We start from the raw sequence: 57,671 nt of genomic DNA on the forward strand, positions 1-57,671 counted from the left end.
CCGGTCACATGATGTTCTGGACTTCAACGATCTTCGCGGGCGTGATCGTGCATGCCTCAAGCGGTATCGCCATTTGGAAGCTTGTGCTGATGATTGCCGTCGTACTCGGTCTGTACTGGACCTTCCAGCCGGCTCTCGTTCAGCCGTTCCTGCGCAAAGTAACGGGCAACGATAACATTGCCCTCGGTCACACGTCCGCCTCGGTTGCCCTGCTGGCAGCCCTGTTCGGTAAACTATTCGGCAACAAAAACAACGACTCGGAGAAAATCAAAGTGCCGAAAGGCTTCGAATTCCTTCGTGATTCCAACGTCATTACAGCGCTCAGCATGGGGATTCTGTTCCTGATCGGGGCCATTATCCTTTCGACGAAAGGAACGCCTGCCGCAGCCGAACTGATGGCGAAATCGGGCGATCAGAACTTTATTATCTATTCGATTATTCAATCGTTTACGTTCGCGGGCGGTATCGCCATCGTTCTGATGGGGGTCCGGATGTTTGTCGGCGAACTGGTTCCGGCTTTCAACGGGATCGCTACAAAACTCGTACCCGGAGCCAAGCCGGCACTGGACGCGCCGGTTGTGTATCCGTACGCGCCGAATGCGGTCGTACTCGGCTTCCTGGGAGCTTTCGCGGGCGCCATTATCTGGCTGCTTGTGCTCGGTAACACCGTTTCCTACATCTTCGTTCCGACGATGATCGTCTTGTTCTTCCACGGGGCTACGGCCGGCGTGTTCGGGAACTCGACGGGCGGTGTCCGCGGGGCCGTAATCGGCGGATTCATCACGGCCACGATCGTAGCCTGGGGACAATTCCTCATGGTCCGCTTCTTCATCGCTTCGACGGTGCCGGATACGGCCATGTGGGCAGCCGACTCCGATATGTTCATTATCGGTCCGATTCTGCACTTCCTGGCTAAACTGTTCTTCTAACAACGAATGAGCGGGCGAACGCCCGAGGGCAACAAGACGGTGACAGCGCTAAGCTCCGCCGTCTTCCTTTTCCGAATAAAGAGAGTGGAGGAGACACGTTATGAGCTATATCCGTACCTTACATGGAGACATCGCCAAAGAGGATCTGGGCTTTACGTATTCCCACGAACATATTGTATGCCGTCCGGCCTTCTGGCAGGAACGGGGAGAGGACGATCTGCTGCTGGACGATAAAGAGAAATCCAAGCGGGACGTTCTTGATTTCAAAAAGCACGGCGGACGCGCGATCGTGGATGCGACGGCGGTCGATTACGGCCGGGACGTCCAAGCGGTACAGGAAATTGCCCTGGAAACGGGCATTAAGATCGTGGGCACGGCGGGTTTCAACAAAAGCTTCCTGTGGGATGCCAAAATCAAAGAAGAGCTGAAGCCGCTCACCGGCGATTATGAAACCTATACCCAATGGATCGAAGCGAAAAGCATCAACGAGCTGGCCGATTTCGTCATCCGCGAGGTGGAGGAAGGGCTCGAAGGAACGCCTTTCAAAGCCGGCCAAGTCAAATTCGGGACGGGCTACAACCGCATTACGCCCCTGGAAGAGAAAACACTCCGCGCGGTAGCGCGCGCTCACCACGAGACGAAAGCTCCCATGCACTCCCATACGGAAGTCGGCACCATGGCGCTGGAGCAGATCGAGCTCCTGAAAAGCGAGGGCGTGGACCTGTCGTACCTCAGCCTGGGCCATATGGACCGCAACCCGGACCCTTACTACCACGAGCAGATCGCGGCAACCGGCGCTTACATGAGCTTTGACGGCATCGGCAAAATCAAGTACGCTCCCGAAAGCACGCGGATCGCGCTGATTCTCAATCTCGTAAGCAAGGGCTACGAGGATCAGATTCTGATCAGCGGTGATACCGCCCGCAAAACGTATTATAAGCATTACGACCACGGTCTCGGCCTGGAGTACATCATTGCGAAGTGGGTACCGCGCTTTGTGGACGAAGCGAACCGCAACGGGTTCGACGGGCAGAAGCTGATCGAGAAATTTTTCGTGAAAAACCCGGCCAACTGCTTCTCATTCAAAAAGTAAGGAGGCGCGCACGATGAAGTTCGAGCACGAAAACTCGTACGAGGTGCAGGATAAAATCCGACAATTCCGGGCGGCAATCCTGCCTATCGGAGCCGTGGAAGCGCACGGCCCCCACCTGCCGCTCGGCACCGATAATCTGCTTGCCGAACGGCTGGCGGATAAACTGGCGGCCCGCACGGACAGCTTCGTGCTTCCGGTCCTGCCTTACGGCCAGGTGTGGAGCCTGCGGAATTTTCCGGGCAGCATCAACGTCTCCAACGAGGCGCTGATCCGGCTGCTGGCGGACATCGGAGAGAGCCTGTACCAGCAGGGTTTCCGTATTTTCTCCATGGTCAACGGCCATTTGGGCAATGCGGTCGCGCTTAAGGAAGCCGCCAGAGTTTTATACGAACGGGTGCCGGAGTTGAAAGTGTTCTATTTCTTTTATCCGGGCACGAAAGAAATCACCGCTCAGGTGAGGGAGTCTTCGGCGGCTCACGGGACCTACATGCATGCCGACGAAATCGAGACTTCCTACATGCTTTATCTGGCCGGCGAGTACGTGGACATGAGCAAAGCGATAGACGGAGCGCCCCGCATATCAGCGGAAGCGGACTGCACGCCGACGCCATGGGAGGAAATCACGTCCTCCGCCGTTCTCGGCGACGCCACGCTGGCTACCCGGGAGAAGGGCGAAAAGATTATCGAACGCAGCCTGGACGTGATGGCCGAGATGATTCTGCAGGCCAAGCAGGCACTGGAAGACGGGAAACATCAGGATTCAACAGACTGACAACGGGGTGAGAGCTATGATGATGAATACGTATTTTGATGTGATCGGCGAGCTGCTGAACAAAGTTCGGACCGAACAGGCCGGACCGATTCGCGAAGCGGCCGAGAAAGTGGCGGCCTGCATTCAGGACGGCGGCATTATTCATTTGTTCGGCTGCGGCCATTCGCATATTTTGACCGAGGAAGTATTCTACCGGGCAGGCGGGCTTGTCCCGATTCGTCCGATCTTCGTCGAGAAACTGATGCTGCATGAAGGCGCGGTACGCTCGTCGGAGCTGGAGAGACAGAACAATCTGGCGGTCGATTTCATGAAGGAGCAGGATATCCGCAAGGACGAAGTCGTATTTGTCCTGTCCACTTCGGGTCGCAATCCGGTTCCGGTCGATGTCGCCCTGATGGCGAAGGAGAAAGGCGCCGTTACCGTCGGGATTACTTCTCTGGAATATTCCATGAGCCAGCCTTCGCGGCATACCAGCGGCAAGCATCTGTCCGAGGCGGTGGATCTCGTGATCGACAACTTCTCGGTCAAAGGAGACGCCGTGCTGAATCATCCGGGCTTGCAAGTCCCTTTCACACCGAGCTCGACCGTGATCGGAGCTGCGATCCTGAACGCCGTCTTTGCCGAGTCCATTGAAATCATGATCGAAAACGGCTTTAACCCGCCGGTGTTCCTGAGCGGCAACATCGACGGTTCCGACGCGCACAACCAGGCGCTGATCCAAACGTACAAAGAGCGGATCGCCCTGCTGGCTTAACGCTTAACCTGCCTTAACAGAGAAAAACAACCGCAAATCAAACAGAAGGTTGTATCCGGCTCAGATCCGGCAAATGTGTGGAGTAATAGAGAGATAAGCAGACCAAAGAACGGAATTTGTACAATCAACCCCAAAAAAACGTTAACCGGGAACAATCGCCGAAAGACGACTTGCAAAACTTAAGCGGATAGCTGTCGGGAGAAACCATACATCCCTATCCTTTTTTTGCGGTCTTGATCCGGCGGTGAACGGGTGAGGAGGAACGACATGTTTGCACAAACAGTAACCATACAGAACGCGCAGGGTTTTCATGTCCGTCCGGCTCAGCTTTTTGCTGAAACAGCCGGCCAGTTTGGAGCAGAGGTGCACCTGAAGACCGGGGACGGACGCACAGCGGATTGCAAAAGCATGCTGGAGCTGATGACGCTCGGCATTGAAAAGGGAGCTGTCGTGACGATCGAAGCGAGCGGCGACGGAGAGAAGGAAGCCGTTGAAGCGCTGACGCAGCTTGTCGAAAGCAAGTTCGGTGAAGCCTAATGAAGGGGCTGCATATTCAGGGAATCGGCGTTTCGGAAGGAATCCGCATCGCGCAGGCATTCGTTTACCGCGCAGCGCACGAGAATGCTGGCGGAGCGTCTGCCGAATGGAAGCCTATTGCGGCTGATTCGGTGGTTGTCGAGGCTGAGCTTGCCAAGCTTAGAGAAGCCAAAGCCCGCTGCGCGGGCGAACTGGAACAGCTCACGGAGAAGGCGAAGGAAACCGTCGGTGAAGAGCAGGCCGGTATTTTGGCGGGCCAGCGGAAGCTGCTGGACGATCCGGCTTTCTATCCGAAGATGGAAGCCCGGATCCGGGAAAAGCTGGAGCCGGCTCCGCAGGCCGTCTCCGAAATCGTAAGTCAGGTCGCCTCCTGGTTCGAGGGCATGACCAACGACTATATGAAAGAGCGTGCCGCCGATATCCGCGATATCGGAAACCGCCTCTTGGCCTGCCTGTCGCCCGAAGAGAGAGCCGGTCTTGAGGGAATCACCGGCGAGGTGATCCTCGTGGCGGACGATCTTACGCCGTCCGACACCGTGCAGCTCGACCCGGCCAAGGTCGTCGGCTTTATCACCCGCACGGGCGGGGCGACCTCCCACACCGCCATTCTGGCGCGGTCGCTCGGCATCGCCGCCATCGTCGGCGCGGGCGCTGCCGTGGACGGCATCGACGACGGGGATACCCTCGTCGTCGACGGAGCCGCCGGGCTGTGCATCGCCCGGCCGGGAGAAGCCGAAGCGGAGCAGTACCGGCTCCGCATGGGGCAGGATCTCGAGCGCCGCAAGTCGCTCGAGGCGTACGCGGCCCGTCCCGCGGTAACCGCGGACGGTACGCGCGTGGAGCTCGCGGCGAACATCGGAACCGCCGCGGAAGCCGGGGCCGCCGCCGCACAGGGAGCGGACGGCGTGGGGCTCTACCGCACGGAGTTCCTGTTCATGAATTCCCCGTCTATGCCGGGGGAGGAAGAACAGTACCGTGCCTATCTGGAAGCGGCCCAACTGATGGAGGGCCGCCCCGTGATCATCCGCACGATGGATATCGGCGGAGATAAAGAGCTTCCGTATCTGCAACTGCCGAAGGAAGTGAACCCCTTCCTCGGTTACCGGGCGATACGGATCGGTCTCAGCCGCAAGGAGCTGCTGCTCACGCAGCTGCGGGCGGTTCTGCGGGCCAGCGCTTCCGGCAAGTTGAAGGTGATGTTCCCGATGATTTCCGGCCTGCAGGAATGGCGGCAGGCCAAAGAAATCCTGGCGGAAGCACAGGCGGAGCTGAGACAGGAAGGCGTCCCGTTCGACGAGGGCATGGAAGTCGGCATCATGGTCGAGATTCCTTCCGCGGCCGTGATGGCGGGCCAGTTCGCCCGGGAAGTGGACTTCTTCAGCATCGGGACGAACGACCTGGTCCAGTATACGCTGGCCGTAGACCGGATGAACGAGCACGTGGCGTACTTGTACGACTATTTCCATCCGGCCGTTCTCCAACTGATCCGCACCGTGATCGAAGCTTCGCACTCGGCCGGCAAGTGGACCGGCATGTGCGGCGGTATGGCGGGCGATCCGCTGGCCGCGCCGCTTCTGCTCGGTCTCGGACTGGACGAGTGGAGCATGGAGGCCGGCCGTCTCAGCCCGCTGAAGGAAGTACTCGCCGGACTGGACCGTCAGGAGTGCCGCGAGCTTGCGGAGCGGGTGCTGCTTCTGGATACGCCTCAGGCGGTGCGTCAGGCGCTTGAGGAGTTCTGCGGGATTAAAGCTGTTTAAATCCCGCCAGCTAAGTGGTTGGAAAACTGACGCTGATGCGAAGATTGAAGCCGATAGCGCGTTTAGCGGTTGAAGCGGAGGCTGCCTGCTCGCACCCCTGTGAAGCGGTATTTCCGCTCCGGAGGTTTCAAATTAAGCCTCCGATCAAGTTTCGGACGCAGGCACTCCCCGACAGAGATCGGCGCAAAACAAAACAACCCGGTTCCGTATAAAGCGGAACCGGGTTTTTCGTTTTGGCCATCAGGCAAGGGAGGGCGCAGTCTGCGTCAGACTTCCTTCCTGCACGGCTGCTCCATAAGCGGGGCGGCTGACGCCTTACACACCGCGCTTGCAGCTCCCCGCGTGCGGCGGGCATCGCATGGAGGCGGTCGCCGACAGCAGCCAAACCTGCTGCGTCCTGTGCGAGGAGGACGGAACGGCATCGTCCCTCTCTGCGGTGCGATGCTTTCGTCCACCGCCTGTTACCCCTCCTTATGCGCCGGGCAATACAGCTTCATCAGCCGGACGGTTTCCTCGTCCAGTTCTTTCCCGCGGTTTTCGAGCCCGGTCACCACGGCCTCGCGCTTGGCGCCTTTCATGTTCTGCCCGAACTTGAACTTGGCGGACAGGTCGTCCACGTCGATGCGGATGACGGCGACGCCGCGGATTTGGCTGACGTAGCCCGGATTTTCCAGGGAGAATGGCTCATAGCCTCCCTCGGGCTGAAGTTTTTCCATGAAGACGCCGAGCGCCTTCGCTTTTTCCTCCAAATCTTCCACGAGTACGGCATGACCTTTTATCACGACGGACTTAAAGAAAGCTGTCGCCGGGCAGGCGTACACGGGCTCCGTAAAATAAGAAGGAATGAGCGCGTACTCCTTGGCTATGGCGAACGTGACGAGAGGATTCCGGCCCAGGTCCGAAGTTTTTTCGCCGACTTTGCTTCCGTGGGCATAAATCGCGCCGTCCGCGTATACAAAATTAAGAGCTTTTAAATTCGGGTACCCGTCTTCGCCGGTCGTTCCCAGAATCCCGAATGTCATTTCGCTCATAAACTGCTCGATTTCCTGCCAGTCTTCCACACCGAATTCTTTTCTTCTCAAAGTCTCCACCCCTATGGTTGCCTGGTTGCGGCTGTTTTTTTCATCTTAGCGGGACGGTTGACTTTTCTAAAGAGCCACTTTACGCTATTTTTAGTGGACCAGTTGTGCAGCCGATCGCAAGTAAAAGGATAGGGTGTGGGTTGCACAGGATGATGTACGCGCGTTCAAAATGCTGTAAAACCATTTTAAGCAGGTATGTATTCACATGCAGCTTCCAAACAAAAGGCATGCGCCGGACAGGGGCTTCACCCTTTCGGCTAACCGAAACCAACCAGACATAATGGAGGTATTTTCTTATGTTAAAAGTCGCTCTGCTCAGTTTCTGGCACGTTCACGCCCTGGATTACGAGAAAGACGCCAACCAGCATCCGGGTACTCAAATTACCGCGATCTGGGATGAAGACCCGGCCAGAGGCCGTAAAGAAGCGGAAAACCGCGGAATTCCATTTTACGAAAACCTGGATGAGCTGCTTGCCGACGATGAAATCGACGGCATTATCGTGACGACCCCGACCCATCTTCACCGGGACGTTATGGTGGCGGCGGCCAAAGCGGGCAAGCATATCTTCACGGAAAAAGTCGTTGCCGCCACGAACAAAGAATGCGACGAGATTATGGACGCGGTCCGCGAAGCGGGAGTGGTCATGACGGTTTCGCTGCCGAGATTGAACGCTCCGTATACGTTGGCGATTCAGGACATTCTCGAACAGGGAATCCTCGGAAAACTGACGCTGGTCCGTACAAGACTGTCCCATAACGGCGGATTAAGCCGCGAAGAAGGGGGCGGCTGGCTTCCCGAGCGTTTCTTCGACGAATCCGCTGCGCAGGGAGGCGCCATGATCGACCTCGGCTGTCATCCGATGTACCTGACCCGCTTATTCCTGGGTATGCCGGAAAGCCTGACAGCGAATTACGGCAACGTGACGGGACGCTCCGCGGAAGATAACGCGGTAAGCGTACTGCGTTACCCGAACGGTGCCCTGGGCATCGTGGAAGCGGGCTTTGTGAACAGCCATTCTCCGTTCGTAATCGAGATTCACGGCACGCAGGGCAGCCTGCTGTACTCCCAGCACGACGGCAAGCTCCTGCTCCGTACACGGTCGCAGGAAGGGGAGGAGTGGCAGACGGTGACGGGTCTCCCGCAGGCGAAGCCCTCGGCTTTCGAGCAGTGGGTGGCGCATATCGAGTCTGGGACCCTGGCGGAGGAAAATCTGCTGCTGGCAGCGGACCTTACCCGCCTGATGGAAGCGTCCAACGCTTCGGCAGCGAGCGGCTGCGCCGTTAAGCTTTAAGAGAAGAGAATGAAGGCCCGCCCTCATGCGACGCTGCACTGCACGCCGGAACTGCATGCGGTGCTGTAAATGGGGGGCAGGCTGCCGACGGACGTTTTGGCAGTGTCTCCGCCTGCCTTCGGCAGAACTTGGGGGCGCTTTCCCGGCGCATCTCGTCGCCTGATCATTTCTTTCCGGCATCGCGCTGTATAAAGACGGAAAAGAAGCCGGTTAACCGGCTTCTTTTTTTGTGGCTTTCTGTGAGATCAGCTTTCATTAGCGTACCTTGTACCTTGTACCTTGTTCGGCTGCTTGTCCCGTCAACCGAAAGCGCAGCGATCCCGGCCGACCCTGTATCCGCCGGCTCGGCGATTCTCTAGGACAGCCCGCTAGTCAGCCGCCCCGTCCGCCGTGGCTGTTACCGCCCCGGCTTCCACTGCATTGCGCTTCAACTGACGTTCGATGCCGGCCCGGTCGATCTGGATCCAGTATTCGGCGATTTTGCCGTTCTCCACCCGGTACACCGCGCTCGCCAGCTCGATAACGGGCAGGCCGGTCGGCGGATAGCCGTCGACTTCACCGATGTGCTTTCCCGTCTGCTTCCAGCGTACGTACACCCGGTCGCCGGAGCCCAGGAGTTCCTGCACTTCCAGGGTGAAGGGGCCGTAGGCATCGAGCATTTCCTGCACGTGCTCCGCATAAACTTCGGGCGTGCGCTCGACCGTCGCTTCTTGCTCCGACTGGACCTGGTGGGCGAATACTTTACCGGCCATCAGCTCGGGAGCGGCCGCTAGTTTTTTCCCCGACCGCACTTCATCAAAAAAACGCTTGACCACTTCTTCCGGTCTCAAAGCTGTCATGATTCTTTTTCCTCGCTCTCCTTGGTTCATGTATCGGCTTGTTATGTCCGCTGCCGGTTGACCGAACAATTCGTCCCTGCGTCAGTCAGGTCCATTTTGCCGCCCAGAGCTTCATTTCTTTTAAAATCTTGTGTAAATCGCGGCCTTTCGGCGTCAGTGTATACTCCACCGTAACCGGCACAGTCGCGAAGGCTTTCCGTTCAAGCACGCCCTGTTTCTCCAGATGGCGGAGAATATTCGTCAGCGCGGTAGGGCTGATCGAAGCAATGCTCCGCTGAAGCTCCCCGAAGCGTCTCGTTCCGTCGAAAAGCTCCCGGATAACAAGAAACGCCCATTTTCCGCCGATTACATCGAGTGTCTTTTCGATAGAGCATTCGATGACGCAGGGCTCCTTCGGAATATAGCTGCTTGCCGCCGGTTCCGTCGGTATTTTCCCGGATTGAGCTGTCATGAAGGCGCTTCCCCCTTTAAAAAAATAAGTCCGCCGCAAGGCCGGAGCCCTGCTAAACAAAAGTGTAGCAGCTACAATTTTATGGGTATGATCAAAAAAAGATCACTACTGTTCATCATATAGAAAGTATTTTATGATGGCAATGGGAGGCGGCTTTTCCGCTTCGTGAAAACAGATTGGGGAGGTTTATGGAACATGCATTATCGCAGACTCGGACGGTCGGGCTTGAAGGTCAGTGAGATTAGCCTCGGAAGCTGGCTTACTTATGGAGGCTACGTCGAACGTGACAATGCGGTTCAATCGATCCGTAAAGCTTACGATTTGGGCGTTAACTTCTTCGATACCGCAAACGTTTACAAGCAGGGTGAAGCCGAGAAGGTGGTCGGCGACACTTTGAAGGAATATCCGCGCGAATCTTATGTGCTGGCGACAAAAGCTTTCTGGCCGATGGGCGAAGGACCGAACGACAGAGGCCTTTCCCGCAAGCATATCATGGAGCAGGCGCATGCCAGTCTGAAAAGACTGGGAACCGACTACGTCGACATTTATTACTGCCACCGGTACGATCCCGAGACGCCGCTGGAGGAAACGCTCCGCGCCCTTGACGATCTCGTTACCCAGGGCAAAGTGCTTTACATAGGGGTAAGCGAATGGACGGCGGCTCAAATGGCGGATGCGCTCGGTCTGGCCGAGAGATACCTGCTGGATAAAATCGTCGTCAACCAGCCGGTTTACAACATGTTCAACCGGTATATCGAGAAAGACATCATCCCTCTGGGCGAGGAAAAAGGAATCGGTCAAGTTGTATTCTCGCCGCTCGCGCAAGGACTCCTGACCGGCAAATACAAGTCGGCGGATGAAATCCCGGCCGACAGCCGCGCCGCCAAAGTCGAAACGATGCGCGGCGCCGTGACGGCAGAGAACATCGCGAAGGTGAAGCAGCTCGAAGGTATCGCGGCGGAGCTGGAGCTTACCGTGGGACAGCTGGCCCTTGCCTGGATTCTGCGCCAGCCGAACGTAGCGAGCGCTCTCGTAGGCGCAAGCCGTCCGGAGCAGGTGGAGCAGAATGTGAAGGCTGACGGCGTGAAGCTGGCGGCGGACGTGCTGGAGCGGATCGAGGCGGTTCTCTCGGGGAGCGAAGCGGCCGGGAAGTAACCGGTTCGGGACGGAGGCAAGCCCGCCTTAATGACGAGCAGCTTGGCAAAGACGCGGAGGAGCCGTTTGGTTCCCCGGGCCGGAATTGCGCAACGCAAACGCGATCCAAGAACTGAATCGCCGGCCGGGCGGGCGTCTCTTGCCATCCTTTCGGCCTCGCCCCCATGCGCGCCTGAACTCACATATCCCCACGGTTCCTAACCTTGGGACGCCTATAAACCAAACAGGCGCATAAAAATCACCGGTCATGGAACCGGTGATTTTGTTTTGCCGTCCGCCTACTGCGGGGAGCGGAGGGCATTTTCCACACGTTCCGCTTCCCGTGCGGGCTCCGTCGCCTTGCGTCCGTTAACGAAAGCGCAGACGGCGCCGAGAAGCAGAGCCAGGCAGCTGATTTTAAACACCAGGCCGAACGCGGCCGTCGTATGGGTATTCACCGTCGCCTGAAGCTGGGGGAGCAGGCCCTGCAGCTCCGCTTTGTCTTTGGCGAAGGCTTCCTTCACCCGCCCGGCCGCTTCGGGGGACGCGGCTTGGAGCTGTTCCCGCTCCTTGCGGTCCCACTGGTCGAGAAGGCCTCGCATCGCCCCTGAAGCGCCTCCCGCAGCCGCAGTCCCGCCGCTTCCGGCCTGCTGCAGAGCTTCGGCAAGTCCCGCCTTGCTTTCCGCAGACAGAGAGCTGCTTGCGATCCGTTCCGCCAGCTTCGTTTTGGCCGAAGCCATCTCCGTCCGCATGGATTGGGACAGCAGGGCGACGAGCACGGCGATGCCGAGCGCGCTTCCGATCGTCCTGGCCATGGTGCCGATGCCCATGGCGATGGTCGTTTTATCCGGCGGGGGAAGCAGGACGGTCGTTGCCGTCAAATTCGCGATCGCCATGCCGGTTCCCATCCCGGCAATCACCAGGCGCCAAATGTAATCCAGAGTCGTGGATTCCGTCGTGAGTCCCGCCAGCAGGTAAGTTCCGAGGCCAAGGAGGATCATTCCGGTGACCGAGAATATCCGCGGGCCCAGCTTGGCGGCGCCTTTGGCGGCAAGCACGGAGCAGATCATGGACGCGACGGCCAGGACGCTAATAATGAGTCCGGCGCGCAGCTCCGTCATGCCGATCACCTGCGTGAGGAAGAACGCGAGGATGAAGGTCGGGCCGGTCATGCCGATTCCGAGCAGGAACAGGCCGAGATTGCCGGACGGGAACCGTTTGATCCTGAAAAGAGACAGCGGCAGCATCGGTTCTTTTACACGGGATTCGATCCATAGGAACAGGAGAAGGGAAACCAGAGCCGCGGCGAAAAGGGACAAAATATAAGGAGAATCCCAGCCTTTCTCGTTCGCCTGCATAAAAGCGAGCGTCAAGGTCAGCGAAGCGGCCGATACCGTCAGCATACCGCCCCAGTCGAGCTTTCGCGTAGCCGTCGGATCGTAAGATTCCGCCAGGGAGGAGGCGGCCAGCACGAGAGCCAGGGCGCCGATCGGGATATTAATGTAGAAAATCCACTGCCAGTCGAGCTGGTACGAGAGGACACCGCCCAGGGCGGGTCCGCTTGCGGCCGCAAGGCCGGCCAAAGCGCCGGTAATGCCCATCATGACGGCTTTCTTTTCGGGAGGGAACAGGGCCAGCAGCAGAGGGGCGACCAGAGGGGTGATCAAGGCCGCGCCGATCCCTTGCAGAACACGGAAAAGGATGAGGGACGTGATGGATCCTGCCAGACCGCACAGAAGGGAACTCAAGGTGAAGAGGAACAAGCCGGTCATAAATGCTTTTTTACGGCCGAACTGGTCGGCGAGGCGGGAAGCGGCGAGCAGAAAAACGGCGAACGACAGGCTGTAGCCGTTCACGACCCAGGATATGCCGGCGGTGTCAGCGCCGTAAAACTCGCTCATCCGGGGAAGCGCGACATTGACGATACTCGTGTCGAGAATCGCCATAAAAAAACCGAGCAGAAGTGTAAGGATGGCGGGGATCTTGCGTGATTTTTGCATGGGTGGGAATCCTCCATAGATATAATTGACTGACTGTCAATCAGTCGATGAAAAAACTATATAACATTGACTGACTGACAGTCAATAGTTAAATTTAAAAGAAAGAGCCTCCTTCCCCGATTATTTTTCAACCCGAATCGGACAGGCAGGCATAAAGGCGGTGGAGAAGTTGGCACGTGTAACGAAAAGTCCGGAGGAACGCAAACAGGAACTTTTATCCGCTGCGGAGTCGCTGTTCCGGGTGAAGGGATACGAACGCACGGCGGTTAGCGATATCGTTAAACAGGTCGGGGTCGCTCAAGGGACCTTTTATTATTATTTTAAGTCGAAAGACGAACTGGCGGACACGATGATCCGGCGTATGCTGGATGAACACATGGGGCTTATTTCGTCCATTGCGGAAGACCCGGAGCTGTCCGGGCGGGAGAAGATCATCAAGGTCATGAAAGAAGATTTCGTTCAGCGGGGAGAAAATCTGGACAATCTGGATTATATGCACCATGAGAACAACGCGCTTCTTCATCAAAAAATGCTCGTGGAATCCGTCAAGGCTTACACGCCTTTCATTACGGGCATTATCGAGCAGGGGATCCGGGAGGGGAGCTTCCATACGAGCCATCCTCAGGAAGTGGTCGAGTTTTTTATGGTCGGTTTGTTTTTCCTCTACGATCCCGGCATTTTCGCCTGGACGGTGGAAGAAGTAGTGACGAAGCTTCAAGCCATCGGTGAAATTCTGGAAAAGCTGCTCGGAGCGGAGAAAGATTCGCTCGACATCTGGAAAGACCTTCCCGATATGCCTGTCATCATTCAGAAGGCGCTCAAAGTCGAAAAGGCATCGCGAGGAGAAAGCTCCCCGTCCTGATCCGTGTCCGGGACGTGTGTCTCGGACACGGACGAAAGTAAAGAGCTGACCGACGGCGGATTCTCCTTGCTGAGTGCAGTAAGCACAAGCCGGCATCCGTTTGTAATTCCGGCGGGGAAGAGACCTGCATGAGATCAAACGCCACAGACACTCTGATCACCAAGGGAAGCGCCGACGAGTACACCATAAACGGCATGAACCGCGTGAATAGCCTGAATCTACTCTGCCGTAAGCATTGCCCTGCGACCCGCAGCGCGAAAAGCCAGCCCGGAATTTTAACCGGGCTGGCTTCTTGTTTGCCGGGACAACCGGCGGATTATTCTTCGAACAATTTGGCGAGATTCTCCGCAAAAGGCGCGCGGACAATCCCTTTCTCCGTAATGATCGCCGTCACGTATTCGTTCGGCGTCACGTCGAAAGCGGGATTGTACACTTTGACGCCCTGCGGGGCGGTACGCTTGCCGAAGCCCTGCGTGATCTCTTCCTCGCCGCGCTCCTCGATCGGAATATCTTCCCCTGTCGGCGTGCTGAGGTCGATCGTGGACATCGGACACGCCACATAGAACGGGATGCCGTGGGCTTTGGCAAGCACGGCCACGCTGTACGTGCCGATCTTGTTGGCCACGTCGCCGTTGGCGGCCACGCGGTCGGTGCCGACGATGACGGCCTGCACCCAGTCCTTCTTCATGACCGCGCCGGCCATATTGTCGCAGATCAGCGTCACGTCGACGCCCGCCTGCTGAAGCTCGAACGCCGTCAGGCGCGCGCCCTGCAGGACCGGACGCGTCTCGTCGGCGTACACCTTCAGCGAGACGCCTTTCTCCTGGGCCAGGTAGAACGGCGCCAGCGCGGTGCCGTACTTCGCCGTCGCGAGTCCGCCGGCGTTGCAGTGCGTGAGGACGCCCATGCCGTCCTCGAACAGCTCCAGGGCGAACTCGCCGATACGGCGGTTCGTTTCTTCATCCTCAGCCTGGATCAGGATCGCCTCGGTGAGAACCGCCTGCTTCATTTCGCCGTGCGAAATGTCCATCTCGACAAGTTTCTGCGTCAGCCGCTTGAGCCGGTCGAGTGCCCAGAACAGATTGACGGCGGTCGGGCGCGAGGTGGCGAGATAGTCCGCCTGCTTGGCGACTTCTCCCGCCAGGCGCCGCCGGTTCGCTTCGCGCGAGATGGCCTCGTCTTCTTCGGCGTCGCGGATGCCGAGGAAGACCCCGTAAGCCGCCGCGATGCCGATCGCGGGCGCTCCGCGGACTTTCAGGTGGCGGATGGCTTCCCACACCTCGTGGGGCGTTTCCAGCGGCAGGTAGACGATTTCCTCGGGAAGCAGCCGCTGATCGAGAAGATCGAGCCGCTCTCCGTTCCAGCGGACGGACTGGATCCAGCCGCGCTGGCCTTCGCTTTGTACTCCGTTTTCGTTTGCAGTCATTAGCGGACTCCCTCCTTCGCGACGGCAGCCTCGCGGGCGGCCGCAATCAGTTCGTCGATCGAGCTTGCCTGACGGGCGCGCTTGATCAGGGTCGTGCCGATCGCAAGCGCAAGCCTCTGCGCCCGTTCGCGTGCCGCGGCGTCTTCGATTCCGTCAATGTCCGCCACGTGCGAGAGGCCGTAGATCCGGCGGACCATTTTGCAGCCGGCGAATCCGATCGTCTCCTGAAGAACGCGGTTCATGTACCAGTCCTGATAGGCGGGCGTTTCGGACATCGGATCGACGGTTTCGTTGTCCCACAGGGCGCGGAATTCACGCTCGAATACCGTCCACACTTCTTTCACGGTTTCCAGCAGGTACTCCCGGTAGTCCGTACGCTCGGCCTCGCCCGCGCTCCAGCCTTCCTGTCCTGCGTAATTCAGCAGCAGATTGGCCAGGACCGCACCGATATCAAAGCCCATCGGCCCGTAGTAGGCGAATTCGGGATCGATTACTTTCGTGGAATCTTCTTTGATGAAAATACTGCCCGTATGCAGATCGCCGTGAAGCAGAGCTTCGGCACGCGTAAGGAACGTATTGCGCAGAATGGCGACTTCCAGATGAAGTTCGCGGTCCTGCCAGATAGCATGAACGGCATCTTTCAAATGATCTTCGATGCTGTTATTTTCCGAATCGCGGTATGGATCGTCGAAAATAAGATCCTCCGTGATTTTGCACAACTCCGGATTAATGAACCGGCCGACCCGCTGTTTCTTCTCCTGCTGGTTCATTCCGAGATCCGACGAGAAAAACAGCGTGCGTGCCATAAACCGGCCGATATGTTTCGCGAAGAGCGGGTATTTGTTTTTCTCGATCAAGCCCTTGCGCATGATGACGTGGTCGCTCAAATCTTCCATAACCGTCAGCGCAAGTTCCTTCTCATACGCGAATACGTGAGGAACGAGGTCCGGGCACAGGGAACCTTGGAGCTGCAGGGCTTCGCTTTCGATCCGCGCGCGGTCCAGCGTAAGCGGCCACGATTCTCCTACGACTTTCGCGTAAGGCAGCGCCTGCTTCAGAATCAGGCTCCGTCCGGCCTTTTCATCCGAGATATGAAAAACAAGATTAAGATTGCCGTCCCCGATCTCACGGCTTGTCAGCACCGCGTCGGGCGCGAAAATGTTCGGCAGTCCTTTGGCATATGCAATCGCTTCCGCTTCCGTCAGCGCGTGGTAAGTCGTAGTCATTTGGCGTTCCTCCTGAGAAAGAATTAATAAGTGGCGGCTTGTACCGGGTTGTCCGTTAATTCCGACTTAAATACTAGTATAAAGGAAAACACCCCTGCATGAAACACAATTTTTAGGGCTCCGGTCCCTGGACACGGCTTACATAAAACGACTCCGTTCGGCCTACACTACCGGAAGATATCCCACATCAGGAGGTACGTCATGTCGATTGCGATCCGTTCCGCCCACAAAGTATTGAACAAACAAGTAGCCAACTGGACCGTGCTTTACGTCAAGCTCCACAATTATCATTGGTATGTAAAAGGAGATCAATTCTTCACGCTGCACGTGAAGTTCGAGGAGCTCTACAACGAAGCGGCAGGCTATGTCGATGAACTGGCCGAACGTCTGCTTGCGATCGGAGGCAAACCCGTCGCCACGCTCAAAGAGTGCCTGGAATTGTCCGGCATCGGGGAAGCCGCGGGGAGCGAGAAGCCGGATGCCATGGTGCGCGCCCTGCTGGCCGATTTTGATACCATCATAAGCGAATGCAAAACGGGCATGAAAGAAGCCGAGGAAGCCGGGGACGAAGGAACCGCCGATATGCTGCTTGGCATTACGCAGTCCCTGGAGAAGCACAGCTGGATGCTCGGTTCTTTCCTGAACGGCTGACGGAAGCGGGCGGTATGAACTTGCTGACCACAGCCGCAGTCATATGCCTTGCGATCCGGGCAAAATACCGATTACGGATGCCGGCCGGCGGCCTCTAACGAGGAGCGCCGGTTTTTTGCGGTTGCCTTTGCGAAAAATTTACCGTCGATTTACCAAGATTTTTGCCGGACGGGTTTGGCTTTTTGGGAAAACGCCTACTATAATAAGAGGGAGTGAGCCGAATAACGGGCAAGAGAGGTGTAAACGGTGACACATTCCCAAATGGCTTTGAAAGAATGGGCTTCGGCCGTACAGGTTTTGGAGCAGGGCGAGCAGATTCTCATCATGCGCAAAGGCGGCATTCGCGAAGAAACGCGGGATTTCCGCGTCGTTTCCGATGCTTTTTACCTGTATCCTACCTACGAGCATCAGAAGCCGCATCTCATCAAAGATTCCGCGCATCCGAGACTTCAAGAAACCTTGGACGGCTGGAATCCGGACGACAGGCAGGTGACGATTTCCTCCTGGGCCGAATTGGTCCGCGACATCGAAATAAGCGACGGGGAGACGCTGGATAAGCTGCAGCCTTTTCATATCTGGACCGAAACCTTTGCGGAGGAAAGATTGAAATGGAAGCGCAAGCAGCCCCTTCATGTCATGCTGCTCCGTGTGTATAAGCTGGACAAGCCGGTTACCTTGACCGTCGATCCTTCCTATGAAGGCTGCAAGTCCTGGATTGAGCTTCACGGGGAGCTGGAGTCCGCCGGCAGAACGCCGGTGTTGAGCGACGAAGCGTTCCGGGCGGCGGTGGAGAGAGTGGAGAAAGCTCTGGCGGCCGGCGGGCCGGTCAACGGGGCTTAGTCTCCATACAACCGGCCGTGTCCATACCTTCCCATCGACTGCCGCAGCCTGAACAGGCTTCCCGAGGCCAGGACGGAGTAGGTTTAGCATGGAATGACCAGGAATGAACAGGAGTTGTTCAAACCGGATTCTTTTTGCGGCAAGCCGGTTATTCTGGAAGGAATTACATAGTTTTATTCGCCGCACAATGAAAAAGCTCATATGACGGCGATTAAAGACGATAGACCGGGGAAAATGCCCTTTCTTGATTTAAGCAGGCGGCATAGACTATGATGAAGCTATTGAGAATCATTGATAATCATATTAGAATGATTATAAAGTGAAATTCATTGAAAAGTTGGAGGGTTAATTCACTATGGCAAACGCACCCGTATTCACAATAGAGGGTCTTAAGGCACAAATCGAAGGCAAAGAGATCCTGAAAGGCTTAAGCCTTGAAGTTAAAGGCGGAGAAATCCACGCCATCATGGGACCTAACGGTACCGGTAAAAGTACGCTGGCTTCCACGATCATGGGCCACCCTAAATATGAAGTGACCGATGGCTCCATCAGCCTGGACGGCGAAGACGTGCTGGAAATGGCCGTTGACGAAAGAGCGCGCGCAGGCCTGTTCCTGGCTATGCAGTATCCGAGCGAAATCGCCGGCGTAACGAATGCCGACTTCCTCCGCAGCGCGATCAACGCGCGCCGTGAAGAAGGCAGCGAAATTTCCCTGATCAAATTTATCCGCCAGATGGAAAGCAAAATGAAAGAACTCGAAATGAATCCGGAGTTCATGCACCGTTACCTGAACGAAGGTTTCTCCGGCGGCGAGAAGAAGCGGAATGAAATTCTGCAAATGCTGATGCTCGATCCGCGCATCGTTATTCTTGACGAGATCGACTCCGGTCTCGATATTGATGCCCTTCGCATCGTCGCTACAGGCGTTAACGCTATGCGCAGCGAAGACCGCGGCTTCCTGATCATTACCCACTACCAGCGCCTGCTGGATTATGTAACACCTGACTTCGTACACGTGATGATGCAGGGAAGAATCGTCAAATCCGGCGGTCCTGAGCTGGCGCAGCGTCTGGAGAAAGACGGCTATGACTGGATTAAAGAAGAGCTGGGCATCGTCGACGAAACAGTCGGCAATGACGACGAGCAAGAATTCCAAGTTCCTATGAACACAACCGCACCGAAATATAACTAATGGCCTGGGCTATATATTAGGAGGAAATAGATATGACGACACAAACCATTCTTCCCGTTGATTCCCAAGCCGTCGCCCAAGCGTCGAAAGCCAGACAGGAGCCGGAGTGGTTGACCGATCTGCGCGTGCAGGCGGCAAATCTGGCGGGATCTTTGGAACTGCCTAAATTGGAAAAAACGAGATTGGACCGTTGGGACCTGAGCTCTTTCGGTACGTACCGCGAGCCTCAAGCCCTTGCTTCCGTCAGCGAGCTGCCGGAGGAGGTTAAAACACTCGTCGGAGAGACGAACATTATCGTTCAACGGAACTCCGGAGCCGTATACCGGGCTCTGTCCGAAGAACTTGCCGGCCGCGGCGTTATCTTTACGGATCTTGAAACCGCGGTTCGCGAACACGGCGACCTGGTCCGGCCGTACCTCGGCAAAGCGGTCGAAGCGGGCGAAAACCTGCTGACGGCCGTGCATGCGGCAACGTGGACCGGCGGCGTATTCCTTTACGTTCCGAAGAACGTAAACGTGGAAATCCCGCTGCAGGCCTTGTTCCTGTCCGATGATTCGGCAGCGAGCTTCTCTCCGCACATCCTGATCGTAGCGGATACGAACAGCTCCGTCACTTACGTGGAGAACTTTACTTCCGTCGGTACCGGCGCTTCGCTTGTACAAAACGGGGTAACCGAAGTATTCGTGAAGCCGGGCGCGAACGTTCAATTCGCTTCGGTTCACAACCTGACGGAAGGCGTTACGGATCTGACTTACCGCCGCGCCGTTGTAGAGAACGACGGACGCGTGAACTGGGTCGTCGGCGAAATGAATCAAGGCAACTCCATGTCCGACACGACTTCGATCCTGAAGGGCAACGGCTCTTACTCGGATGCGAAAGTCATCTGCGTGGGAACGAACGACCAGAAGCTGAACTTGACGACACGCGCGGTTCACTTCGGTCTGAACTCCAGCAGCGACATGATTACGCGTGCCGTTATGAGAGACCAGGCTACCGCCATCATCAACGGCATCACGAAGATCGAGAAAGGCGCAACGGGCGCCAACGGCCAGCAGACGGAGCGCGTGCTCATGCTCAGCCCGAAAGCCCGCGGCGACGCCAATCCGATTCTTCTGATCGACGAAGATGACGTAAAAGCCGGTCACGCGGCGAGCGTGGGTCAAGTAAACCAGGACCAGGTTTACTACATGATGTCCCGCGGGATTTCCCGTGTGGAAGCCACTCGTCTCCTGATTTACGGCTTCCTGGCTCCGGTCGTATCGGAGATTCCGATCGCCAAGCTGGAAGAGCAGCTGCAAACTATGGTAGAGAGGAAGCTGGGGCAATGAAACCTTCGGAGATACGCGAACTGTTCCCCATTTTGAATCAGGAAGTGAACGGGCATCCGCTCGTTTATCTGGATAGCTCCGCGACTTCCCAGAAGCCGGTCCAAGTCATCGAGGCCCTGAAAAAGTATTACGAATGGGACAATTCGAACGTACACCGAGGCGTCCACACCCTGGGGTCCCGTGCCACAGACGCTTACGAAGGAGCGCGTGCGAAGGTCGTCCGTTTTATCAACGCCCGCTCCGAGCAGGAAATCATCTTCACACGCGGCACGACGACGGCGATCAATCTGGTTGCCAGCTCGTATGCCCGCTCCATCTGCGGAGAAGGCGACGAAATCGTTATCACGCCGATGGAACACCACAGCAATCTCATTCCATGGCAGCAGGTCGCGAAGGCGACCGGCGCCACGCTTAAATATATCCCGCTTCAAGCGGACGGTTCCATCGCCCTTGAAGATGTGGAAACAACCATTACGGACCGCACGAAATTCGTATCGGTCGTTCATCTTTCCAACGTCCTGGGCGTCCTGAACCCGGTGAAAGCCATCGCCGAGATCGCTCACCGTCACGGTGCCAAGATGCTGGTGGACGGCGCGCAGAGCGCCCCGCACCTGAAGGTGGATGTGCAGGATCTGGATTGCGACTTCTTCGCCTTCTCCGGCCATAAAATGTGTGGACCGACCGGAATCGGGGTATTGTATGGGAAGAAGGAACTGCTTGAAGCGATGGAGCCGATTGAATTCGGCGGCGAAATGATCGACCATGTGGATCTTTACGATTCCACGTGGAAGGAACTCCCTTGGAAATTCGAGGGGGGAACGCCGATTATCGCCGGCGCCGTCGGTCTTGGAGCGGCTATCGACTTCCTGGAGGAGATCGGTCTCGACGCGATCGCCGACCACGATGCCAGCTTGACTGCCTATGCGCTGGAGCGTATGCTTGAAGTTGAGGGTCTGAATGTTTACGGTCCGAGAAACAACCGCGTCGGGCTTGTCACCTTTAACCTCGGTGACGTTCATCCGCACGACGTGGCTACGGTGCTGGATGCCGAAGGTATCGCCGTTCGTGCCGGTCACCACTGCTGCCAGCCGCTGATGCGCTGGCTGGAACAATCGGCTACGGCACGCGCCAGCTTTTATTTATACAATACTGAAGATGACATCGACCGACTCGTCCAGGGCCTACTAAAAACAAAGGAGTATTTCGGTCATGCAATTGGATGATTTATACCGCAGAGTCATCATGGATCATTATAAAACGCCGAGAAACCGCGGGTCGTTCGACGATAACGAATCGGTTTCGATCAACTTGAATAACCCTACGTGCGGGGACCGGATCACTTTGCAGATGCAGGTAGAAGACGGAAAAGTCAAAGCCGCTAAGTATGTGGGCGAGGGATGCTCGATTTCGATGTCCTCGGCTTCGATGATGACGGATGCCGTCAAAGGCAAAACGCTCGAAGAAGCGCTCGAAATGGCAGAGAATTTCTCCAAGCTGATGAAGGGCGAAGACGTGGAATTCGAATACGAAGATATAGAGGCTTTGTCCGGTGTGAACAAGTTCCCGGCCCGTATCAAATGCGCCACACTCGCATGGAACGCGCTCCGCAAGGGAATCGAACAGACGAAGCAATCGTAATTAGCAGAATTAAAGGAGGTTGGTACGATGGCTAAGCAAATGCCAGAAATGGAAGAGTACAAATACGGCTTTCGGGACGAGCACAAGTCTATTTTCCAATCGGGAAAAGGCCTGAACGCCGAAATCGTCACCGAAATTTCCAGAATGAAAGGCGAGCCCGAGTGGATGCTTGAGTTCCGTCTGAAATCGCTGGAACAGTTCTTCAGCATGCCGATGCCGCGTTGGGGCGGTAACCTGGATGATCTCGATTTCAATGACATCCAGTACTATGTCAAGCCGTCCGAGAAACAGGGCAAGACGTGGGAAGAGGTTCCGACCGAGATTAAGGAAACGTTCGACAAGCTCGGTATTCCGGAAGCGGAACAGAAGTTCCTTGCCGGCGTATCCGCTCAGTACGAGTCCGAAGTCGTTTACCACAGCATGCAGAAAGAACTTGAAGATCAAGGCGTGATCTTCATGGACACCGACAGCGCGCTGCGTGAATACCCGGAATTGTTCCGTGAATATTTCGGAACCGTCATTCCTCCGACCGACAACAAGTTCGCCGCGCTGAACAGCGCCGTATGGTCCGGCGGCAGCTTCATTTACGTACCGAAAGGCGTAAAATGCGAAGTTCCGCTTCAAGCGTATTTCCGTATCAACTCGGAAAATATGGGTCAGTTCGAGCGTACCCTGATCATCACGGACGAAGACAGCTTCGTTCACTATGTAGAAGGTTGTACCGCTCCGGTATACAGCACGAACTCGCTTCACAGCGCGGTCGTTGAAATCGTATGCCGCAAAAACTCCCGTGCCCGTTACACCACGATCCAGAACTGGGCGCCGAACATCTACAACCTCGTTACCAAGCGTGCCGTCGCTGAAGAAGGCGCGAACATGGAATGGGTGGATGGTAACATCGGCTCCAAGCTGACGATGAAATACCCGGCTGTCGTGCTTAAAGGCCGCGGCGCCAAAGGCTCCGTTCTGTCCATTGCCGTTGCAGGCAAAGGCCAGCATCAGGATGCCGGTGCGAAAATGATCCACCTTGCTCCGGACACCACTTCGACGATCATTTCGAAGTCGATCTCCAAGCACGGCGGTAAAGTAACGTACCGCGGACTCGCTTCCTTCGGCCGTAATTCCGCAGGCGCGAAATCCAACATCAAGTGCGACACGCTGATTATGGATAAACAATCCACGTCCGACACGATTCCGTACAACGAAATCATGAACGACAACATCACGCTGGAGCACGAAGCGACCGTTTCGAAAGTATCCGAAGATCAGCTCTTCTACCTGATGAGCCGCGGTCTGTCGGAAGGCGAAGCGACGCAAATGATCGTAATGGGCTTTATCGAGCCGTTCACGAAAGAACTTCCGATGGAGTATGCGGTTGAAATGAACCGACTCATCAAGTTCGAGATGGAAGGTTCCATCGGTTAATTTTGATTTTGGATGTTTCTATATTTATAACAATAAAAGTGCCTATGATGACTTGTACACGTCGTGTTCGAGTCTCAGGGGCACTTTTTTTATTTTAAAAACAGGAAAATTCATTTACAAAAATGTATAAATATGGTTAAATTAAAAGGTGCATATTGAAAGATTGTTTGATGTTGTAATAGTTGGCCAACATTACAATCAATAATTAATTAATAGAAAAGTAGGTGCATTCCATGCAAAGTAAGAAAATACTACATGTATTGGCTGTAGCATCTGTTTTAACATTGGCATCTTCATCAATACCGGCATATGCAACTGACGCTAACTCTCTTGATGAGCCTGTAAAATTTGAAAAGACTATTGAAACGCCTGTTAATACAACTGCAAAATTAACTTTTATAGATCCATCGCTCAAGAACCAACACTCTACTAGAGGAGATGTTCATGAGGAGTATAAATATTCTTATTATGTTGTTCAAAATTGGAGCATTGTTCAGTATGATGCAAAACCTGTTGATAATCAAAAACAATACTTAAGTATTGCAAAAGGTGGAGCAAAAACGACAACAGTTGAAAGGAGTAACTCTACAACTGTAAGTATTACAGGTGAAGCAGATTTTAATAAAATAAAAGTAATCAATTTAAGTATTACTGGAAATTACACGGGCACCTGGTCTTATAAAGAGACTGTCACTGAGTCTTTTGCAGGTCCTGATCCGGGATATAATTCAAGAAATTACTATACTGGGACCGGATATGACAAATCCGCATGGACGCTTAAAAAGTATGATGTTTACAATGTTTACAATGGAAACATAAATACAGGTACTCAGGAATATTATGTAGGGAACACCACAGTAAATTCCGTATACAAACCCAAAATTGTGTTGTACTCAAGAGATTCAAACTATTGATATAACCTAAAGCATGAATAAAGATAAATCAAAGTCGGCTTTTCGCCGACTTTGATTTGTTTTACAATAGCTATGGAGGTTAAACTTATGAAACAATACTTCATGCTTCTCATTCTAGTTGTATTAGTTTTAACAGGTTGTAGTACAGACAAACAGACCTACAATCTTGAAAAAATTCAGCTAATCACCGAGGGAAGCCAAACAATTCAAGCAGATGGAAATAAACTAGTTATGTTAGAATACCAGTTGACAATTAGCGGTCCCTCTCCGATAGACACTGAAAGTGCAGAAATTAGTTATGGATATTCGGCGCATTCAAAAGAGTTAGTCCCAATTAATAAAGGTACCCTTTCACTAAAATCTCTGTGTAGAAGATTTGCAGGCGGTGATGGTTGCAAGCAAGAGAACACCACATTGGCTGTAAGGTATCCCATAACCTTTATTCCGGAATCTCCATACAAAGAAGATGATTTGGAGTACTTAAAACTACATTTGGATGAAATTAAATTTAAGCTAACGATAGGTGGAACCGAGTATGATTTAACAGATAAGAAAGGGCAATAACTAACAATTTAATAATAAGAGCTAGAGCGATTTCTAAGCGGTTGAAATGGGTGGTCTCATTACTTATCTGCGATGACTTCTACGCTTGCGTGTCCGAGTTACCGGACACGTTTTTTTCTGCAATTTATAGGAAAAGGCGCACTCTCCTCGGAATAGGATGACGTTGCAATCTTAAATCCATCGGGGGGGTTCCCGACTCCAGAGGCTTATCCGTCAATTTTACTCCTGCGGATGACGCCACAGACTAGCCTGTCATTCCTCATTAAAAGGTCACGACAAAAAGCCCGGACCGCCGGTTAAGGCAGCCGCAGGCCGACTCTTATCGTGGGATCAACCGCAAGCGGGACCAGGGCGCTGGCAAGCCAAACCCCTGCGATCAGAAACGAGAAAAGGGAGAGGACAAGCCCTGCGGACCGCCGGTGAGAGCGCCTGGCGATAAGGCCCGAACCGAAGGCGGTAATCCCGAGGATAATGCCGAGGGGAAGCGTAACAACCAGCAGGTTAAAAAGGACTGCCAAAATGCCGCAGAGCACCGCCAGGACAGCCGAAGTCTTTCTCGGTTTTACGGGAGGCGGGGTGTAACCGGAAGAAAATGCCGAGGGAAGCTCGGGTTCTCGCAAGGGTTCGCTCTCTTCCTTGTTTACGAACGTGCCTTCCCGTAGCGGATCAGGCTGGCGATTTATCGTTACAAATGGCTGTTCTTTGTGTTTGTCGTCGGACAAGATGCATGCGCCTCCTTGAGGAAGGGTTGGGTTGCCGGATTTACCACCGGCGGATCTGGCATATCCGGTATAAGAGGATCGCCGAATCGGCGGATCGGTGGACCGTGTGTGTGCCGATAGGGTCATTGTAGCACAAAACAGCCGCACAATCCCAAAGGGAGCGGCGGCTGTTGCATTTTGCAGCATTAGAAATGAAGCGCTTACTAGACCGTGATGAATTGAATCTCCAGATCGGTCCGCTGTGTAAGGTCGATGAACGTATCTCCGGCATCGTCAATCTGAATAAGGGGGCGGAAATAATCATTTGGAAAAGTCATGACGATGGTGCCGGACTGACCGTTGGATAAGGTGGCTTTCTTACCGATAAAATTCGGGACCATGTTGGCGATAAAAACATGAACCGCTTGAGGATCAAGCTCACCGAAGCTCATTTTGTGAAGCTCCTTCAGGACGTAAAGCAGATCCCGCTTGGACTGGTACGAACGGTTATTGATCATGGCGCTGTATACGTCGGCTACGGCAACGATTTTGGCGGCGGGGTGAATCGCTTCGGCGGTTTTGCCCAGCGGATACCCGGAGCCGTTGAGCCGTTCGTGATGCTGCAAGGCGACGAGCGCCGACAGTTCATCCGCAATTGAATTACGTATAATTTCGTAACCGTAAACGGTATGCTTTCTCATCTCGGCATACTCTTCTTCCGTAAGCTTACCCGGTTTATGCAGCACGTCGAAGCTGATCCGGCATTTTCCGATATCGTGAAGATAGCCGGCTTTGCCGATTTCCTTGGCTTCCTCTTCGGATTTGCCCAGCCAGATCGAAATAAAGTAGGAGATGAGGCCGACCTGTACGCTGTGCTGGTATGTATAATCATCGCGGCTGTCCAGGCAGAGCAGCAGATTCACGACGTCTTTTTCTTCCCGCACACTAGAGATGAGGGGACCATAGTACTGCTCGACAACCGGGTCGGAAAGCTTGCCTGTCCGGACCGCGCTTTCGAATAAGTCTTTGATGCCGCCGATAGCGGAGTGGAACGATTCCTCCTGCCGCAAAAGCTCCGAGGAAGCAGCAGCGGTTTGCGAATGAGCTTGGCTGCCGGGCAGAGGACGGTCTTCGATGTCCACATATTCAATCTGATGCTTGTTCAGTTTCAAAATATCGAACTCGTCCACTTTCGTATCGGCCGATAAAATGTTCAATCCGATAGAATTGAACGTATCGCGGGCTAGACGGTCACCCACCTGCAGATCTGTTATATGAATTCTCATTGAATTCATTCACCTTTTCCTGTTCCCATTTTTTCTCAATCACTTTCATATTAGCAGGAGGATAAACAGAGTTGCAATGAAACATTTTCCATCTTTCGGAATTTAGGTGTCGGATTTGATCAATTATTTATAAAGAAAATGAAAGCCGTAACAAGCCGCTAAAAGATGGGCAAAATAGGAAAATAAAGGGGAGGGATTTATATTGTAAACGGAAGGGAGGGGGGACATGTTTTGTAACGAATAGCGTGCGAGTACGAGTGCCGGGATGTTTTTTCTTATGAAGTAAGCCAGCATGGACGGATCTTATAAAAAAAGGACCTTATCCGTAGATAAGGTCCGAAGCGTGGCGCGCAGATTACATGCCGATGTACCGGCTGTACAACGTTTTGGCGGCAGTGGGGTCGGTGACGCCTTGTACAAGCACGCGTCCGTCAGGAAACAGGACAAGCGTAATCTCATCCGAAGGACGGAAGCGAAGCAAAAATTTGTTGCGGCTTACGTGACCGAGCGGGGCGAGACGCTGTTCCCACTGCTCCAGAGAAAATTCCGCTGCTTGGACGGGATGAATTTGGACGGAATCTCTTCCGCACAGCGTCTGGATCGTTTCCCCTTCGATATCCGCGTTGAGATATTCGAATGTGTGACGGGCACAGGCGGGACAGTCCGCTTTGCGGGCTCCCGCAACATCCACGGAGGTGTAGTGGTTGTACCACAGATCCCACTGCTGCATGCGGCGGTTTAGATGCCGCATATCCCCGATCAGAATTTTCATCGCTTCGGTTGCCTGATAGGAAGCGACCATATGAATGATCGGACCGATGACGCCGGCGGTGTCGCATGTATCGGCGGTGCCGTGTGCCGGCGCGGAGCCGAACAGGCAGCGCAGACACGGCGTTTCGCCGGGCAGAATGGCAAGCGAGACGCCGCGCGAAGCGACGGCGCCGCCGTACAGCCACGGAATGCCGTGCTTGACGCTGACATCGTTGATCAGAAACCGGACGGAAAAGTTATCCGTACCGTCCAGAATCAGATCCACGCCGGTCAGCAGCTCTTCGGCATTCAAGGGGTTCAAGTCGGCGACATGGGCTTCGATGCCGACGAGGGAGTTCACCAGCCGCAGCTTCGCGGCGGCGGCTGATGCTTTGGGCTGCGCCTGGCGGGCGTCTTCTTCGTCATAGAGCATCTGCCTCTGCAGATTGCTCTCCTCGACGAAGTCGCGGTCGATCAGGCGCACGAAGCCGACACCGGCGCGAACCATGTGGTTCGCGAGGACGGTGCCGAGCGCGCCGAGGCCGACGATGGCGACCCGCGCGCGGCCGAGCGCCCGCTGGCCGTTCTCGCCGACGGGCTTGAAGAGCACGTGCCGGGAATAGCGGGCCGGCACTTCGGCTTCGCCGGCGGCTCCGGTCCGCGCTGTTTGCCCGCCGGCTTGCGCCGCTTCAAGCTGCGCCGCCGGCTGAGCGGCTGCATCCTCACCGGCTCGGGAGGACGGAGAGAAGGCCGCGGACGGCAAGTCGCCCGCTGGCTGATTGGGGTGGAGACTGCTCATAGGTTTGCTCCTTCCGTGCTTGTTTTGTAGAGTAATCTGCTGGGCATTCTGGTAATTAACCGTAACCTTAGGTTCATTGAAGAAGTTGCGCGCACGCCTTTATCCGATGTGCGAACGTGAACGTTAGATTCAGAAGGAATTAAATCGGTATAAGTCCGTTCAGGTCCGGTACGTCCTTTTAGGCTTTTCAGTCTTTCCTTCCCCCGCTTCTGCAAGGAAAATTTACTTTCCGGCTTTGCTGACGCTGCCGTTCCCGCCCTCCGGAAGATCGAGCGGATTCCACTCGCGCCCGCCGGACGGGGATACGTAGCCTTTCCATTCGGCGCCGTCTTCGCCGATTTCTTTTTTCCAGATGGGCAGGATTTGCTTTACCCGCTCAATGGCGTAGCGGCTTGCCTCGTAACAGTCCGCCCGGTGCGGCGTGGAGACGGCGATGACAAGACTGCTTTCGCCGATTCCGACGGGACCCAGCCGGTGCGTCATCGCGCAGCGGCTTCCGGGCCAGCGGGCTTCCATCTCGGCGCCGATGGTTTCCATGACGGAGACGGCCATCGGCTCGTAGGCTTCATATTCGAGCAGGACGGTGCGCACTCCGTGAGTATGTTCGCGGGTCGTGCCGATAAACGCGAGTGTCGCTCCGCAGTCGGGATGGGTAACCTTATGTAGGAGCTCGGCGGGCTCAATGGGATCTCGCGTGAGTATGTAACGGGCGGCTACGGATGTTTCGTCTGCCGCTTGCGGCTCTTCGCCGCCTCCTCCCGACACGGGAGGAATGAGCGCCAGCTCGTCGGTCTCGGTTACAGGCTCATCCGGAGCGGCATAAGCGTGATTTTTGGCCAGGAAGCAGTGGGTGAGAAGAGAACGGGCACCGGGAAATTGCCCGCCTATTTCGTCCAAGAGATCCTGAACGGTTACGGATTTTTCACCGGGGTCCCGGGTCAGTGTTATATCAATGGAAGGGCGGCCAAGCTCATCGGCCAAGCCCGCAAAAAGTCGAATATGAAACGTCATGAGGGCTTCTCTCCTGAAAGTTGCGTTTTCAACTAGCATATCATATCCTAAAACGAAAATGATATAATGAGGCTGTCCGGGCAACCGGGCTTCTTACATAATGAAGCAAAGTATGGCATACGTAATAGAGACAGGCTTTACAGCGGAGGTGAAATCATGCCCGAAAAGCAGCAGAAGCATCAGACGTTAGTGATTCTTCATACGAATGACCTGCACAGTCATTTCGAACAAATGCCCAAAATTGCAACCTGCTTCAAAGAGCTTAGACGCCGCCATGAAGGGGATGAGATCCTGACGCTGGATATCGGCGATCATCTGGACCGGATGAGGCTCGAAACCGAAGGGACGGGCGGCGCCGCCAATATCGAAATCATGAATGCAACGGGATACGAGGCGATGGTCCCGGGCAATAACGAAGGATTGACATACGCTCCGGATGCGCTTCGGAGTCTTTTTGAAACGAAAGCGGAATTTCCCGTTATCGGAAGCAACATCCTTGATGCGGACACGGGGATGGTTCCCGCCTGGATGGTTCCGTATCATATCGTGCGCAAAGGAGACATCACCGTAGGTTTAATCGGCCTGACGGCGGCTTTTACGGACTATTACGAGCTGCTGGGCTGGGATGTCCGGGAGCCTGTTAAGGCGGCTGCCTACTGGGTGGAGAAGCTGCGGCCGCAGGTCGACATTGTGATCGTCCTGTCCCACCTCGGACTCCGTTACGATGAACGGATGGCGGCGGAAGTCGAAGGCATCGACGTCATCCTCGGCGCGCACACTCACCATCTGCTGGAAAAGCCGCTGCACATCCGGGACACGCTGGTCTGCGCCGCAGGCAAATACGGGCAGTATGCGGGAGAGGTGGAGATCGCCTACAACGTGCGGGAGCGGCGCATCGAGCGGCTTGCGGGCCGCGTTCACGCCGTCTCCGGCTGGGAGGACGACGCGGAGATCGCGGAAATTCTCGCCCGCAATGCGGAGCTGGGCCGGCGCGCCCTCGATATTCCGGTAACGAATCTCGCGGAGCCGCTGGAGCTTGACTGGTACAGCGAGTCTCCGCTCGGCAACCTGCTCGCGTCGGGCCTGCGCCGCTGGATGAACGCGGAGATCGGGCTCGTCAACGCCGGTCAACTGCTGCGCGGGCTTGCGAGAGGGCCCGTCACGATCGGGCGCCTCTTGGCCATCTGTCCCGGCCCGATCAATCCCTGCCGGGTCAAGCTGACAGGCGGCCGTCTATTGCAGGCGCTGGAGGAATCCCTTCTGCCGGAATTTCAGAGCAAGCCGATCCGGGGCTTCGGCTTCCGCGGGGAAGTGCTCGGCATCCTGTGCCTGGACGGTTTGACCGTCCGTTACGATCCGGAAGGGAAGCCTTCGGACAAAATCCGCGGGGTGCTCGTTAACGGAGAGGCACTGGAGCAAGACCGGACGTATACCGTCGGTATGATCGACATGTTTACGTTCGGAGTGGGATACTTATCCCTGCGCGAAGCAACGGATGTGGAGTACCTGCTTCCCGAGCTGCTGAGGGATATTCTGGGTGAGGAGCTTCAGCATCCCGAGCGGTTTCAAGAGGCTTTCGAGTCACGCTGGCAGCCTGAAGGCATTTGACCGATGCCGGGAGGTTAACTTGTCTTGACCCTTTGATCCGGGTAAAATGTATAATTGCGGGGATCTGTCCATGCCCGGCACAGGTCCCCAGCTGTTATTATTAGGAGAGAGACCATGTACAGTTTGTGGATTGCCGTGATTATCGGGATTGTCGAAGGGTTAACCGAGTTTCTGCCGGTTTCTTCAACCGGACACATGATTCTGACGCAGTCTCTGCTGGGAATCAGCGATGATGAACCGCTCATGAAGACGTTCACGATCGTGATCCAGCTCGGCGCCATTCTTGCCGTCGTGATCGTGTATTGGAAACGGATCCTGCGTATTCTCGGAATCAACCGGGAGCCGGTAGCGGTTAAAGCAGGAGCATCCCGGTTAAATGTCCTTCACATTCTGCTGGGGATCGTCCCGGCGATGGGAATCGCTTTTCTGTTCGACGATTTGATTGAAACGTATTTGTTTTCCCCGAAAACCGTTGTCGTGTCCCTGATCCTGGGCGGTATTCTGATGATCATCGCCGAGAAGAAGATGGACCGGACAAGAGGACCGGTCGTTGAGGACATGGACGGTATTTCGTACCGTCAGGCGTTTACCATCGGACTCTACCAGTGTCTATCCGTCCTGATTCCGGGATTTTCGCGCTCCGGTGCGACGATGGCGGGCGGTATGCTCCACGGTGTAACCCGTAAAGCGGGTGCCGATTTTACGTTCATTATGGCGGTTCCGATCATGTTTGCCGCCAGCGGATATTCCCTGCTTAAAAGCTACAAAAGCTTCACGTCGGACGATATCCTTTTTTTCGCAGTGGGCTTTATCGTTTCCTTTATTGTCGCGCTGCTGGCCATTGTGACGTTTATCCGTTTCGTACAGCGCATGAAACTGACTTATTTCTCTTATTACCGCTTTGCACTGGCCGCTATTTTCATCGTTTATCTGTGGGTAGTTTAGTTTTTTCCGGGTTTTAGCCTATAAGTTTGGGACAGCCGGAGAGATAGTTTTTACAAAAATGGATGGAACATGTAAAAAAACCTCCAGGAACCGCGTCGAAAAAACGCGGTTTTTGTATTGCTCTTTCCAAAAATATCTTATACAGTAAGGGTATAAAGAGAGGAATACACAGATCGCGGGGTTTGGAGAATATGCGGCTTTTACCCATCAGCCATTGCCAACCGGGCATGAGACTGGGCAGACATATTTACAACGAGCAGGGAGCGGTACTGCTTGCGGAAAATGTCGAATTAACACAATCGCTGCTGGAGCGGTTGAAAACATACGGAATCGATTATTTGTATATCCAGGATGCGCTGACCGATGATATCGTTCCGAACGACCTGGTCTCGGAGGAGACCAAGCTCAGGCTGTTCACGGAAATCCGGTCCACCTTCCGCAAGCTGATGAACGAACCGGGACGGAGAACACTAGCGAATTACCAGCATTTCGGCAAATCGTTCAGGCAGCAGATGGACCACGTGATCGATGATTTATCCCGTCATAAAGACGCCATGATTATGCTGGGCGATATACAGATTAAAGACCACTACTTATATCAGCATTCGCTTAACGTCTGTTTATACACCACCATGCTCGGCATGAGCCATGGATACGAAAGGGATGAATTAATGACGCTGGGCCTAGGGGCTCTTCTTCACGATATCGGCAAAACGCAAATCGCGGAGGAGATCCTGTCGAAGCCCTCCAAGCTGTCCGAACCGGAATGGTCCGAGATGGAGAAGCATACGGTGTACGGGTTTCAAATGCTCAAGGACGAGGCGAACATCCCTCTGCTCTCCGCACACTGCGCGTTTCAGCATCATGAACGGATCAACGGCAGCGGGTACCCGAGAGGCATTAAAGACGAAGAGATTCATCCCTATGCGAAATGGATCGCGATGGTGGACTCCTACGATGCGATGACGACACAGAGGGTTTACCGCAAGGCTATGCTTCCCCACGAGGCGTTGGAAGTTATTATGGGCGGAGCGGGCACCCTGTACGATACGGACATGCTGAACCTGTTCCGGGATAAAGTGGCCATTTACCCGCTCGGCGTCACCGTTGCGCTCAATACCGGCGAAATCGCCGTCGTGGTCGACCTCAATGCTTCCGCTCCCCAACGGCCCGTTGTCCGTGTGATCAAGAACGAAGCGCGTGAAATGATCGCCTCCCCATACGAGATCGATTTGTCCAAAAAATTGACGATCATGATTACGGAAGTTCATCCCCTGTAAGTCATGCCGTTAAGCGGTTCAATCCGGCCGTCCGGCTCTCAAAAGAATAGATACGTTAAAAGCCGAGAGCTGACGGAGGGATCCGTTCGGCTTTTTTTGTTTTTCGTCCGCGAAGGCTGATATAAAATGGAAATCCCGGAAGAATACTAAAAGAAGCGATTACGGAAATTCCGCTTATACGGCAGAATTCCGGTTGCCGCAAGAGGTCCGGGAGGAATCGGAATGAACGGGATGAAGCCAAGCGCGAAGTCGGAGTTATTCATGAAGTGGGGATACGCCATGTACCGGTACCGCAAGCGGGTGCTGACGGTCTGGATCGTATTCTTTGCCGGGGCCGCAATTTTGGCGGGTCAAGTATCGGGGCTTTTGAAAGACGACGGGTTTACGCCGAAAGGCAGCGAATCCGACAGGGGGTATCACCTGCTGCAGGAGAAGCTGGGCGTTCCGCCTTCCTCGCTGCAGCTCGTATATGACGGGGACGGCAAAGATTTGACGACGGAAAAAGCCAAAGCCTCCATTGCAAAATCGCTGGAGCCTTTGAAATCCTTGCCCTATGTAGGTACGTGGGCGTTTGTCGAAAGCCCGAGAAAAGAATCGGCCCGGGCCGCCGAGATCCAGGCGGTGAACGTAGCGCTCAAGCTGGGGGTGGAGAAAGTACTGGAGAAATACGGCGAGATCCAGGCTCGTCTGACTCCGCCTCCGGGGATGAAAGTGTACACGGGCGGAGCGCCGGCTCTGCTGGCCGATATGCAGAAAGCGAGCAAGAACGATATCGCCAAAGCGGAAATGATCGGCCTCCCGATTGCGCTGATCGTGCTCCTGATCATTTTCGGCACGTTAACGGCAGCCCTGCTGCCCCTTATCGTCGGTGTGGCCAGCTTGACTGCGGCACTGGGGATTACCTACTTTATTGCGCGGCAAGTCGCGTTGTCCAACTTCCTGCCGAACATGGTGACGATGCTCGGGCTCGCGGTTGGAATCGACTACGCGTTGTTTATGGTCAGCCGGTTCCGGGAAGAGCTGAGAGCAGGCAGGGAGATTCCGGATGCCGTTGCGATGACCTGCAGGATGGCGGGACGGAGCATCTTCTTCTCCGGAATCGCCGTATTGATCGGGCTGTGCGGCATGCTGTTCGTGGATCTTTCGTTCTTCCGCTCCCTCTGTCTGGGAGGCATTCTCGTGGTGACGATCTCGGTTCTGGCTGCCAACACCCTCCTGCCGGCGCTGCTGGCTATGTTGGGCAGACACGTGAATTCCTTGCGGGTCCTGCCGATGGCATGGTCGGAGAGAGGGACGACACGGCGCTTCTGGGAGCGGATCGCCTACTTCGTCATGCGCCATCCGGTCGTTCTGGCCCTCGTGCTGACGGCGGCGTTGACGGCCATGATGCTGCCCATACGCGGCATGCAGCTGAGCACGCCGAGCGGAGACGTTCTGCCGCCGCAGTATGGCGCACGGCAAGCCGGCGACCTGGCCGGGCAGGCATTCGACGAGCGGGAGCTGAACCCGCTGCAGGTCCTTGCCACGGCCCCGGGGGGCAGGTGGGACGCCGCATCCGTCGGCCGTCTGAGGGCCTACATCGCCTCGGTGAAGGCAACCGGGGGAGTGAAAGGCGTCCGCAGCGTGCTGGACGGCTTCCCGGGCCTCAGCGACGAGCAGGCGGCTTCGGTGCTGAGCGAGCCTTCCCTGTCTTCTCCGGATGCGGGGAAGACAGGGGCCGTCCGGGACAGCGTGCTGATCCGCGTCGTCCCGGAAAGCGACCCCGACGACCGGGCGACCGACGCACTGGTGCGGAGCCTCCGCGGACTGGACCGGCAGCGGCTGGACGTCCATATGACGGGCGGTCCCGCGTACCGGCTGGATATGCTGGACCGGATTCAAGACAAGCTGCCGGTGGTAATTATGTTTGTCTTGGGAGTGACTTTTATCGTCCTCCTGCTGGCGTTCCGCTCTCTGCTTCTCCCGCTTAAAGCGGTCCTGATGAACGTATTAAGCCTAGGGGCGAGTATCGGAGCCGTGGTGCTCGTTTTTCAGCACGGTTTCCTGGCCGATCTGATGAGGGTAACCTCGACCGGTTACGTTAGCGCTACGGTGCCCATCGTTATTTTCTGCGTCGTCTTCGGCATTTCGATGGACTATGAGGTGTTTCTCATTTCGCGGATAGCGGAAGAGTATGACCGGACCGGGGACAACGAGCGCAGTACGGCCGAAGGGCTGATGAAAACCGGCTCGCTTATCACGAGCGCTGCTTTCATTCTTATCGTCGTGGTCGGCACGTTTATTTTTACCGATATCGAGATTATGAAGGCGCTCGGCCTGGGCCTTGCGCTCGCTGTCCTCATTGATGCGACTGTCGTCCGCGTCCTGCTCGTTCCGGCCTTGATGAAGCTGTTCGGCAGGCTGAACTGGTGGGCTCCGGGCTGGCTGCGTCCCCACGGACCGCGGGAAGAAAGCGATCCGTTACTGTAACGGAGATTATTTCATTTTTCATTGGCATCGGGTACAATAGAGGGCATACGTTTGCGCAAGGCGGCGTATATTCCAGGGGGATCGGGAAATCACCCCAATTTAGGTACCGGATGTGAAGAAGAAATGAATGAACGAACAGCTGTCCCGGCTTTAATGAAACTTTCGCCCTCCTACGACCCGTGGGATCCGATACGTTCGCTCCAGCAGTACGGCCGTCACACGTTAACCAGTGTGGAATTCACGGTCTCGAATTTGTGCAACATGCGCTGCGAGCATTGTGCGGTGGGCGATACGCTTGTCATGAAAGAAGGGCCGAAGCTTGCCCTGGATCATGCGCTCCGCAGGCTGGAAGAAATCCAGCACTTGGAAACGATCAGCATTACGGGCGGAGAGCCCATGTTCTCCGAGAAAACCGTAAAGGAATATATTGTCCCTCTGCTGCGGTACGCACGCGAGAGAGGAGTCCGTTCGCAAATCAACTCCAATCTTACTATGGAGCTGGAAAGGTACGAGTGGATTGCCCCTTATCTGGATGTGATGCACATTTCCTTTAACTACACGAGCGTGGAAGATTTTCACGAAGTAGGTTTTGTCCGTTCGGGACGGCCTGTCGGAATGCAAGCCGCTTCCAAAATGTACGACCGCATGCTGGATAATTCCGTGGCGCTCAGTAAGGGCGGGATGTTTATTTCGGCGGAATCCATGCTGAACACCCGAACGAGCGAGAAAATAGTTCCTATACATAAAATCATTGAAGAAATCGGATGTCAGAGGCATGAGGTTCATCCCATGTATCCGAGTTCTTTTGCATCCAACTTGCCGATCCTCACCCTGGATCAGCTGAGGGATACGATTCACCGCCTGCTCGACGGGCGCAATCCGGAGATGTGGATGCTGCTCGGAACACTTCCTTTCTACGCGTGCAACAGCGCGGAGGAAGACCGGAAGCTGCTGAGCAGGCTGCGCAGCGAACCGAACCTGACGGTCCGCAACGATCCGGACGGGCGCAACCGTCTCAACGTCAACATGTTTACAGGCGACGTTTATGTAACCGATTTTGCCGACGTCCCGGCTTTGGGCAATCTGCACGAGGATAAGCTGGAGACCGTTTTTGATCGGTGGCTGAACCATCCGCTGAGCCGCACGGTCGATTGCCATTGTCCGGCCGTTTCCTGCTGCGGTCCCAACCTGCTGGTGGCGAATTCTTATTACTCCGGTGAGGATTTCACACGGCGTCAGGCCATTCTGACGTAATTTAGCAGCAAAGGAGACTGAGAACCATTGGGGAGTTTTGAATGGGATAAAATTTTTCTGAACATGGCACTGGTCTTATTACTGGTACTGCTCAACGGGTTCTTCGTCGCCGCCGAGTTCGCACTCGTGAAAGTGCGTCAATCGAAACTGCAGCAGCTCGTGAATGAAGGGAACAAGAAAGCGAAATTCGCTTTTGCCGTCACCAAGAAACTGGACGCTTACTTGTCCGCCACCCAGCTCGGGATTACGCTTGCGTCTCTCGGACTCGGCTGGGTTGGGGAAAGCGCGATTGCGGAACTCATTATCGAACCGCTTTTCCATGCGCTCAACTGGCATTCGACTTTCCTGTCGGGGACGATCTCGCTGGTTTTGTCTTTCTCTATTGTGACGTTTCTTCACATCGTGCTGGGGGAACTTGCGCCCAAATCGCTGGCGATCCAGAAACCCGATGCGGTTTCTTTGTGGACTTCGGCCCCGCTGATGTATTTCTATAAAATTTTTCTTCCCGCCATTTGGGTTCTCAACGGAGCGGCGCGGCTGCTTCTTAAAATGTTCGGCGTCCAGCCGGCCAATGAACACGATGCCGCGCATACGGAGGAAGAAATCCGCATATTGATGAATCAGAGCGCCAGAAGCGGACACATCGACCGCGACGAAATGCTTCTGTTCGATAATATTTTCGAATTCTCCGACCGTATTGCCCGCGAGGTGATGCTGCCCCGTACGGATATGGACTGTCTGTTCATCGACCAGCCTTACGACGAAATTTTGCAGCATATCTACGAGACGAAGCATACGCGCTACCCGGTGGCCTTGGGGGACAAGGACCAGATTATCGGCTTTGTCCACATTACCGATCTGCTGACCGCGGACGCAACGGTTCAGGTCGAGCTGCAGCAGTTCGTGCGGCCGATTCTCAGCGTACCGGAATCCATGGAAATCAGCCAGGTGCTCAAGCTTATGCAAAAAAAACATTCCCAGCTCGCCATCGTAGTGGACGAGTACGGCGGAACGGCGGGGATGCTGGCGCTCGAAGACATCATGGAGGAAATCGTCGGCGAGCTTCATGACGAATTCGATGAGGATGAGAGACCGAGCATCGAAGTTAAAGGAAACGTCACTTCTGTCGAAGGACGCACACTGATTGAAGATTTAAACGTGCTGCTTCATCTCGAAATTGAGGATGAGGAAGTCGACACGATCGGCGGCTGGGTGTTCAAGACACTTGAAGGCTCCCCGATCAAAGGGAAAAAAGTGGTCTTTGGCGGACACACGTTTGAAGTCGCCGAGGTGGACCGGCTTCGTATTACCCGTGTCAATATCACGAAGAACGAAAGCGAAACGCCCAAAGATCCTGCAGCCGGACTGGAGGAATAAAGGGGGAATTCTTTCACGTGTCGTGGAAAACCCTGCTTATACTGGCTTTCGGGCTTCTGCTGCTGTACGGTCTCTTCACAGTGGGAATGCCGTTCCTGTTGGCGATCGTGACCGCGATGCTGCTGGAGCCCGTGGTGACAGTGGGAATGCGGCTGCTTAAACTGCGCAGGTTTGCAGCCGTTTCTCTTGTCAGCACACTGTTTACGCTGCTTACCCTGGGCCTTTTTTCCATGATCGGCGTCAAAGTCGTAACGGAATTTATGAACTTCTGGGGCAAAATCCCCGTTTATCTGGAGGAAACCGGCATTTATGTGGAGGATGCGGCCGCAAGGGCGAGAATGATGTACGAGTCCCTTTTCCCGGGCGATAACTCCCAAATGCAAGTCTGGCTGCAAAACGGACTGGCTTCCGCCGCCCAAGCACTGGAGCGTTTTATCCTGCTTTTGTCCGACTCGTTTCTGGGAGCGGCCGCGGCCATCCCGAATCTTCTTATTTTGTTCATCGTCTACTTGTTCTCCCTCTATCTCTTCTCCTACTCGCTGCCCGTATTGAAGCAATCCTTCCTGAATATGTTCGATGACCGTTCCCGTGAAAAAGTTGAAAAACTGATCCTTTCCCTCCGTCAGGCTTTGTTCGGATTTATGTATGCCCAAGTCATGATGTCGATGCTCACTTATGTGCTTACCTTGATCGGCCTTTTGTTTATCCGGACGGACTATCCGCTTGCGATTGCCCTGCTTGTCATGTTCATGGAATTCGTGCCGGTGATCGGAACGGGACTCGTCTTTCTGCCGTGGGCGATTTACAGGCTGCTGCTTGGCGATCCGGGTATGGCTATGCAGATCATGCTGCTGTTTATCGTCATCACGCTGGCCCGCCGCGTTATCGAGCCCAAAATTTTAAGCAACTCGGTCGGAATTAGCGCGCTTGCGGCCATGGTTTCCTTATACATCGGGTTCGAGTTGATGGGTGTGGCCGGCATGTTCCTGGGCCCGCTGATTGTCATTCTCTTTCAAACGATGCGGCAGGTCGGACTGCTGCAATTCAAGATTAACCTGGATTAGAAGGTCTGTTTGGTGTACAAAAGCCTGTCGTCCCGAGCTTGCGCTCCGGACGACAGGCTTTTTTGGATGACGGCCCGTAGAGATCAAGCTGCCGTCCAATAAAAATGTACACTACGAACCATCCGAAGTATCCTTGGCGAAGCTTTAACGGAGTACGGCTTCCGCCCTCGTTCAGTTCGCCGCCTGATCGCGGTCCGCCGTGACGTCGAACTCACGGACCATGACCCACTCCGTCTGGGCCGCGCTGCTTTTCAGCCGGACAAAGTGAGCGCGGAAGGGCGCGGCGGGAGTGAAATCAATTTCCCGCTGCTCCGTAAATTCCGCGAGCTTCGTCCAGCTGAGGCCGTTCAGCGAAGCTTCCAGAGAAGCGCTGCGGATGAGGTCGCCTGCCTGCGGAGCTGCCGGATCGGGATGGCCCAGGCTGATGCGGACCCGGCGTACCTGTGCCGGCTGCCCCAGGTTTACGCCCACGTAATCTCCGGATTGCGGGGCTCTGCCGCTCCAGAAATACGTATCCGCCCTGCCGTCGGTCATGTTTGCGAGCACGTTGCTTTCCCAGGCGGGAAGTGTGCTGATCGGGTCGGTGAACCCGCGGTTCTCACGCCACCGGACATACATCTCGTAGGCTGACGTGACCCGCTGTAGGAACGGCTCCATAACTCCGTCGGCCGAAACCTTTTTGTTGGGGACCGGGTAGATTCCGTTTTCGACTGAAATGGTTACACTCCCGTCACGGATGTCCACTTTAGCGCCTACTATCGTCATGCTTTTCAACCATTCTCTGTCTTGGCCCGAGTGAAGGCTGAGTACGTAGCCGTCGGCGGGAATGACCGAGTTATTGCCGCCTTCCCGGATGATGCGCCCGTTCACGACCGTCACCTCGTAGCCCCACTCGTTCGTCCCGGTCCTTGCCCCATATACCGATGTATACCGGATAAGCTCGGATTCACCCCGCTCACGATTTTCGCCGTCGATACGGCGTGAGCCTGTTCTCGGATCCGTTACCTCGATGTCGACGGTATCCTGCGTGAGAACGGCGGCGTAGGCGGAGTACCGGGCATCGGCCTCTTCATCACTGCCCAGCATCATCGCCAGAAGCAGGGAAACGGCGGATTCACCGGCTTTTCCGTAAAAGTCGATTTTTTTCAGCCAGTCCGCCGTTTCCCTTACGAAATCGGGATTGTGCATTTGACTCAAACGTGAGGCTGCCCTGCGCATAGAGCCGAAGTAGGCGATCAAACGAGCGGCAGCTTTCTCCGGTGTGCCTTTCTCGAAATCTTCCCAGAAAGCCGCAAGAAGAGCTGTGAGCTTCGGAGATTCACCGGCGTGGACGGCGGAGGATAAATGATTTTCCGCCAAAATGCGCAGTTCCTTATACAGAGGCCCGCCGAATTCCTTCAGAGATCTTTCCCAGGATTCCCAGAGTTTATAGGCACCGGGCTTCCAGGCATACTCGGCTGAAGTGAACAAAGCAAGCAAAGAGGCCTGCAAATGCTCCATCGGATTGGACAAATAGCCGAATTGGCCGTGCTTGTGCAGCTCGGCGTCTCTGCCCTCCAAGGGCCCGAGAAACAGCTTCTCCCGCACATAATCCGTCACCGGGTAGTTATCCCACAAGAGCATATCGTGATTGAACACCTTGTGAATCCGCTCGGCCTCCCCGGAAGTGATAACCGCCGGAGCGATGCCGATCCCCGTCCAGCAGATGAGGATGCCCGGATCTACCAATTCGGCAAAGCGTTTCCGGTAAGGGCTGGAGCCGTCCTGATAATATTCGGTCGGCGCCGTAATGAGCCTGGAGGCGCCGGGATGCGCTTGCACGAACTCGCGGTTGAACCGGTTTAGCAGATAAGCCTGCGCAGCCGCAGCGGGGCTCTCGTCCCCGCCGAACTTCTGTACATCGTCCGCACAGTTGGGATTCTGGAAAATATCATCCATAAGCAGAGAGAAATGGCGGACTCCGAGCGTCCACATCTGGCTCGCTTTGGCAGCCAGCTTCTGAAATTCCTCGTTCGACGAGAAACAGATATCGAGCCCGGGCGAGAGCGCGTAAACGAAGCGGACACCGGCTTTTTCGGCCGCATCCACATACCTGCGGATATGGCGGAGCTCTTCCTCCGGGTACGGCTCCCGCCAGCGTCCGCGCAGGTACGGATCATCTTTCGGAGCGTATAGGTACGTGTTCATTTTATGATCGCCGAGGAAAGCGATCAGATTGACCCGGTCGTCCGGAGACCACGGACCGCCGTAGAACCCTTCCACAACGCCCCTTACGGGGAACGCGGGGAAGTCCCGGATCGTGACAGCCGGCACAGCGGCCATCATCGGGCCTTTGCGGATGAGCTGCTTAAGCGTGCGGACCGCATAAAGGGTGCCGGTATGATCCGCGCCCGCCAGCACGATCATGCTGCCGCCGCGTTTGCTGCGCCGCGCCGCAAGGGTGTAGCCCTCTTCGGGAATTCCGAGGGGGTCGCCGCTGCGCCGGCTCCGGAATTCCCGCTGTACGGCGGGATCGGCCGGCAGCTTGCCGATATAGACGGCCAGAGGCATTTTGGCGGCGGAATGCCAGTCCTTGCACGGAACGACGCGCTTGACGCCGGACCCGATAAGCAGACTCCGCAGCTCCAGCAGAGCTTCGGGGGACGTATCCGCGCCTGCCAGGATTCCGGCGGTTGCATACAAAGGGACGGTGTACCCGCTGTATTCCACCTGCTGTGGGGGCGGGGTCAGAAAGGGAGCTTTCAGATGATGTGTCATGCCATCTCACTCCTTTTTTTAAAGGGGAAAAGGCTTCCCCGGATCGTCTCTCTTTCTATCATAGGATATTCATAGAGACGGTAGAGATGACAATCTTGCGGATTATTCCGCTTTTATTTCGTAAATCTGGGCGGATGCCCATACCATCCCTGGGCGGATGCCATATGGTATTGCAGAGCCACACCATTACCGGTTACAAGGAGGAAGCGCATTGTATCCTGAAGTCCGCATGTATCATCCTTTCGTGGGGCCGTTCGACCCCTGCCCGCCGAAGCTCGTCAAAACGTATGTAACTCCGCCGAACCTGTTCATCAAGTTCCAGCCCATGTGCCTGCCGCAGTTTAGCCCTTACGAGGCTTTGAGGCTCGGTACCCTTTGGCCGGAGCTGTACAGCAGCTACGAATCCAAGTGCTAACCCGGTCCGAAATCGAAAGAGAGGGGAACGACAACCGTATGCACAAACAACTGGATGAAAATTATTACCGGCTTCTGCACGACCTGCAAGCGGCCGATTTCGTACTGGTCGAACTGACCTTGTATCTGGACACTCATCCCGAAGATGGCAACGCTCTGCAGCAGTTCAATGAATTTTCCCAAAAACGGAAGCAAATCGCGCTGGAATATGAGTGTTTGTACGGACCGCTTCTGCAGTACGGGCAAAATGCGCTGCCGCAGCAGACTTGGGAGTGGGCCGAAGCTCCCTGGCCTTGGCAGGTGTGACATGTGTAGAGGAAACTGTATGAACGGCCTGGACGGAAGAACAAGCACGGTTGTGCTTAAGGAGACGGGGGATTCCGATGTGGATTTACGAGAAGAAATTGCAGTATCCGGTTCGTGTAAGCAAATGCGATCCGCACATGGCCAAACTTCTGATCGAGCAGTACGGGGGTGCGGACGGGGAACTTGCTGCCGCGCTGCGTTACTTGAACCAGCGTTACACCATTCCGGACAAAGTAATCGGGGTACTGAATGATATCGGGACAGAAGAATTCGCTCACCTAGAGATGATTGCGACGATGATCTACAAGCTTACGAAAGACGCTACTCCCGACCAGCTAAAAGCCGCGGGCCTGGGCGAATATTACGTCAACCACGATTCGGCTTTGTATTACCAAAATGCGGCTGGCACACCGTGGACGGCAGCCTACATTCAAGCCAAGGGCGATCCCATCGCCGACCTTTACGAAGATATCGCGGCGGAAGAAAAGGCGCGCGCCACCTATCAGTGGCTCATTGACCTGACGGACGACGTCGATCTCCAGGATGGGCTGAAATTCCTGCGTGAACGTGAGATCATCCATTCGATGCGTTTCCGCGAAGCGGTAGAAATTCTTAAAGACGAAAGGGCGGCCCAGAAAATTTTCTAGCGGTCTGGACAAAAAGACGGGGAAACCCGTCTTTTTTCGGCAATTTTTAAGATAACCGAGCCGACGATTTCAATAGATATGGAAAAATTGAATAAGATTACTAATTTTTCCGGAACGTTTCCCCTTCTGAAGGTGTCTTACTTATATAAAGGTTACAAGTAAACAGTCGTTTAATGGCGCAGGTCTTATAGGAGCGGCTGTTAGGAGCCGGACATTGGCAAAAATGATGTCGTATTTACGAAAAATCTTAAAAAGTTCGTCAGCTTTTCGTAAAAATACCACATTTTACCTATAAGTATGATAAAATGGAATAAGTTAGCAAGAATTTAAGAGCGAAACCTATAGGTTGGAATAAGGAGGAGGCTGCTATTATGGGGATCACATTAAGTCTGCTGATCGGCATGTTAGTTCTTTTAGCGGCATCATTAGGTCTGCGCAAACCGAAGGAATTCGACCGGTCCGATTACGTGCCGTTTCGTCCTTTCGATGATATTTACGAGGGGAAGAAGAGGCCGACTGTAGAATCGGTACAAAGCCAGGCAGCCGTGAAAATAGAAGAAAAGCCGAGAGAAAGGAAACGAATCGCCAAATAAAGGTTTCCTCCTATGGGATGAATTTCCTGGATATATGGTGAAGAAACAATGCCTTTTATGAGAAACGCATGAGAATTACATAAGCTGATTGTGAGAATGGCGTTAATTTTCTCTCTGGGGTTTTTCCGGCCGAAAAGGCGGGGCAGGATCAAATAGGCTTGATGGAACAGCTTTTTACAGCAGGTTCACCGGTGGATTAAAAAAATGAAAAGGTTGTTTTTTGCCAATTTGTGTGTGTTTGTTTCTAAAGATGTATGTGATAGCTTGTGTAGAGAGCCGAAACTTCTTCCGTTTCCCGGATTTACCAGGAGTGGATGAGGTGCGGGGGATGATTTATTTCGGAACCGTATGTGTATGACTGCGGCGTCCGATAGGGGTGAATCGCTGGCAGCAGCGTGGGCGACTTCTCAGTCCGAACCCGACAACTAACCTCGTAGGCAATACCGAGAAGGAGCGTACATCAACTATGGCTTTAAAGCATCATTGGAAAAAAACATGCGCTACTCTGCTGCTAGGCGCAGTGGTGGCGGCATCTTCCGCATTCCAGTCGCAGGCGGCTGAAACGGAAGCGGCTAAAAACGACGGCCTGTTGTATTGGAAACTGGCTAAATCTTATCAGGAGATTGCAGCCGGTATGACCGGTACCGTAGGACAAGCAGCCGATTCGGAGCTTACCCAATCTTTGGTGACACCGGAAAATCAAACCCTGGTGCTTTCCGAGCCAAATTCCATGTGGAACTTCGCTTCCCAAATGAATATGGACGTTCTTGACCTCTTATCGTTAAATCCCGATGCGGATCCGCTTAGCCTGCCGGCAGGCAGCGAGCTGAAAATTGTGGGGGAAGCGGCCCTCGAGCAGCTTAAAGCTTTAAAAGCGAAGGTAAAAGTCCCGGCCCAGGCACCGGCCAAAGTTCAGCTTGCATCGGCCTCGCCAAGTCAGACGGACTCCATAAAACCTTCGGAGGCTCTTCAAAAGAGCGGCAAACCGCAGGCTCCCGAACCGAAAAAAACCGCGGAGAAGAAGGCCGTTAAGAAACCGGCTGCCCAAGCGGCATCGGCTTCCACAAAATCCGGCCAGACGCTGACAACCGCGGCGGGTAAACAGGTTCAATACAAAAAAGCGCTGAATATCAAGGCATCGGCCTATTCCGCTGACCCGAGCGAGAACGGCGGATATGCCGGCATCGACTACTACGGCAACAAACTGACCGTCGGCACGATCGCGGTCGATCCGAAAGTAATTCCGCTCGGCTCCACCGTATATGTAACGGGTTATGCTTTCCCGGGCCTTCCGGCCAAGGGAATGATCGCCAAAGCGACGGACATCGGCGGCGCGATCAAAGGCAACCGGATCGATATTTTCGTTCCGGGCTCCAAAGATAAAGTAAACAACTTTGGCTATCAAAGTGTGAAAGTATACATTCTTAAATAACCATTAGCCGGAAAGAAGGCGGGAGCGAATGCTCCCGTCTTTTGTGCGTTACAAATCCTTGGAAATTCCCAGTAGTTCCGGAATCGTGACCAGCTTGTATCCGCTCGATTTCAAGGAACGGATCAGATCGGGAAGGGCCGTGACCGTACCGCTGAGATCGTGCTTGTCGTTTCCTCCCGCGCTGTGCTGCAGAATAACTGAACCGGCCCGGGCGTTGTCCACAATATTGTGGTATACCTGCTTGCCGGGTAGTCCTTTCCAGTCGAGGGAATCCACGTCCCAGTTCACGGCCAGCAGGTGATGATCGGACATCCAGCGCACCTGCTCTTCATTGATGGCTCCGTAAGGAGGCCGCACCAATCTGGGCGTATAACCGGTCAACGGTTTGATGACCTCTTGGGTGCGCATAATTTGCGAAGAAAATTCCGAGGCGGTCAGTTTGGGCATGAAAGGATGGCTGTACGAGTGGTTGCCCACGACATGACCCTCCCGCACCATCCGGCGGATAATCTCGGGATGTGCCTGAGCGCGGCTTCCGATCACGAAAAAGGTCGCTTTCACCTGATGCTTTTTCAGAATATCGAGCACTTGCGGGGTATATTTGAGATCGGGCCCGTCATCAAACGTGAGCGCGATTTTTTTTCCTTGGGAGGTTCCTCTCATCCGGAAAACCGCCGGGTATTTGTGATGAATCTCGGCTAAGCTTAGCTTCCGCTGCTCCGTTTTCTGAAGGGCGTTCGCTTCCTGATGATGCTTCTGAACGGGAACGTCTTTTTTTTTCGGCTCCGGTTTGGGAGCGGCAGCGGTTTTAAGTTTTTTTACGGGCACGGGAGGCGCAGGAGCCGGAGCTGTCGGTGATACCGAAGGAGCGGCAGCGGTTTTTTCCTTGATCGTCGGAATTTTCGCAGGCTGGAATTTGGCTGGACCGGGTACGGATGACGGACCTGGATCTTCGCTTAGAGTGTGCGGGATAAAACGGTTTTCGTCCAGCCGGGAAGAGGCCGATCCCTCGCCGGGCAGCTTTGCCGGAGAGCATGCGGAGACGAAGGCCAGCAAAATGGCGGATGAGACAGCCAGGGCTGCACGTTTCATGGGGAACCCTCCTCTAATGGCGTTTTCACTAGTTTTGTTTAGAGGGAGGAATTTTATCCGGGATTTGTTACAAAATAGACACAACAAAAAGGGTTGTCCGATTATGTAAATTATGTTAACCTTTTTAGGAGTGTCTTTGACACAATTTATACAAAGCCGAATCCGGTGAATCTAAAGCACCTGTACGGGGGACTTATTTCTGGGGTGAATGCCTGTCATTCTGCAAGCTAGGGAACCTCTTTCCCGAACCCGTCAACTAACCTCGGAGGCCCAAGGAGGAAAAATCGTTTTGAAGATTTGGGTACAAAGCGTTGTAGTTTCATGCGCCGTACTGACGGCCGGTCTATTCGCGGCTTCGGATGCTCATGCCAATGCCGCTCGTTCCGCTAAAGTGCAGGTCAACGACCAACTGGTGAATACCGAAGGTACCGCACCTTTTATCGATTCCAGCAATAACCTGATGATTCCGCTTCGTCCTGTTGCAGAGAAATTGGGAACTCAAATTGGATGGGAACGTGCAGGAGCTCAAATGAGTATCTCGGTGACCGGGAATGGCCACAAGATTACGTTTACTACGGGGGAGAATCAGGCTCTCGTGGACGGCAAGAAGATCGACTTGCCAAGCAAAGCGCAGTTTTTGAACAATACGGTCTATGTTCCGATGAGATTTCTGGCGGATTCACTGTCTATCCGTGTACAATGGGATAATGTGAATACGATTGCAATTTTCGATGCCGATGGTCAATATCATTCTCCGGCTTGGTATGCAACCGTGCCTCAGAAGTCGCAGCAGGAAAATACGATTGTGGCAACAGCCAACAAATATAAAGGCGTTCGTTACGTGTATGGCGGTTCTTCGCCATCTGGATTTGACTGCTCCGGGTTTGTGCAATATGTGTACGATAAGAACGGGGTAGACCTGCCTAGATCTTCTGCAAGTATGTATGCCAGCGCAGGGGTTAAAGTATCCAACCCGCAGCCGGGCGATCTTGTATTCTTCGCAAGCAATTCCAAAATGCAGCATGTGGGTATTTACGTAGGGGCTGACAAATTCATTTCCGCGACAGATGATGGAGTGAAAGTGGACAGCTTGGGCAGCGCTTACTGGGGCTCTCGTTATGTTGGAGCCAAACGCGTCATGTAATCATACAAATTGTAATTTTTATGCCGTCCGGGTGCGACCGGGCGGTTTTTTATATTATTTGTAAGCACTAGCCAAGCGTCGTTCCTTTCTACTGCCGGATTCATAGAATGGTAGAGAAAGGAGGGATTAAGATGAACCAAACGATTTTCGGTAGTTTGGCGGCTTTCGGCGCCTCACTCGTTACGTATGCGTTTGGAGGATGGTCTGAATTGCTGGGTTTCTTCCTCGTGGCTATCGCAATCGACTATGTAACCGGTGTTGCGGCCTCTCTGAAAGAAAAGTCAGGGCTGAACAGCAATATCGGCTTCTGGGGTCTCGCCAAGAAAGGGCTCATGCTGCTCATCATTTTGTTGGGTCACCGGATGGACATGCTCATTGGCAGCAGCGTCGTGATGGATGCCGCTATTTATTTCTATCTGGTCAATGAGTTAATTTCCATTACGGAAAATTATGGACGGCTCGGTCTTCCTCTTCCCGATAAATTCAAGCAAGTCATCGCCCAATTGAAAAATCCGAAGCAAGATAAGAATTAATACCCGCTCCAAGTTGCTGTGAAACTCTTCCATTAGAAAAAGTTTCCGTTTTTTATTAAATGAATGATCGGACAAGGCTCTCGCTCAGACGGGAGCTTTTTTTATGACTTGGTCCTAATTCCTATTGTATGCGTTAATGAAGAAAGAAGGGTAACAAATTGATGACAAAATGAAATAATTGTAATTTAAACGAAATATATAGTTGCTTGAAATAAGTAAGTTAAAGGAGTATGATAGAGGAAGAATAGATGAAAAAATAGAATCGGGAATTTAGCGCAATCGTACTTTGCAACCAATCATCCTAACAGGGACATCCGGATGGCTCGTAAATCCATAAACGGCTGGACAAGCTTATATTGAAAGGTGTGTATGACAATGATAAAGATCTATCCCGCTTCATCCCGGTATTCCACGGATCACGGCTGGCTGGTCAGCCATTTCAGCTTTTCGTTCGCGGATTACTACGATCCGGACAATACCCGTTTCGGTCCCATGAGAGTGTTGAATGACGACACGGTGCAGGGCGGACGGGGATTCGGGGCCCATCCCCACCGTGAGATGGAAATCGTGACCATCGTTCTGGAAGGGCAGCTTCAGCACGAAGACAGCTCCGGCCACCGGGCGGTCACGACCTATGGAGGCGTTCAGCGGATGACCGCGGGTACCGGCATTATTCATTCGGAAATGAATCCGGGACAAGACGACGTTACGCTTTTGCAGATGTGGTTCGATCCGGAAGAGCGCGGTCTCGAACCTTCCTATGAAACGACCGAGTTCAAGGTTGAAGCGCTGAAGAACAACTTGCTGCCGGTGGTGTCCAAACCAAAGGCCGGCTCCGGCGTCGCCGGCATCCATCAGGACATGAGCATCTACTTATCCGAATTGGACGGAGGTAAATCAGTTACGTTCGAACAGCCGGAAGGCAGAAGGGTTTTCTTCATGGTCCTGGACGGTGAGGCCGCGCTTAACAATGGGACGATTTTGGGTAAAAGAGATTCAGCACGGATCACGGAAACTCCGTCGCTCACGATCGGCAGCGCGGCAGGCGCACGTTTTATGCTGATTGATCTGCCTTGATACGCGGCAAAGAGGGGGAATACCTATGAGTGAAGCTCACCGTTTGTATGTGAAGCATGCAGTAGGCAGCCGGATGCTGCTGGACACGAAGGAGCTGGGCGGATTTCTGCACCTGTCCGAGGTTCCGGGAGGCTGGCGCTTTGAAATAAGCGGAGTCGATCTGGACGCGGCACGTGAAATCGCGGATTTCAAGGATGAGCTTAACCTCTTTTACTTGGAGGAAGGGGAAGAGGAAGGGGAAGAGCCCCAAAAATGGTGGTATTACGGCCATAAAACGCCGGCGATCGACTATGAGGCCAACGGCCGAGTCCTCCACATTACTGTGGATACGCGAAAGGCATACAGCAACCGGCACGTCTGAGGACGTCCGGTTTTTTTGTTGCGGATTTTTTTGGGATTGGCAAAAGAAGGCCGATTGCATTTTTGCTTTCCTGGATTTATAATAGGAACAAACGTTCCTATTTTGTTCGGAAAATGCGATAACTCAGAAGGAGGCTGGCCGTTTATGTCAACGTTGGAGCGATACCTGGGAAGGAGAGTAGAGATTATCTATATCGACCGGAAAGGAGCGATCAGCCAACGCGACATTCGGCCGCTGGCCGTAACCGGGGACAAGGTTAAAGCTTATTGTTACGCGCAGCAGGCTCTCCGCTTTTTTCGCAGCGCCGATATTCTGGCTTGGGTTCCGCAGTCCGAGGAAGAAACTTCAAGCAGACCGGAGTTTTATCCCCGTAGAAAAAAGACGCCGGGCAATCCTTTACTTTATGGTTGACATCGCCGAAGAGACGGTTTAACATTTAAATCAAAGTGAACATGATTTCACTTTTTTCTTTAATTAATTAGTTTTTCCGCTGGAATAATTAATTCTCAGGAGGACTTACTCATGAAAGTATCTGTAGGCGGATTTTCTTTTAACCAGGCTTTTCTGAACGGAACGATGGATGTATTCGGCTACCTGGAAACGGTCCGGTACCGTTACGGGCTTAGTACCGTCGATTTATGGAACGGACAATTTGCGGACCGCTCCCATCCGCTGCTTAAGCTGCCGGACCGGGAGTATTTAAAGAAGATCCGCCAGGCGATGGACGAGAAAGAAATGACGCTCGTGAACATTGCCATTGACGGAGCTCATCTGTGGGACCCCGATGCGGACAAAAGGGAAGCGCTTCACAAAAATGCGCTGGAATACCTGGACGCCTCCATTTTACTGGGTGCGAAAACGGTCCGGATCGATACGGGCGGCCGCGGACAATCCACTTTCTCCGAGGAAGAACTGGATTATGTGGCGGGACGCTACCGCGAATATTGTCAAATCGCGCAGGAGAACGGATTTACGATAGGTCCCGAGAATCATATGGGCCCGTCTCTCGTGCCGGGTGAAATGAAACGCCTTGCCGAAGCCGTGAATCATCCTTCTTACGGGTTTCTGCTTCATATGCACCGCTGGGATCAAGATCGGGAGCAGGGGGACGCTATCGTGGCCCCGTGGACCGTACACACGCATTTCGACCCTCAGACGGCCGAGGCGGACGATGCGGTTGAAACTATACGCATGCTGAAAAAGAACGGCTACGACGGTTACTGGGGCGTTGAGCATCATGCTCAGAAACAGCCTTATCTGGAAGTCGAATGGCTGCTGACCACGGTCAAGCATCTGCTTCTTATGAGCGAAGACGACAACAACGGGGAGGAACAAGTTTAACATGAACCCAATTCGGATCGGCATCATCGGAGTCGGACAAATCGGCAAAATTCATCTCGATCAATATAAATTAATTCCGGACGCGGAAATCGTGGCCGTCTGTGACGTGAACGAGGCGGAAGCGCGCCGTGTAGCGGACCTGTACGGAATTCCGGAGGTTTACACCGACTACAACGAGCTGTTAAAGCGCGACGACCTGGATGCGGTGGATGTCTGCCTGCACAACAACTTCCACGCGCCTATTTCGATTGCCGCGATGAAGGCAGGCAAGCACGTGTACTGCGAGAAACCGATCGCGGGCACCTACGCGGACGGCAAAGCGATGGTAGACGCTTCCCGTGAATTCGGCAGGCTGCTGCACATCCAGCTCGGCACGCTTTACCGCAAGGAGACCAAAGCGGCCAAAGCGCTGATCGAAGGCGGCGAGCTGGGCCGTGTGTTCCACGCGCGCTCCACGGGCTACCGCAGACGGAACCGCCCTTTTGTGGACGGCTACGGCACCCCGGCTTTTACGCGCAAGGAGACGGCTGCGGGCGGCGCGCTTTTCGATATGGGCGTCTACCATATCTCGCAGATGCTGTACCTGCTCGATTTGCCTAAAGTCGAGCGGATCTCCGGGAAGCTCTACCAGGAGACGGACATGGACCCCGGTCGCCGGGAATCCAGCGGTTTCGATGTGGAAGAGCTGGCTATCGGGCTGGTGCGCTTCGAGAAAGGCATCACGATGGACATCATCGAATCATGGGCCGTTCATATGAATCCGTTCGAAGGAAGCTCCGTTCTTGGGTCCAAAGGCGGATTGCGCCTGCCGGTTAACGGGCCGGACGGCAACAAGCTGACGCATTACTCGACAAGATGCGACATGGATATGGACACGACGATCGATCTGGACGCGGCCGATTTGCGCTGGCACCGCCTGCGCGCCGACGAAGAAGCCTACGACTCTTCCCAGCATCACTGGATTGCAGCTCTTCAGGGGAGAGTGAAGCTTCTGCCGACGGCGGAGATCGCTTTGCAGACCATGCTGATCAGCGAAGGCATGTACCTCTCCGACGCCCAAGGCCGCGAGGTTTCCGCGGAGGAAGTGGAGAACGGGCTTAAAGCTTAAGCGGAGCGCCGGTCAACCCCGACAGCAGCTCTTCCGGCTGAGCATACAAAGCAGCGCGGCAGCGGGAAACCGCTATCCCGTACAGCCTAAGCCGAAGCAGGGAGGCGCGGTAGACGGCGGCAGAAAAGGAACCGCGTTTCCTGCCTGCCGCCGTTCCTTCCGCTTGGCGGAAGCATACCTGTTTACCTGCAACCGAATCGCAAAGGAGTTTGCTCATCATGACAACCGGAGCCGCCGAACGGCGCTCATTTACGATGTTTAAGCTGTATATTCTTTTTTTGTACGGCGCTTTTTCGCTCCTGTTCACCTATGTGCCGCTTCTGTTTCTGGAACACGGCTTGACCCGGTTTCAGATCGGCATGCTGATGGCGGGGGGCCCTTTCGTCTCCATTCTGGCTAACCCGTTCTGGGGCTATTGGAGCGACCGGATGCAAAATGTGCGGCGTACGCTCATTATTTTGGTCATTTGCAACCTCATCGTGGTTCAACCTGTTTTTCATTTGCATTCGTTCTCCTGGCTTTACCTGGTCCTGCTTCTGTACTTTTTCTTTCAAAGCCCGACCTTTTCCCAGAGCAATAGTCTCATTCTAAGCACAATTGAAAATACTCCTTACAAGTTCGGCACGTTCCGCCTCTGGGGCTCGCTCGGCTGGGCTATTGCCGCCGTTGCGGCGGGACCCGTGCTGACTGCGGTTGGCATAGAACAGCTTTGGTGGCTGTACAGCGGTATTCTGATGATCTCGCTTTTGTTCGTTTTCAGCATTCCTCAACCGAAACCCGCCGCTGCGGGCGATGCGCTGCCGGGAGGGGGATTCAAGCAGCTTCTGGGCAACCGTCCGTTTGTGATGCTGCTTTTGCTGGGAGTTCTGATTTCGGTCCCGAATTCCATTAATTCGACCTTCGTGTCCATCTACCTGACGGATATGGGCGGGTCGGCGACCTGGATCGGCTGGGCCGCTTTTCTTTCTTCCGTTTTCGAGGCGCCGGTATTTCTCCTGCTGGACCGTTATTTGAAACGGGACTCCAGAACGATGTTTGTTTGCCTCGCCTTGGTCAGTCTTCTTTTCAGTATCCGCTGGCTGCTCATGATGCTGGTGGACAGCCCCATGCAGCTGATTTTTATTCAGCTTTTGCACTGCATTACGTATGGAGGCTACTATTATATCGGAACGAACCTGACAGGTCATTTGATTCCGGCCCGGATGCGGGCGTCCGGCCAAGCGGCGTTTGCGCTTACCTGGGGCGGAGTGTCCGGAATTTTCGCGGGATTCGCGGGAGGCTGGATGTACGATACGCTCGGAGCCGGTAAAATGTACGGTATCGGAGCGGGAGTATCCTTGATCGGAATGATCGGGTTTCTGCTGATCTGGCGCGGAATGCGGCAGTCGTCGGCCGATCGGGGAACGGATTCGGCCGCAGGCGTTTGACAGATCCGGAAGCATTTTGACAGGAGTGGGCCTGACCGGCATTCTCTAAGATAAACGGCAGGGTTCCGGCATTGCGGGAAATCGGATGCCCGTGGCACAATGATAGTGGATGAAATAAGGCTTGCAGGGAGTAGAGGATTATGAATCAGATTGGAAATCAACAAATGTTGCGGGAGATCAACAAGTCTCTGCTGCTGAATAATATTTATGAGCAGGGTCCGATTTCGAGAGTGGATTTGGCCCGGAAAACAAGACTAAGCCCGACGACGGTTTCCGTCCTGATGGAAGAAGCGATCCGCGAAGGACTGGTGCGCGAAACAGGCACGGCCGGCTCGGGTGTCGGCAGGCGCATGACGCTTCTCGACATCAACGCGGCCGGCGGCTGCGTGCTTGGCGTAGACCTGTCCAACGCCCCGGCCCGCTGCGTTCTGCTGGACCTGCGGGGCAATTTGCTCGCATCGCAGCCTCTGCAGCCGGCGCAGCCTCTCTTTGGGCCGGAAGCGATGTGCAGCGAGCTTCCCCAGCTCATCCGCGCCTTTCTGGAGGAGCAGGAGACGCCGCTTGCGACCATCCGGTGGATGGGCGTATCGATTCCGGGGCGGATTGACGAGAAGCGCGAGAACGTCGTAAATTCGACCGTACTGGGCCTGGAGAACTTCCCGCTGAGAACGAAGCTTTACGAGGAGTTCAACATTCCGATGCATCTGGTGAACGATCTGGATGCCGCGGGTTTCGCCGAACGTTTTAACGGAACGGCCAAAGGTCTCCAGACGATCGTCTACATCCTCATCGACTATGGAATCGGCGCGGGTCTTGTGCTGAACAACCAAATCTACCGCGGCCGCCATGATCGTGCGGGACGTATCCGCGAGTTCAGCCGGTTCAGCACGGCGAATCTGTCCAAGCGTCTGCTGGAGACGTACCCGGACACCTTCGGCGATGTGAGAGACGAAGAGCCGCTCGTCGTCCGCCGTTTCGTGGACTTGGGCATGCAGGGAGCGGAGCCCTTCGCGGGAGAGCTGGAGGAGATCATCGAGACGATCGCCTCCTACTGCGGGCACGTCCTGCAGCTGCTCAGCCCCGAGCAGCTCATTCTGGGCGGCTGGATAGGCGAGAGCGAGCCGTTCTTCACGCGGCTTGCGGAGCGCATCCAAAGCCGCGAGCAGGCGATCGTGCCGACACCTGTCCATTCGCCCCGGTGGAAGGAGTACGGCGCCTCCATCGGCGCCGCTACGATCGGCCTCCACCGGATGTTCAAGTCGCGGACTATGAGCTGACGGCAAAGACCGCAAAAAAACCTCGTGCAGAATGAACGTAACATTCTGCGCGAGGTTTTTTGCGCTTGCGGACGGAAGGCTTAGGCTTCCGTCACGAGGGAAAGTTCGCGTCCGAGCACCCAGGCGCGTTCGAGATCCAGCGACGGACTGACGAGCAGGAAGTCCGCTTGTTTGCCGCGTGCGATGGAGCCCATGCGGTCCGCGACGCCCATCTGGCGGGCAGGGTTGCCGCTGGCGTATTCGCTGGCCTGCTGCACGCTGACGCCGATTTTGTTGACCATGAATTTGAAGGCGTCGATCATGGTCAGCGTGCTTCCGGCCAGGCTTCCGCCTTCTTTCAGGCGGCAGATGCCGTCCTTCATGATCACGTCGAGTCCGCCCAGCTTGTAATCGCCGTCTTCCAGGCCGGCCGCGGAAATCGCATCGGTGATCATGATGAGGTTATGCTGCTTCTTCGTCTGCGTCAGCAGCTGGACGCCGGCCGGATGCACATGCACGCCGTCGGCGATAATTTCCGCATGAATCCGCGGATCGGTCAGCACGGCGCCCGCCGTGCCGGGATTCCGGTGATGCAGGGGAGTCATGGCGTTGAACGTATGAACGGCATGGCTCAAGCCGTGTTCGACCGCGCGTTCGATCGTCTCGTAGTCGGCATCCGTATGGCCTGCGGCCGCAACGATTCCGTGATCGCTGAGCCACTGGATGACGTCCATGGCTCCTTCCCGTTCGGGCGCGAGCGTCATCATTTTGACCAGGCCGGGGAAGCGGGCATGCCAATCTTCAAGCCACTCGGATGTCGGCAGGGAGATGAATTCCGGGTTCTGGGCGCCGCTCCATTTCGGAGAAATGAACGGGCCTTCCAGATGTACCCCGATCAACTGGGCATACGGCATTCCGCCGCGGATATAAGCGTCTGTGGCGGTAATAACCGCATCCAGCGCTTCGCGGGAGGCCGTGACGGATGTGGCGAGCATCGCCGTGGTGCCTTTGGTGCTGTGGAAACGGGTGATCGTTTCCAGGGACTCGGCGGAAGCGTCCATGAAGTCGGCTCCGAAGCCGCCGTGAACATGCACGTCGATAAAGCCCGGCAGCAGCCAGCTTCCCTGCGCGTCTACGGCGCCCGTTAAATCAAGCTCCGCAAGTTCATGCGCCTTGTAGATGCGTTCGATGCGGCCGTCTACGGCGAGCAGCGCGCCGTTGTCGACGACTGTATTTTCCGTCACGATCCGGGCGTTAACGATTAATATGCGCTCCTGCGCGGAAGTGGACCGGCTCATACAAAATTCCTCCCTGCTTCGGAATCGAGAAGAACGATCAGGTGCGGGTGTGTCTGCAGCAGGCTTGCCGGACACTGGGTCGTAATCGGGCCGGTCAGGGCACGGTGTACGATATCCGCTTTGTCGGCGCCGCGGACAACGAGAAGAATCGTTCTGGCTTTAAGAATCGTTCCTACCCCCATCGTGAGAGCGTGCGTCGGAACGTCATTAATGGAAGGGAAGAAGCGTGCGTTGGCTTCGCGTGTTTTGTGGTCGAGTTCGACCAGGTGAGTGCCGCCATGAAGCTCGTCCGCCGGCTCATTGAAGCCGATGTGACCGTTGTGGCCGAGACCGAGAATCTGCAGGTCCACTTGTTTGATCTCATCCAGTTCGCCATTATAGCGTGCACATTCTTCCTGAAGGTCGGAGGCGTTGCCGTTCGGAATGCGGGTGCGCTCCGGCTGCACATCGATATGGCGGAACAAATGCTGGTTCATGTACGTACGGTAGCTTTCGGCATGACCGTCGGGAAGTCCCACATACTCGTCCAGATTGTACGTGCGTACGTTTTTAAAGCTCACGCGTCCCTTGTTGTAAGCTTTTACGATTTCTTCGTAAATGCCGATCGGCGTGCTTCCCGTAGCGAGACCGAGAACCGCATCCGGCTTCGTCTGGACAAGAGCGGTAATAATCCCCGCGCCCGCCTCGTTTAATTCCTGCTGATTTTCAAACTTGTGAATAATCATGGTTTACTCTCTCCCTTTGCTTCGGTATTTGCGGACCATGTGGTAGGTCCGTTCCAAACGGGTGACATGTTCGTCGAACCGGTCGCTGACCAGGCTCGTAAACAAAATGTCTATCACATGAAGCTGTGCGATCCGGGACGCCATATCTCCGCGGCGCATGCCTTCCTCCAGCGTAGATGCGAACAGCTTGATGTCCGAAAGATCCGCCAGGGGATTGGAGCCGTATTTGGTCAGGCTGATCGTCGTGGCCCCCCGCTCCTTGGCGCAAAGCAGCGCCTGAATCGTTTCAGGCGTATCGCCGGAGTAGGAAACCGCGAAGGCGACGTCACCCGGCTGCAGGTTGGAAGCGGACGTGATCTGCATGTGAGGATCCGACCATGCGGTCGCGTACCTCCCGATCCGCACCAGCTTCTGGTGGAAGTCGAGCGCTACGACGCCCGAAGTGGCGACGCCGTAAAGGTCGATCTGCCTCGCGCTCTGAAGCGCGTCGACCGCCGACTGGACCTGCTTCAGATCCAGAAGACGGGTCGTATCCGCAATAGAGCGCATATGGTTAGCTTCCATAGCCGACACGATTTTCTCCAGCGGATTCCCGGCGACGATATCTTGGTAAGACTGGCCGGCAGGCTGAGTAGCGAGCTCCGCGCCGAGCTGGAACTTGAAATCGGTGTATCCCTGGAAATGAAACGTTTTGCAAAAGCGGGAAATCGTAGCGGGACTCGTCTTCGACTGTTCCGCCAATTCCGTTATTCCCATGCGCACCACTTGACTGGAATGCTCGAGAATATAAATGGCGAGAACCTGTTCCTGGCGGTTCAGCCCGTGCTTCCGTTCTTCAATGGCCCGAAGAATGCTGGACATAGGATTCCGCACCTTTTTTGAAAAAAATTTTAGTGAAATCGTAGTTTAT

The 57,671-nt window shown here is 54.8% G+C and carries 55 protein-coding genes and 2 riboswitches (1 of these 57 only partly in view); of the genes, 39 read left to right on the forward strand and 16 right to left on the reverse strand.

Annotated elements, in window-relative coordinates; all coding sequences use genetic code 11:
- From ABH899_RS05005 to ptsP, 6 genes are all read left to right on the forward strand, one after another.
- A protein-coding gene (locus tag ABH899_RS05005) for a PTS ascorbate transporter subunit IIC (protein ID WP_218229216.1) crosses the window boundary here: on the forward strand, positions 1-929 show its 3' portion. Its footprint begins 367 nt before the window's first position; the window shows 929 of its 1,296 coding nt (coding positions 368-1,296); its start codon lies off the left edge, out of view; the stop codon is at positions 927-929.
- A gap of 100 nt (positions 930-1,029) precedes the next feature.
- The gene (locus ABH899_RS05010) at positions 1,030-2,022 is read left to right on the forward strand and encodes a phosphotriesterase family protein (RefSeq protein WP_369994519.1); all 993 of its coding nucleotides are present in this window, start codon (positions 1,030-1,032) and stop codon (positions 2,020-2,022) included.
- A 13-nt stretch (positions 2,023-2,035) separates the two neighbouring features.
- The gene (locus ABH899_RS05015) at positions 2,036-2,794 is read left to right on the forward strand and encodes a creatininase family protein (RefSeq protein WP_369994520.1); all 759 of its coding nucleotides are present in this window, start codon (positions 2,036-2,038) and stop codon (positions 2,792-2,794) included.
- A gap of 19 nt (positions 2,795-2,813) precedes the next feature.
- Positions 2,814-3,548, forward strand: coding sequence for an SIS domain-containing protein (locus ABH899_RS05020; RefSeq protein WP_369995129.1), 735 nt, complete (start codon positions 2,814-2,816; stop codon positions 3,546-3,548).
- A 267-nt stretch (positions 3,549-3,815) separates the two neighbouring features.
- Positions 3,816-4,085: an HPr family phosphocarrier protein gene (locus ABH899_RS05025; protein ID WP_009671524.1), complete on the forward strand. Its 270-nt coding sequence runs from the start codon at positions 3,816-3,818 to the stop codon at positions 4,083-4,085.
- On the forward strand, positions 4,085-5,842 hold the full coding sequence (gene ptsP / locus ABH899_RS05030; RefSeq protein ID WP_369994523.1) for a phosphoenolpyruvate--protein phosphotransferase: 1,758 nt from the start codon (positions 4,085-4,087) through the stop codon (positions 5,840-5,842). The genes ABH899_RS05025 and ptsP overlap by 1 nt, the downstream gene beginning before the upstream one ends.
- Before the next feature lie 461 nt (positions 5,843-6,303).
- On the opposite strand, the gene ABH899_RS05035 is transcribed toward ptsP, so the two are convergent.
- Positions 6,304-6,924, reverse strand: coding sequence for a pyridoxamine 5'-phosphate oxidase family protein (locus ABH899_RS05035; RefSeq protein ID WP_369994525.1), 621 nt, complete (start codon positions 6,922-6,924; stop codon positions 6,304-6,306).
- Positions 6,925-7,220: 296 nt separating this feature from the next.
- On the opposite strand from ABH899_RS05035, the gene ABH899_RS05040 reads away from it, so the two are divergent.
- Positions 7,221-8,216, forward strand: coding sequence for a Gfo/Idh/MocA family protein (locus tag ABH899_RS05040; RefSeq protein ID WP_369994528.1), 996 nt, complete (start codon positions 7,221-7,223; stop codon positions 8,214-8,216).
- 368 nt (positions 8,217-8,584) lie between these two features.
- Here ABH899_RS05040 and ABH899_RS05045 read toward each other — a convergent pair whose 3' ends face one another.
- Together ABH899_RS05045 and ABH899_RS05050 are read right to left on the reverse strand one after the other, a co-directional pair.
- The gene (locus ABH899_RS05045) at positions 8,585-9,046 is read right to left on the reverse strand and encodes an ester cyclase (RefSeq protein ID WP_218229670.1); all 462 of its coding nucleotides are present in this window, start codon (positions 9,044-9,046) and stop codon (positions 8,585-8,587) included.
- A 94-nt stretch (positions 9,047-9,140) separates the two neighbouring features.
- Positions 9,141-9,506 (reverse strand): winged helix-turn-helix transcriptional regulator, encoded by a 366-nt coding sequence (locus ABH899_RS05050; protein ID WP_218229221.1) that lies wholly within the window; start codon positions 9,504-9,506, stop codon positions 9,141-9,143.
- A gap of 195 nt (positions 9,507-9,701) precedes the next feature.
- On the opposite strand from ABH899_RS05050, the gene ABH899_RS05055 reads away from it, so the two are divergent.
- Positions 9,702-10,661, forward strand: coding sequence for an aldo/keto reductase family protein (locus tag ABH899_RS05055; protein ID WP_369994532.1), 960 nt, complete (start codon positions 9,702-9,704; stop codon positions 10,659-10,661).
- A gap of 278 nt (positions 10,662-10,939) precedes the next feature.
- Here ABH899_RS05055 and ABH899_RS05060 read toward each other — a convergent pair whose 3' ends face one another.
- On the reverse strand, positions 10,940-12,640 hold the full coding sequence (locus ABH899_RS05060) for a DHA2 family efflux MFS transporter permease subunit (RefSeq protein ID WP_369994534.1): 1,701 nt from the start codon (positions 12,638-12,640) through the stop codon (positions 10,940-10,942).
- A gap of 160 nt (positions 12,641-12,800) precedes the next feature.
- On the opposite strand from ABH899_RS05060, the gene ABH899_RS05065 reads away from it, so the two are divergent.
- A complete protein-coding gene (locus ABH899_RS05065) occupies positions 12,801-13,502 on the forward strand; it encodes a TetR/AcrR family transcriptional regulator (protein ID WP_218229224.1) in 702 nt (233 codons plus the stop codon).
- Between the two features lie 316 nt (positions 13,503-13,818).
- On the opposite strand, the gene mtnA is transcribed toward ABH899_RS05065, so the two are convergent.
- Entirely contained in the window at positions 13,819-14,928 is a 1,110-nt protein-coding gene (gene mtnA / locus ABH899_RS05070; protein WP_369994537.1) for an S-methyl-5-thioribose-1-phosphate isomerase, read from the reverse strand.
- The gene (mtnK, locus tag ABH899_RS05075; protein ID WP_369994539.1) at positions 14,928-16,154 is read right to left on the reverse strand and encodes an S-methyl-5-thioribose kinase; all 1,227 of its coding nucleotides are present in this window, start codon (positions 16,152-16,154) and stop codon (positions 14,928-14,930) included. Before mtnK ends, mtnA begins: the two co-directional genes overlap by 1 nt.
- A 201-nt stretch (positions 16,155-16,355) precedes the next feature.
- Between mtnK and ABH899_RS05080 the strand changes: the two genes are divergently transcribed.
- From ABH899_RS05080 to ABH899_RS05120, 9 genes are all read left to right on the forward strand, one after another.
- Positions 16,356-16,805 carry a Dps family protein gene (locus ABH899_RS05080; protein WP_218229226.1) on the forward strand — a complete coding sequence of 150 codons (450 nt, stop codon included), beginning with the start codon at positions 16,356-16,358 and terminating at the stop codon, positions 16,803-16,805.
- A 246-nt stretch (positions 16,806-17,051) separates the two neighbouring features.
- Positions 17,052-17,645: a DUF1802 family protein gene (locus tag ABH899_RS05085; RefSeq protein ID WP_369994542.1), complete on the forward strand. Its 594-nt coding sequence runs from the start codon at positions 17,052-17,054 to the stop codon at positions 17,643-17,645.
- A gap of 355 nt (positions 17,646-18,000) precedes the next feature.
- On the forward strand, positions 18,001-18,837 hold the full coding sequence (gene sufC, locus ABH899_RS05090; protein ID WP_042229035.1) for a Fe-S cluster assembly ATPase SufC: 837 nt from the start codon (positions 18,001-18,003) through the stop codon (positions 18,835-18,837).
- Positions 18,838-18,869: 32 nt separating this feature from the next.
- Positions 18,870-20,165, forward strand: coding sequence for a Fe-S cluster assembly protein SufD (gene sufD / locus ABH899_RS05095; protein ID WP_218229227.1), 1,296 nt, complete (start codon positions 18,870-18,872; stop codon positions 20,163-20,165).
- On the forward strand, positions 20,162-21,388 hold the full coding sequence (locus ABH899_RS05100) for a cysteine desulfurase (protein WP_009671498.1): 1,227 nt from the start codon (positions 20,162-20,164) through the stop codon (positions 21,386-21,388). The genes sufD and ABH899_RS05100 overlap by 4 nt, the downstream gene beginning before the upstream one ends.
- On the forward strand, positions 21,375-21,803 hold the full coding sequence (sufU, locus tag ABH899_RS05105) for a Fe-S cluster assembly sulfur transfer protein SufU (protein ID WP_009671527.1): 429 nt from the start codon (positions 21,375-21,377) through the stop codon (positions 21,801-21,803). The genes ABH899_RS05100 and sufU overlap by 14 nt, the downstream gene beginning before the upstream one ends.
- A 27-nt stretch (positions 21,804-21,830) precedes the next feature.
- Positions 21,831-23,228 (forward strand): Fe-S cluster assembly protein SufB, encoded by a 1,398-nt coding sequence (gene sufB, locus ABH899_RS05110; protein WP_009671499.1) that lies wholly within the window; start codon positions 21,831-21,833, stop codon positions 23,226-23,228.
- 233 nt (positions 23,229-23,461) lie between these two features.
- The gene (locus ABH899_RS05115; protein WP_009671495.1) at positions 23,462-24,142 is read left to right on the forward strand and encodes a hypothetical protein; all 681 of its coding nucleotides are present in this window, start codon (positions 23,462-23,464) and stop codon (positions 24,140-24,142) included.
- A gap of 87 nt (positions 24,143-24,229) precedes the next feature.
- Positions 24,230-24,706, forward strand: a complete 477-nt coding sequence (locus ABH899_RS05120; RefSeq protein WP_016423910.1) for a hypothetical protein — start codon at positions 24,230-24,232, stop codon at positions 24,704-24,706.
- Between the two features lie 296 nt (positions 24,707-25,002).
- Here ABH899_RS05120 and ABH899_RS05125 read toward each other — a convergent pair whose 3' ends face one another.
- The 4 genes from ABH899_RS05125 to ABH899_RS05140 form a co-directional block, all read right to left on the reverse strand.
- Entirely contained in the window at positions 25,003-25,428 is a 426-nt protein-coding gene (locus ABH899_RS05125; RefSeq protein WP_369994546.1) for a DUF308 domain-containing protein, read from the reverse strand.
- A gap of 203 nt (positions 25,429-25,631) precedes the next feature.
- A complete protein-coding gene (locus ABH899_RS05130; RefSeq protein ID WP_218229229.1) occupies positions 25,632-26,693 on the reverse strand; it encodes an HD-GYP domain-containing protein in 1,062 nt (353 codons plus the stop codon).
- Between the two features lie 355 nt (positions 26,694-27,048).
- The gene (locus ABH899_RS05135) at positions 27,049-28,242 is read right to left on the reverse strand and encodes a ThiF family adenylyltransferase (protein ID WP_369994549.1); all 1,194 of its coding nucleotides are present in this window, start codon (positions 28,240-28,242) and stop codon (positions 27,049-27,051) included.
- 222 nt (positions 28,243-28,464) lie between these two features.
- Positions 28,465-29,253, reverse strand: coding sequence for a molybdenum cofactor biosynthesis protein MoaE (locus ABH899_RS05140; RefSeq protein ID WP_369994550.1), 789 nt, complete (start codon positions 29,251-29,253; stop codon positions 28,465-28,467).
- A gap of 156 nt (positions 29,254-29,409) precedes the next feature.
- Here ABH899_RS05140 and ABH899_RS05145 point away from each other — a divergent pair, with 156 nt between their 5' ends.
- The 7 genes from ABH899_RS05145 (at position 29,410) to ytvI (ending at position 39,250) form a co-directional block, all read left to right on the forward strand.
- A complete protein-coding gene (locus ABH899_RS05145) occupies positions 29,410-30,861 on the forward strand; it encodes a bifunctional metallophosphatase/5'-nucleotidase (protein WP_369994552.1) in 1,452 nt (483 codons plus the stop codon).
- A 114-nt stretch (positions 30,862-30,975) separates the two neighbouring features.
- On the forward strand, positions 30,976-31,806 hold the full coding sequence (locus tag ABH899_RS05150; protein WP_009674574.1) for an undecaprenyl-diphosphate phosphatase: 831 nt from the start codon (positions 30,976-30,978) through the stop codon (positions 31,804-31,806).
- Positions 31,807-31,997: 191 nt separating this feature from the next.
- Positions 31,998-33,086 carry an HD-GYP domain-containing protein gene (locus ABH899_RS05155; RefSeq protein ID WP_369994555.1) on the forward strand — a complete coding sequence of 363 codons (1,089 nt, stop codon included), beginning with the start codon at positions 31,998-32,000 and terminating at the stop codon, positions 33,084-33,086.
- 222 nt (positions 33,087-33,308) lie between these two features.
- A complete protein-coding gene (locus ABH899_RS05160; RefSeq protein ID WP_369994556.1) occupies positions 33,309-35,555 on the forward strand; it encodes an MMPL family transporter in 2,247 nt (748 codons plus the stop codon).
- 123 nt (positions 35,556-35,678) lie between these two features.
- Complete coding sequence (gene yfkAB / locus ABH899_RS05165; RefSeq protein WP_369994557.1) at positions 35,679-36,809, forward strand: radical SAM/CxCxxxxC motif protein YfkAB; 1,131 nt, start codon at positions 35,679-35,681, stop codon at positions 36,807-36,809.
- 63 nt (positions 36,810-36,872) lie between these two features.
- Complete coding sequence (locus tag ABH899_RS05170) at positions 36,873-38,186, forward strand: hemolysin family protein (RefSeq protein ID WP_369995133.1); 1,314 nt, start codon at positions 36,873-36,875, stop codon at positions 38,184-38,186.
- A 17-nt stretch (positions 38,187-38,203) separates the two neighbouring features.
- Positions 38,204-39,250: a sporulation integral membrane protein YtvI gene (gene ytvI, locus ABH899_RS05175; RefSeq protein ID WP_369994560.1), complete on the forward strand. Its 1,047-nt coding sequence runs from the start codon at positions 38,204-38,206 to the stop codon at positions 39,248-39,250.
- Positions 39,251-39,421: 171 nt separating this feature from the next.
- On the opposite strand, the gene ABH899_RS05180 is transcribed toward ytvI, so the two are convergent.
- Positions 39,422-42,007, reverse strand: a complete 2,586-nt coding sequence (locus ABH899_RS05180) for a glycoside hydrolase family 84 protein (RefSeq protein WP_369994562.1) — start codon at positions 42,005-42,007, stop codon at positions 39,422-39,424.
- Between the two features lie 229 nt (positions 42,008-42,236).
- Here ABH899_RS05180 and ABH899_RS05185 point away from each other — a divergent pair, with 229 nt between their 5' ends.
- The 5 genes from ABH899_RS05185 to ABH899_RS05205 all read left to right on the forward strand — a co-directional run bounded on the left by ABH899_RS05185 (position 42,237) and on the right by ABH899_RS05205 (position 45,399).
- The gene (locus ABH899_RS05185) at positions 42,237-42,422 is read left to right on the forward strand and encodes a spore coat associated protein CotJA (protein ID WP_369995134.1); all 186 of its coding nucleotides are present in this window, start codon (positions 42,237-42,239) and stop codon (positions 42,420-42,422) included.
- Between the two features lie 38 nt (positions 42,423-42,460).
- A complete protein-coding gene (locus ABH899_RS05190; protein ID WP_009674585.1) occupies positions 42,461-42,727 on the forward strand; it encodes a spore coat protein CotJB in 267 nt (88 codons plus the stop codon).
- A gap of 77 nt (positions 42,728-42,804) precedes the next feature.
- Positions 42,805-43,374: a manganese catalase family protein gene (locus ABH899_RS05195; RefSeq protein WP_009674562.1), complete on the forward strand. Its 570-nt coding sequence runs from the start codon at positions 42,805-42,807 to the stop codon at positions 43,372-43,374.
- A gap of 371 nt (positions 43,375-43,745) precedes the next feature.
- Entirely contained in the window at positions 43,746-43,967 is a 222-nt protein-coding gene (locus ABH899_RS05200; protein ID WP_369994565.1) for a hypothetical protein, read from the forward strand.
- A 264-nt stretch (positions 43,968-44,231) separates the two neighbouring features.
- Positions 44,232-44,422: riboswitch (cyclic di-AMP (ydaO/yuaA leader) on the forward strand.
- A gap of 11 nt (positions 44,423-44,433) precedes the next feature.
- Positions 44,434-45,399 carry a 3D domain-containing protein gene (locus ABH899_RS05205; protein WP_369994568.1) on the forward strand — a complete coding sequence of 322 codons (966 nt, stop codon included), beginning with the start codon at positions 44,434-44,436 and terminating at the stop codon, positions 45,397-45,399.
- Between the two features lie 48 nt (positions 45,400-45,447).
- Here the strand turns inward: ABH899_RS05205 and ABH899_RS05210 are convergent, their stop codons facing one another.
- Positions 45,448-46,491, reverse strand: coding sequence for a polysaccharide deacetylase family protein (locus ABH899_RS05210; protein WP_369994569.1), 1,044 nt, complete (start codon positions 46,489-46,491; stop codon positions 45,448-45,450).
- Positions 46,492-46,635: 144 nt separating this feature from the next.
- Positions 46,636-46,776, forward strand: a riboswitch (cyclic di-AMP (ydaO/yuaA leader).
- Between the two features lie 4 nt (positions 46,777-46,780).
- Between ABH899_RS05210 and ABH899_RS05215 the strand changes: the two genes are divergently transcribed.
- The 7 genes from ABH899_RS05215 (at position 46,781) to ABH899_RS05245 (ending at position 52,055) form a co-directional block, all read left to right on the forward strand.
- Positions 46,781-47,635 (forward strand): C40 family peptidase, encoded by an 855-nt coding sequence (locus ABH899_RS05215; RefSeq protein WP_009674605.1) that lies wholly within the window; start codon positions 46,781-46,783, stop codon positions 47,633-47,635.
- A gap of 131 nt (positions 47,636-47,766) precedes the next feature.
- Positions 47,767-48,168 carry a phage holin family protein gene (locus ABH899_RS05220; RefSeq protein ID WP_369994572.1) on the forward strand — a complete coding sequence of 134 codons (402 nt, stop codon included), beginning with the start codon at positions 47,767-47,769 and terminating at the stop codon, positions 48,166-48,168.
- 375 nt (positions 48,169-48,543) lie between these two features.
- Positions 48,544-49,245, forward strand: coding sequence for a pirin family protein (locus ABH899_RS05225; RefSeq protein ID WP_369994575.1), 702 nt, complete (start codon positions 48,544-48,546; stop codon positions 49,243-49,245).
- A gap of 25 nt (positions 49,246-49,270) precedes the next feature.
- Entirely contained in the window at positions 49,271-49,606 is a 336-nt protein-coding gene (locus ABH899_RS05230; protein ID WP_369994576.1) for a hypothetical protein, read from the forward strand.
- Positions 49,607-49,750: 144 nt separating this feature from the next.
- A complete protein-coding gene (locus ABH899_RS05235; RefSeq protein ID WP_009674590.1) occupies positions 49,751-50,017 on the forward strand; it encodes a hypothetical protein in 267 nt (88 codons plus the stop codon).
- 111 nt (positions 50,018-50,128) lie between these two features.
- Positions 50,129-50,947, forward strand: coding sequence for a sugar phosphate isomerase/epimerase family protein (locus tag ABH899_RS05240; RefSeq protein WP_369994578.1), 819 nt, complete (start codon positions 50,129-50,131; stop codon positions 50,945-50,947).
- Position 50,948: 1 nt separating this feature from the next.
- Positions 50,949-52,055: a Gfo/Idh/MocA family protein gene (locus tag ABH899_RS05245; protein WP_326052311.1), complete on the forward strand. Its 1,107-nt coding sequence runs from the start codon at positions 50,949-50,951 to the stop codon at positions 52,053-52,055.
- On the opposite strand, the gene ABH899_RS05250 is transcribed toward ABH899_RS05245, so the two are convergent.
- On the reverse strand, positions 52,045-52,275 hold the full coding sequence (locus ABH899_RS05250) for a hypothetical protein (RefSeq protein ID WP_369994581.1): 231 nt from the start codon (positions 52,273-52,275) through the stop codon (positions 52,045-52,047). The two genes, ABH899_RS05245 and ABH899_RS05250, sit on opposite strands and share 11 nt — an antisense overlap.
- Here ABH899_RS05250 and ABH899_RS05255 point away from each other — a divergent pair.
- A complete protein-coding gene (locus ABH899_RS05255; protein ID WP_369994583.1) occupies positions 52,274-53,482 on the forward strand; it encodes an MFS transporter in 1,209 nt (402 codons plus the stop codon). The two genes, ABH899_RS05250 and ABH899_RS05255, sit on opposite strands and share 2 nt — an antisense overlap.
- Before the next feature lie 140 nt (positions 53,483-53,622).
- A complete protein-coding gene (locus tag ABH899_RS05260) occupies positions 53,623-54,759 on the forward strand; it encodes an ROK family transcriptional regulator (protein WP_217560152.1) in 1,137 nt (378 codons plus the stop codon).
- An 80-nt stretch (positions 54,760-54,839) separates the two neighbouring features.
- On the opposite strand, the gene nagA is transcribed toward ABH899_RS05260, so the two are convergent.
- Genes nagA through ABH899_RS05275 form a run of 3 tightly spaced genes read right to left on the reverse strand, consistent with a single transcriptional unit; the run spans position 54,840 to position 57,622 of the window.
- Complete coding sequence (gene nagA / locus ABH899_RS05265; protein WP_009674579.1) at positions 54,840-56,036, reverse strand: N-acetylglucosamine-6-phosphate deacetylase; 1,197 nt, start codon at positions 56,034-56,036, stop codon at positions 54,840-54,842.
- Positions 56,033-56,761: a glucosamine-6-phosphate deaminase gene (nagB, locus tag ABH899_RS05270; protein WP_369994586.1), complete on the reverse strand. Its 729-nt coding sequence runs from the start codon at positions 56,759-56,761 to the stop codon at positions 56,033-56,035. The genes nagA and nagB overlap by 4 nt, the downstream gene beginning before the upstream one ends.
- Positions 56,762-56,764: 3 nt before the next feature.
- Positions 56,765-57,622 (reverse strand): MurR/RpiR family transcriptional regulator, encoded by an 858-nt coding sequence (locus tag ABH899_RS05275; RefSeq protein WP_009674573.1) that lies wholly within the window; start codon positions 57,620-57,622, stop codon positions 56,765-56,767.
- Positions 57,623-57,671 lie beyond the last annotated feature (49 nt).

The sequence above is a fragment of the Paenibacillus sp. RC84 genome, assembly GCF_041260495.1.
GTDB lineage: Bacteria > Bacillota > Bacilli > Paenibacillales > NBRC-103111 > Paenibacillus_F.

Coding starts and splice junctions, on each gene's coding strand:
- ABH899_RS05010 (WP_369994519.1), top strand. CDS start 1,030: ATGAGCTATATCCGTACCTTACATGGAGACATCGCCAAAGAGGATCTG.
- ABH899_RS05015 (WP_369994520.1), top strand. CDS start 2,036: ATGAAGTTCGAGCACGAAAACTCGTACGAGGTGCAGGATAAAATCCGA.
- ABH899_RS05020 (WP_369995129.1), top strand. CDS start 2,814: ATGATGAATACGTATTTTGATGTGATCGGCGAGCTGCTGAACAAAGTT.
- ABH899_RS05025 (WP_009671524.1), top strand. CDS start 3,816: ATGTTTGCACAAACAGTAACCATACAGAACGCGCAGGGTTTTCATGTC.
- ptsP (WP_369994523.1), top strand. CDS start 4,085: ATGAAGGGGCTGCATATTCAGGGAATCGGCGTTTCGGAAGGAATCCGC.
- ABH899_RS05040 (WP_369994528.1), top strand. CDS start 7,221: ATGTTAAAAGTCGCTCTGCTCAGTTTCTGGCACGTTCACGCCCTGGAT.
- ABH899_RS05050 (WP_218229221.1), bottom strand. CDS start 9,506: ATGACAGCTCAATCCGGGAAAATACCGACGGAACCGGCGGCAAGCAGC.
- ABH899_RS05055 (WP_369994532.1), top strand. CDS start 9,702: ATGCATTATCGCAGACTCGGACGGTCGGGCTTGAAGGTCAGTGAGATT.
- ABH899_RS05060 (WP_369994534.1), bottom strand. CDS start 12,640: ATGCAAAAATCACGCAAGATCCCCGCCATCCTTACACTTCTGCTCGGT.
- mtnA (WP_369994537.1), bottom strand. CDS start 14,928: ATGACTGCAAACGAAAACGGAGTACAAAGCGAAGGCCAGCGCGGCTGG.
- mtnK (WP_369994539.1), bottom strand. CDS start 16,154: ATGACTACGACTTACCACGCGCTGACGGAAGCGGAAGCGATTGCATAT.
- ABH899_RS05080 (WP_218229226.1), top strand. CDS start 16,356: ATGTCGATTGCGATCCGTTCCGCCCACAAAGTATTGAACAAACAAGTA.
- sufC (WP_042229035.1), top strand. CDS start 18,001: ATGGCAAACGCACCCGTATTCACAATAGAGGGTCTTAAGGCACAAATC.
- sufD (WP_218229227.1), top strand. CDS start 18,870: ATGACGACACAAACCATTCTTCCCGTTGATTCCCAAGCCGTCGCCCAA.
- ABH899_RS05100 (WP_009671498.1), top strand. CDS start 20,162: ATGAAACCTTCGGAGATACGCGAACTGTTCCCCATTTTGAATCAGGAA.
- sufU (WP_009671527.1), top strand. CDS start 21,375: ATGCAATTGGATGATTTATACCGCAGAGTCATCATGGATCATTATAAA.
- sufB (WP_009671499.1), top strand. CDS start 21,831: ATGGCTAAGCAAATGCCAGAAATGGAAGAGTACAAATACGGCTTTCGG.
- ABH899_RS05115 (WP_009671495.1), top strand. CDS start 23,462: ATGCAAAGTAAGAAAATACTACATGTATTGGCTGTAGCATCTGTTTTA.
- ABH899_RS05120 (WP_016423910.1), top strand. CDS start 24,230: ATGAAACAATACTTCATGCTTCTCATTCTAGTTGTATTAGTTTTAACA.
- ABH899_RS05130 (WP_218229229.1), bottom strand. CDS start 26,693: ATGAGAATTCATATAACAGATCTGCAGGTGGGTGACCGTCTAGCCCGC.
- ABH899_RS05135 (WP_369994549.1), bottom strand. CDS start 28,242: ATGAGCAGTCTCCACCCCAATCAGCCAGCGGGCGACTTGCCGTCCGCG.
- ABH899_RS05140 (WP_369994550.1), bottom strand. CDS start 29,253: ATGACGTTTCATATTCGACTTTTTGCGGGCTTGGCCGATGAGCTTGGC.
- ABH899_RS05145 (WP_369994552.1), top strand. CDS start 29,410: ATGCCCGAAAAGCAGCAGAAGCATCAGACGTTAGTGATTCTTCATACG.
- ABH899_RS05150 (WP_009674574.1), top strand. CDS start 30,976: ATGTACAGTTTGTGGATTGCCGTGATTATCGGGATTGTCGAAGGGTTA.
- ABH899_RS05155 (WP_369994555.1), top strand. CDS start 31,998: ATGCGGCTTTTACCCATCAGCCATTGCCAACCGGGCATGAGACTGGGC.
- ABH899_RS05160 (WP_369994556.1), top strand. CDS start 33,309: ATGAACGGGATGAAGCCAAGCGCGAAGTCGGAGTTATTCATGAAGTGG.
- yfkAB (WP_369994557.1), top strand. CDS start 35,679: ATGAATGAACGAACAGCTGTCCCGGCTTTAATGAAACTTTCGCCCTCC.
- ABH899_RS05170 (WP_369995133.1), top strand. CDS start 36,873: ATGGCACTGGTCTTATTACTGGTACTGCTCAACGGGTTCTTCGTCGCC.
- ABH899_RS05180 (WP_369994562.1), bottom strand. CDS start 42,007: ATGACACATCATCTGAAAGCTCCCTTTCTGACCCCGCCCCCACAGCAG.
- ABH899_RS05185 (WP_369995134.1), top strand. CDS start 42,237: ATGTATCATCCTTTCGTGGGGCCGTTCGACCCCTGCCCGCCGAAGCTC.
- ABH899_RS05190 (WP_009674585.1), top strand. CDS start 42,461: ATGCACAAACAACTGGATGAAAATTATTACCGGCTTCTGCACGACCTG.
- ABH899_RS05195 (WP_009674562.1), top strand. CDS start 42,805: ATGTGGATTTACGAGAAGAAATTGCAGTATCCGGTTCGTGTAAGCAAA.
- ABH899_RS05200 (WP_369994565.1), top strand. CDS start 43,746: ATGGGGATCACATTAAGTCTGCTGATCGGCATGTTAGTTCTTTTAGCG.
- ABH899_RS05205 (WP_369994568.1), top strand. CDS start 44,434: ATGGCTTTAAAGCATCATTGGAAAAAAACATGCGCTACTCTGCTGCTA.
- ABH899_RS05210 (WP_369994569.1), bottom strand. CDS start 46,491: ATGAAACGTGCAGCCCTGGCTGTCTCATCCGCCATTTTGCTGGCCTTC.
- ABH899_RS05220 (WP_369994572.1), top strand. CDS start 47,767: ATGAACCAAACGATTTTCGGTAGTTTGGCGGCTTTCGGCGCCTCACTC.
- ABH899_RS05225 (WP_369994575.1), top strand. CDS start 48,544: ATGATAAAGATCTATCCCGCTTCATCCCGGTATTCCACGGATCACGGC.
- ABH899_RS05230 (WP_369994576.1), top strand. CDS start 49,271: ATGAGTGAAGCTCACCGTTTGTATGTGAAGCATGCAGTAGGCAGCCGG.
- ABH899_RS05235 (WP_009674590.1), top strand. CDS start 49,751: ATGTCAACGTTGGAGCGATACCTGGGAAGGAGAGTAGAGATTATCTAT.
- ABH899_RS05240 (WP_369994578.1), top strand. CDS start 50,129: ATGAAAGTATCTGTAGGCGGATTTTCTTTTAACCAGGCTTTTCTGAAC.
- ABH899_RS05245 (WP_326052311.1), top strand. CDS start 50,949: ATGAACCCAATTCGGATCGGCATCATCGGAGTCGGACAAATCGGCAAA.
- ABH899_RS05255 (WP_369994583.1), top strand. CDS start 52,274: ATGACAACCGGAGCCGCCGAACGGCGCTCATTTACGATGTTTAAGCTG.
- ABH899_RS05250 (WP_369994581.1), bottom strand. CDS start 52,275: ATGATGAGCAAACTCCTTTGCGATTCGGTTGCAGGTAAACAGGTATGC.
- ABH899_RS05260 (WP_217560152.1), top strand. CDS start 53,623: ATGAATCAGATTGGAAATCAACAAATGTTGCGGGAGATCAACAAGTCT.
- nagA (WP_009674579.1), bottom strand. CDS start 56,036: ATGAGCCGGTCCACTTCCGCGCAGGAGCGCATATTAATCGTTAACGCC.
- nagB (WP_369994586.1), bottom strand. CDS start 56,761: ATGATTATTCACAAGTTTGAAAATCAGCAGGAATTAAACGAGGCGGGC.
- ABH899_RS05275 (WP_009674573.1), bottom strand. CDS start 57,622: ATGTCCAGCATTCTTCGGGCCATTGAAGAACGGAAGCACGGGCTGAAC.